The organism is Kitasatospora sp. NPDC058190, assembly GCF_042883685.1.
In the GTDB taxonomy this organism is placed as follows: Bacteria; Actinomycetota; Actinomycetes; order Streptomycetales; family Streptomycetaceae; genus Kitasatospora.
Window position 1 is genome coordinate 1 of record NZ_JBHVVI010000057.1, and the last position, 56,109, is coordinate 56,109.

A 56,109-nucleotide genomic window follows, 5' to 3' on the forward strand; every position below is an offset into this window, starting at 1 on the left:
CCGTCCGACTTCCCGCGCCGCGGGCTTTCGCGCGGGCTCCTCAGCGCGAGGCGCGCAGCTGCGGAAGCTCGATCAGCTCGGTCTCGTCCTCCGGCGTCAGGTCCACCACGGTCGGCTCGCCCTGCTCCGGCTCCTCCGCCGCGTCCGACGACGGCGCGGGCCGCGCGCCGTCCGGCACGGCCGACTCCGCCGCCTGCGCCTCGGCCTTCGCCTTCGCGGCGACCGCCTCGTCGCCCACCACGTCCGCCAGGTCCGCACGGTCCCCCAGCTCGGCGATGCTGCCCACCGCCGGCGCCGGAGCGGCCGCCCGTACCGCCGCACCCGAGGTGCGGCCGAAGAAGCTGAAGCCCTGCCCGCGAGCCTGCCCGGACTGCGCCGGGCGCGTCCGCTGCCGCTCGGCCGGGGCCGGCGCCGCGGCCGGAACGCCCGGCGTCCCGCCGAGCTGACCGACCGTCGCGGTCAGCGCCGGACGCAGCGCGGTGGGCTGCACCGGCTTCGGCTGCGCCGGGGCCCGGCCCGTCGGCGCCTGCGCGGGAGTGGGCACCGAGGGCACGACCGGGGCCGGCACGGACACCGGCCTGGGCGCCGGCGCGGCCGAAGCGGCCGTGCCGCTCAGCGGCTGCGTCGCGGGCGCCCGCAGCGCGACCTCCGCGCCCGCCGTACGCGCCCGCTGCGCCTCCTGCTCCGCCGCCCGCCGCGCCAGCAGCCGCAGCACGGCCGCCGCGCGGACGAACGCGGCCGGGCTGGCCGGGTACTTCGGACGGCTCGCGGCGAGCGCCCGCTGGGCCGCCTCGGCCTCCTTGAGCGCCTGCTCGGCCACCGTCACGGCCCGCTCCCGCAGCAGCCGGGCGATCTCGGTCTCGGCCTTGGCCAGCCGCGACTTCTCCGCCGTCAGCCGCCGCCCGAACCGGGTGGCCCGCTCCTCGGCGACCTCGGCCGCGTACTCGGCCTCGGCCAACTGCTCCTCGAAGCGCTCCTCGGCGCGCATCCGCTGCGCGGCGGACATCTCGGCGGCCGCCCGGGCCGCCTTGTCCCGCTGACGCAGCAGCAGCGCGAAGCCGAGCACCGCGATCAGCGCCGCGACGCCCACCGAGCGCACCAGGATGGTGTCCTGACTGAAAAGCAGAGCGGCCAGTGCGGCGACCAGCAGTACGCCGGCGGCGGTGGGGGGAAGGACCCGGCCGAGGACGGAGGAATGACGGTGGCGTCCGCGAGACATGCCAAGAAACTAGCGTGCGAATTGGGGGCGTGTCAGCCCAGGGTCCCCTTCCGCCCTTGACAGGGTGTCGTTTTTACCGCACGTGCCCGGCTTTTCACTCAAGATCACTAAAAAGGGCCTGCTCAGCGACGTCCCGGCGTCGGCGGACCGATGTCCCGCCGACGACCCGCCGACGACCGGCTTCCGGATCCCGCGGACGTCTCAGCGGTGCGAGGCCGCCGGCCCGCTCGGGTCGTCGTGGTTCTCCGGCAGCTTGCACACGTGCTGGAGCCAGAGCGCCGCCGCGATCACCGCGGCCCCCGCCAGCACCGCGAGCCCGGCGGTGACGGCCTGGTCCTTGCGGGCCGACACGTCCAGCTCGCCGAGCAGGTAGATCCCGGCCCCGGCGTAGATCCCGGTGACCACCGAAGAGACCAGCGCGCTGGCCTGCCCCAGCACCACCGCACGGGCCGCCAGCAGCGGGTCGACCCGCTTCGCACCGGGCAGCCGCTCGCGCACCGCCTTCAGCCGGGACCGCAGCGAGATCGTGGTCGCCAGCAGGATCACCGCCACCGCCGCCAGTACCGCCGGCGCCGCGGCCGGCACGGCCGGCAGCGTGTCCAGGGAGGCCCACAGCTTGGAACCGGCCCAGGACAGTGCCGTCGTCGCGGCGGTGATGCCGATCAGCAGGCGGAGGCGAAGCAGCTTCACGCGGAGGAGGTCCTTCCCGGGGTACCAGAGCCCGCCGGCCGGCCGGTGGCCCGGCACGGCGACGTCAGGCCACCGTACCGGGCCGGGCCGGGCGGACATCTACTCGTACGGCCGGGCCCCCTGCCCGAGTTCCCCGGCCCGCCCGGCCGACCGGTGGCGGGCGCATCTCTCGCGGGGGCTACTCCGGCAGGGTCAGCCGGATGTCGTCGCGGCGCTTCACGCCCTGCGCGTCCGGACCGCCGAGCGCCGCCAGCAGCTCGGCGACCTGCCCGTGCCCGGGCACCTCGGCCTCCGGCTGGGCGTCCAACCACGGGGCGAGCACGAAGGCCCGCTCGTGCGAGCGCGGGTGCGGCAGCACCAGCTGCGGGTCGTCACTGACGACGCCCTCGTAGGCCAGGATGTCGACGTCCAGGGTGCGCGGACCCCAGCGGACCTCGCGGACCCGCCCGAAGGCGTCCTCGATCGCGTTGCCGCGCTCCAGCAGGTCCCGCGGGGGCAGCGAGGTGCGCAGCACGACGACCGCGTTGTAGTAGTTGGGCTGCTCGTCCGGGCCGCCGACGGCCTCGGTCTCGTAGACGGCCGAGACGGCCTTGATCCTCAGCCCGGGGGTGTCGGCGAGCGCGTCGACGGCACCCTGCAGGGTGTCCAGCCGGTTGCCCAGGTTGCTGCCGAGCGCGATCACCGCGCAGTGCTGGCTGTGCAGCGTGGTGTCGGCGGAGTCCACCCGGCTCTCCAGGTCGAACGCGTTCGGCTCGGCGATCGGGTCACTGCTGTTCATCGAAGAAATCCCTCTGCATCGGAAACCAGGCGCGCGGTGGGGGTCATGCGCGGCCCCGGTGGATGGTCACGGTCACGTCGTCGAACGGCACGGTGATCGGGGCGTCCGGCTTGTGCACGGTGACCTCGACCTCCTCGACCGCGTCGTGCTTCAGGCACTGGTCGGCGATGCGCTGGGCCAGGGTCTCGATCAGGTCGACCGGTTCCCCGGCGATGATCGCGGTGACCTCCTCGGCCACGATGCCGTAGTGCGCCGTGCGGGTGAGGTCGTCTCCGGACGCGGCGGGGCGGGTGTCCAGGTACAGCACGAGATCGACCACGAAGGTCTGGCCCTCGACACGCTCGCGCTCGAAGACGCCGTGGTGGCCCCGGGCTCGCAGCCCCCGCAGGGTGACGCGGTCCAGCAAACGAATCACTGCTCCCAGTCGGACGGGCCCCGCCCGGAGAAAGGCATGGACGGGCAGGGCGACGGCGGGCAGCACACCCGCCACTCCGTTTCGAATCTACCCGCGAGCGCGGACAACGCCTGACCGTCCTACCCGGCACGAACCGTCGCCACGCGCACCGATCCGGCGATTGACGTGAACGTTCGGTGTCCACTCGGAAATTCCCCGGCGACGGTCCGGCGCCGATTTTCCGCGACCGTGGAAATCAGTCCTCGTCGTCCTCGTCGCCGCTGGTCAGAACGGGTGAACCGTGGTGCGACCAGAGCTTCCACCCGGCCGGGGTGCGGCGGAACAGATTGCTGGAGACGACCTTTCCGCCGACCAGCGGCCCGAGTTCCCCCTCCTCCTCCGCCTCACCGCCGGAGAGGATGTTCTCGGTGCACGTGACAAGGGCCACATCTCCGTGGACCTCGGCCTCGACATCGGTCAGGAAGAACTGGATGTACTCCGTGTTCATCATGATCAGCATGTACGAGCGGGTCACCTGCGCCCGCCCGCGCAGCACCGGCCAGCCGGGGTGCACGCACACCACGCCACCCTTGTCGTCGGCGTACTCCGGGCCCAGCCAGGCCTCCTCGACCGCCTCGACGTCCCCCCGCTCCAGCGCCTCGTAGAACCCCCGGTTCGCCGCGAGCACCGCCTCCAGGTCCACCTCGTGGGCCTTTCCTGCCGCCGCGCCGCTCAACCTGCCGTCACCTGTCACAGACCCTCCCTCACCCCAGCCGCGCCGCGCGCTGCCAGGCCGCGACCACGCGGACGGCGTCCGCCGTACCGGACACGTCGTGCACCCGTACCGCCCAGGCACCGGCCTGGGCCGACAGCACCGAGACCGCCGCGGTCGCGTCGTCCCGCTCGCGGGCCGGGCGCAGCTCCCCGGTTTCCGGGTCGGCGAGCAGCGTACCCAGGAACCGCTTGCGCGAAGCGGCGACGAGCACGGGACGGCCGAGCGCGGTGAGCGCGTCCAGTCGGCCGAGCAGCGCCCAGTTGTGCCCGGCGGTCTTGGCGAAGCCGAGCCCCGGGTCGAGGATCAGCTGGTCCTCCTTGACCCCGGCGGCCAGCAGGGCGTCCATCCGGTCGGTCAGCTCGGCGACCACGTCGGTGACCACGTCGTCGTAGACGGCCAGCCGGTCCATGTCGGCGGACTGCCCGCGCCAGTGCATCACCACGAAGGGAGCGCCGGTCTCGGCGACCACCCGGGCCATCGCCGGGTCGGCGAGCCCGCCGGAGACGTCGTTGACGATCGCGGCGCCGGCCTCCACGGCCCGCTCGGCGACCGAGGCCCGCATGGTGTCGACGGACACCACCATCCCGGCGGCGGCGAGTTCGCGCACCACCGGCAGCACTCGGCGCAGCTCCTCCTCCTCGGGCACCCGCTGCGAGCCGGGCCGGGTGGACTCGCCACCGACGTCCACCAGGTCCGCGCCGCGGGCGCGCAGGGCCAGCCCGTGCGCGATCGCCTTGGCGGGGTCGAACCAGAGCCCGCCGTCCGAGAAGGAGTCGGGCGTGACGTTGACCACGCCCATCACCGCGCAGCGGTCGAGCCGCGGCAGTCCGGCCGGCAGGGAGAAGGACGGCGAATCGTTCATGCTGCCCATTATCGACCGGACCATTGTCGAACGGGGCCCCCGCCGAGCGTTCTCGGCGGGGGCCCCGGACGGTGTCGAGGAGCCTCAGGCGGCCTCGGTGGCCTCACGGGTCGACGGGACGGGCATCAGGCCCTCCCGCTGGCGCTTGCGGCCGAAGCGCGGCATGCCCAGGGTGATGAAGGCCTCCGCCTGCATCGCGGCGAAGCCGATCCGCGGCAGGTCCCGGGTGTTCGGGAAGACCAGGAAGCGCGGCTCCCACTCGGGCTGGAACTTGGCGTTGAACTTGTACAGCGACTCGATCTGGAACCAGCGGGACAGGAAGACCAGCAGTCCGCGCCAGGCGCGCAGCACCGGGCCGGCGCCGATCCGCTCGCCGCGGGCCAGCGCCGAGCGGAACATCGCGAAGTTGAGCGACACCCGGCGGATGCCCATGGCGCCCACGGCCTGCAGGGCGGCGACGATCAGCAGCTCGTTCAGGCCCGGGTCGGCGGCGCGGTCGCGGCGCATCAGCTCCAGCGAGATGCCGTCCGGCCCCCAGGGCACGAAGTGCAGCACGGCCTTCAGGTCGTCGCCGCTCTCGCCCTCCTCCGGGGCCTTGTGGGCGGTGACCACGACGCAGTCGTCGTCCAGCGGGTCGCCGAAGCGGCCCAGGGCCATCGAGAAGCCGCGCTCGGTGTCGGTGCCGCGCCAGCGGGCGGCGGCGTCGGCGATCCGGTACTTCTCGTCCGCGGTGAGCTCGGAGACCCGGCGCACCTTGCAGGAGTAGCCGTTGCGCTCGATCCGCTTGACCATCTGGCGCACGTTGCGCATGGCGCGGCCGGCCAGCGAGAAGGTCGAGGTGTCGACGATCGCCTCGTCGCCCAGCTCCAGCGCGTCCAGACCCGCCTCACGGGTCCAGACCTCGCCGCCGACCTCGCTGCAGCCCATCACGGCCGGCACCCAGGCGTGCTCGCGGGCCTCGGCCATGAACACCTTGATCGCGCCCGGCCAGGCCTCGACGTCGCCGACCGGGTCGCCGGAGGCCAGCATCACGCCGGAGACCACCCGGTAGGAGATCGCGGCCTTGCCGGTGGGCGAGAACAGCACGCTCTTGTCGCGGCGCAGCGCGAAGTAGCCGAGCGAGTCGCGCTCGCCGTGCCGCTTGAGCAGCTCGCGGACCTTGTCCTCGTCCTCGGCGGTGAGCTCCGGCTTCGGCTTGCCGGGGCGCAGCGCCAGGTAGGCGGTGGTGAAGGCGGTCAGCAGGCCGAGCCCGCCGAGCAGGTAGGCCACCAGGTCGGACATCCGCATGTTGGTGTAGCGGATCGGGCCCTCGAAGCCGAACAGTCCGTACCCGACGTGCTGCAGCCGCTCCATGATCGCCGGGTGCCCGACCTCGTACCGGGTGCGGGTGCTCACGATCAGCAGGCCGAGCAGCACGCTGAGGGTGCCCATCACGACCAGGTTGACCACCGCGCCCCAGCGGGTGCGCGGGTCGGCCTTGGCGTAGAACTCGCGCTGGTGCACCAGCATCACGGCGAGGACCACCAGCGAGACGACCGCCGGGCCGATCTGGTGCCAGCGGACGATGTGCAGCGCGGCGCTGACCGGCAGCAGCACGCAGACCGCGCGCCAGGCCCGCCGCTTGCGACGGCGCAGCGCGTGCGCCAGCGGCACCAGCAGGATGCCGACCATCAGCGTGCCGACCGCGGCCAGGCTGGTGGTGCCGCCCGGCAGCTGCCCGGCGAAGGTGTGCATCTTGGTGTGCCGGAGCTTGGGGAACACCGCGCTGGCGATGTCCATCAGCCCGATCAGCAGACAGGCGTAGCCGACCGCTCCCGGGAGCCAGGCCCTCGGGACGGCGGCCGCCTGGTTGCGCAGCGTCTGCAGACCGCGCCGACGGGGCGGCGGCGGCTGCTCGGGGCTCGGCTCAACGGACACGGGAACACTCATGGAAGCTCAGCGTAGAGGCTGCGGGGCGGTGTCCGGTCACTCCGGGGGAGCACGTGTGATGGACCTTCATGCCTATTCCTTCATCAGGCCATGCGCATACCAAGGATCCGGAAACGGTAGGTAAACCGGTGCCGTGGGTGCGCTGCGGTTGAGCCGGGGGTGGGAGCCTGGGGCCCGCCGCCGCGAGGCGGGTCCGGGCCCCCCGGTACGCATTACGTACCGGTGGACGCCGCATTCTAGGGCGCCGGTTGCCCCCGCTCTCCTCCGCCCTCCCGGGCATCCGGTCGGCCTAGCAGCGGTGGCCCGGCCTGACGGACCGCCAGACGATGAAGCCTGCACCGACAGCGCCCCACCGGAAGGCCGACGGCATGGAACTGACCAGCGACGCACTGGTGAACTCGCTGCTCGCCCTCGGCGCCGCGACCCTTCTCACCACGCTGTGGATCTGGCCCCGGCTGGCCCGGCAGCGCCCGTTGCCGGTGCTCGGCCGGATCGGCCTGCTGACGGTCGTTCAGGTGTCGATCGTGGCAGTGCTGGCGCTGTCGGTGAACAACTCCTTCGGCTTCTACGCCTCCTGGAACGACCTGCTCGACCCCGGCGGCGCCAAGCACGCGCTGACCAGCAACGAGAACCGCAAGGGCGGCACCCCGGTCTCCGAGCAGCTGATCCAGCCGACCGACGAGGGCGGCCTGGAGACCATCGACAACCTGCCCAAGGGCACGCCCGAACAGGTCGGCAAGGTCGAGTCGGTCCGGGTCAGCGGCAAGGAGACCGGCTTCGCCGACCAGATGTTCGTCTACCTGCCGCCCGCGTACTTCGACCCGAAGTTCGCGCTGGTCCGCTTCCCGGCCGTGGTGGCCATCGCCGGCTACCCGGGCACCACCCTGAACCTGATGAAGGAGCTGCCGCTGCTGCAGACCGCGATCGAGCTGCAGCACTCCGGCAGGATGCCGCCGACCGTCCTGGTACTGGCCCGCCCGGCGGTCGTCCCGTCCCGGGACACCGAGTGCGTGGACGTCCCCGGCGGGCCCCGCACCGAGACCTGGTTCGTCAAGGACCTGCCCGGGGCGCTGCACAGCACCTACCGGCTCGGGCGCTCGGCCGGTTCCTGGGGCCTGATCGGCTACTCCACCGGCGGCAGCTGCGCGATGCGCCTGTCGATGCGCTTCCCGAACGTCTACGGCAACGCGGCCGGCCTGCACGGCGACGTCTCGGTGCGCCAGGACCAGTACACCGGCGGCGACCTCTTCAACGGCGACAAGACGCTGACGCAGCAGCACGACCTCGGCTGGCGGCTGCAGAACCTCCCGGCCCCGCCGCTCAACCTGCTGGTGGTCTCCACCCGCAAGGAGTCGGACTACCCGCTGACGGTCCAGTTCGTCGACCAGGCCACCCGGGTCGCCGCGACCAATCCGCAGTTCAAGGTCGAGTCGCTCTTCCTGGACGACGGCGGCCACAACTTCGACAGCTGGACCAGGGAGCTGCCCGCCTCGCTCGAATGGCTGGGCTCGCACCTGGGGTGACCGGCGCTGGCGTGTGTGAGTGATTACCCGCCGGTCGGCCTGGCCAGCCGGCCGGGCCGACCGGGGGGAACGTATCGCGGCCGCCCGTCCGACTTCCCGCGGGCACCGCCCCGGATCCGCGCAGGAGGCGCCGTGCTGAGCACCCGCTCGCTCTTCAACGAGATCTACCGGAACGACCAGGCCTACCAGCTGTTCTGCAGCATCGCGGCCGGCGGCGAGGACCAGGGCGGCTGGGAGAACGAGCGGATCACCGCCCTCACCCGGGACCCGGCCCTCGCCCCGAAGGTCGCCCGGCACGGCGCGGACGAACGCAAGCACGGCCGGATCTTCACCCAGCTGCTGAACAAGCGCGGCCTGCCCAAGGTGCCCGTCCCGGACGAGGCCGACTACTGCATGCTGCTGGAGCGCCAGGGCGTCGGGCTCTCGCACGAGCGGCTGAACAGCGACGTCCCGCTGACCGACCGTGAGATCATCACCTACCTCGCGCACAGCCGGGTCACCGAACAGCGCGCCGCCGAGCAGATGCGCCGGCTGGTCAAGGTGTACGGGGACAACCCGGATCTCGGCCGGGCGATGCGGATGATCTCCGCCGACGAGGACAACCACCTCGCGTACTGCCACGAGGAGCTGCTGCGGCTGCGCGCCGAGGGCCACGGCCCGTACATCCGGCACACCCTGGAGACCAGCGCCCGCGGCGAGATCCGCACCCACCGGGACGTCGGGCTCGCGGTCACCGCCCGGATGGCCCGGATCCTGCGCTGGCCGCGCTGGCAGCTCGCGCTGGTCACCCTCGGGGTGCGCGCGCTGTACCTGTACGACCGCGCCTTCGGCTGGCGCCGGATGGTCACCCTGCGGATGCCCGAGCGCCGCAACGCGCTGGGCACCCCGGCTCCGCCGCACGCGGAGCACGAGGTGCCCTGAGTCGTCCGTCTTCCGGCCGTTGCCGGCCGAGGCCGCTACCGACCGATGATGAGGCTCATCGCCTCGGCCCGGGTGGCCGGGTCGCGCAGCTGGCCGCGCACGCAGGAGGTGATGGTCTTGGCGCCGGGCTTGCGGATGCCGCGCATCGACATGCACATGTGCTCGCACTCGACCACGACGATCGCCCCGCGCGGCTCCAGGATCCGCATCAGCGCGTCGGCCACCTGGCTGGTCAGCCGCTCCTGCACCTGCGGGCGGCGGGCGTAGACGTCGACCAGCCGGGCCAGCTTGGACAGGCCGGTGATCTTGCCGCTGGTGGACGGGATGTACCCGACGTGCGCCACCCCGCGGAACGGCACCAGGTGGTGCTCGCAGACCGAGGTCAGCTCGATGTCCTTGACCAGCACCATCTCGTCGTGGCCGAGGTCGAAGGTGGTGGTCAGGACCTCCTCCGGCTCCTGCCACAGACCCGCGAATATCTCCTTGTAGGCCCGCGCCACCCGGGCCGGGGTCTCCATCAGGCCCTCGCGGTCCGGATCCTCCCCCACGGCGAGCAACAGCTCGCGGATGGCGTTCTCGGCCCGCTTCTGGTCGAAGATCCCGACGGCGGGCGGACCGTCGAGCGTCACCGGGTCGATCATGCGGGCCTCGCTTACTTGTGGGAAGACTCTGGCTGAACAGCACGGATGCCGCGCCTCCAGGGTACAAACCCTGGTGACGCGGCATCCATTCCGTACGAGTGCCCTGCTCAGCTCTCGGTCGGCGGCTCGGTGGCCGGCATCGGCGGGAGCTTCACGATGTCCACCGGAGCGGTGTCGACGACGGCGGCGGCGCCGTTGGTGAGCGCCAGCTCCTTCGGCGACTGCACCGGCGGCCGGGTGGACGGCGTACGACGGGTGGAGCCCGTCCAGGCCGGCCGGGCCGGGCGCTTGACCACGGGGGCGAAGATCTCGGCGATCTGCTCCTTGTTCAGGGTCTCCTTCTCCAGGAGCTCCAGAACCAGGTTGTCGAGCACGTCGCGGTTCTCGACCAGGATCTCCCAGGCCTCGTTGTGCGCGCTCTCGATGAGCTTCTTGACCTCCTCGTCGACCAGCGCGGCGACCTCTTCCGAGTAGTCGCGCTGGTGGCCCATCTCACGGCCCAGGAACGGCTCCGAGTTGTCGCTGCCGAACTTGATCGCACCCAGGCGCTCGGTCATGCCGTACTGGGTGACCATGGCCCGCGCGGTGGCGGTGGCCTTCTCGATGTCGTTCGAGGCACCGGTGGTCGGGTCGTGGAAGACCAGCTCCTCCGCCGCGCGCCCGCCCAGCATGTAGGCCAGCTGGTCGAGCATCTCGTTGCGGGTGGTGGAGTACTTGTCCTCGTCCGGCAGCACCATGGTGTAGCCGAGGGCCCGGCCGCGGGACAGGATGGTGATCTTGTGCACCGGGTCGCTGTACTGGCAGGCCGCCGCGACCAGGGCGTGACCGCCCTCGTGGTACGCGGTGATCTTCTTCTCCTTGTCGGACATGATCCGCGTGCGCTTCTGCGGACCGGCCACGACGCGGTCGATCGCCTCGTCCAGGATGCCGTTGTCGATCAGCTTCTTGTCCGAGCGGGCGGTCAGCAGCGCGGCCTCGTTGAGCACGTTCGAGAGGTCGGCGCCGGTGAAGCCGGGGGTGCGCTTGGCGACGGCCGACAGGTCGACGTCGGGCGCGATCGGCTTGCCCTTCTGGTGCACCTTGAGGATGTCCAGGCGGCCCTGGAGATCGGGGCGCTCCACCGCGATCTGGCGGTCGAAGCGGCCCGGGCGCAGCAGCGCCGGGTCCAGGATGTCGGGGCGGTTGGTCGCGGCGATCAGGATCACGCCGCCCTTGACGTCGAAGCCGTCCATCTCGACCAGCAGCTGGTTGAGGGTCTGCTCGCGCTCGTCGTGGCCGCCGCCGAGGCCCGCACCGCGGTGCCGGCCGACGGCGTCGATCTCGTCGACGAAGACGATCGCCGGGGCGTTCGCCTTGGCCTGCTCGAACAGGTCACGGACCCGGCTGGCACCGACACCGACGAACATCTCGACGAAGTCCGAGCCGGAGATGGAGTAGAACGGCACCCCGGCCTCGCCCGCGACGGCACGCGCCAGCAGGGTCTTACCGGTACCGGGCGGGCCGTAGAGCAGCACGCCCTTGGGGATCTTGGCGCCGACGGCCTGGAACTTGGCCGGCTCCTGCAGGAACTCCTTGATCTCGTGGAGCTCCTCGACCGCCTCGTCGGCACCGGCGACGTCGGCGAAGGTGGTCTTCGGGGTGTCCTTGGTGAGCAGCTTGGCCTTGGACTTGCCGAACTGCATGACGCGGGAGCCGCCGCCCTGCATCTGGTTCATCAGGAACAGGAAGACCAGGACGATGATCACGATCGGCAGCATCGACAGCAGCAGGCTGACGAAGGTGCTCTGCTTCTCCGGGCTGACGGTGTAGCCCTCGGAGAGTGTGTTCGGGTCCTTGTCGTTGATCTGGGCCTGCAGCTTGTCGGCGATCGCGACACCCTGGTCGCCGATGTACGAGGCCTGGAACTTGCTGCCGGACGGGGCCTTGCCCGTGCCGGCGGGGGACAGCGTGGCGCCGTCCTTCAGCTGGATCTTGATCGTGTTCGAGTCACCAGTGGTGATCTGCGCGGACTTGACATTGTGCGCGTCGATCGCCGCGACGACCTGACCGGTGTCCACCGTCTTGTAGCCGTTCGAGTCCGAAACGACCTGCATCAGTACGATGACGGCGAGGACGGCCAGCACGATCCACATGATCGGCGCACGGAAGTATCGCTTGACGTCCATCCATGCGGGGCGTTGCCGCCCCGTCCCTCCTGCCACTCAGCGGCGCCGGGAGGCTGTGGGCCGCGGCGCATCCGGTCGGTGCTCATATGAAGAGCGGTTTATTGGACCGTACCGCAGTCGGACCCGCCCGTGGCGGGAGCGCTAGCGACACGGCTGTCGTTCTTTGTCCCCCCGGTCGAACGGGCGGGAACCACCTACTGTTCCCGCCCGTCGCCCGAACGGGGCCCTCAGCCGCCGTAGACGTGCGGGGCGAGGGTCCCGATGAAGGGGAGGTTACGCAGCTTCTCCGCGTAGTCCAGGCCGTAGCCGACCACGAACTCGTTCGGGATGTCGAAACCGACGTACTTCACGTCGATCTCGACCTTGGCGGCGTCCGGCTTGCGCAGCAGGGTGCAGACCTCCAGCGAGGCCGGGCCGCGCGAGCCCAGGTTGCCCAGCAGCCAGGACAGCGTCAGACCGGAGTCGATGATGTCCTCGACGATCAGGACGTCACGGCCGGCGATGTCGGTGTCCAGGTCCTTCAGGATGCGCACCACGCCCGAGGACTTGGTACCCATGCCGTACGAGGAGACCGCCATCCAGTCCATGGTCACCTGCGAGTGCAGGGCACGGGCCAGGTCGGCCATGACCATCACGGCCCCCTTGAGGACGCCGACGATCAGCAGGTCCTTGCCTGCGTAGTCCCGGTCGATCCGCTCGGCCAGCTCCAGGAGCTTGGCGTCGATCTCGTCCTTGCTGATGAGCACCTTCGCGAGGTCAGCGCCCATGTCGTTCTGGTCCACCGGGGATACGTCCTCAAACGTTCGGGGTCTGTGTGGCCGACGGCCGGCTCCCCCGGGACATGCCTCGCCCTCAGTCGCCCTGCCGCCGAAAGACCAGCGTGCCACACCTGCGGGTGGCCTCGACGCCCCCGGGTAGGTGCAGCGGCCCCTGACCCCGCCATCCGGTGACCAGCAGGTCCACCGCCTCCAGGTGCCGCGCGAACAGGTCCCCGGCCGGACAGCCCGCGCGGAGCGCGGCCCGGCGCAGCACCCGACGCCGTACGGCGGGCGGCAGTTCGGCCAGTTTCACGGCGTCCAGGGCGCCTTCGCCCGTACGGAGGTCGCGTTCGGCCAGAGCGGCCCACTGGTCGAGGGCGTCCGCGTCGTCGCGGAACAGCCGGGCGGTGCGGGCCAGCGCCTCCACCACTCCGCCGCCCAGGTGCTTCTCCAGCACCGGCAGCACCTCGTGGCGGACCCGGGAGCGGGTGTAGGCGGGATCACAGTTGTGCGGGTCGTCCCAGACCGGGATCGCCTGGGCGGAGCAGGCCTGTCGGGTGGCCGCGCGGTCCAGCTCCAGCAGCGGACGGCGGTAGCGGCCCTTCTGGGCCGGCATCCCGGCCAGCGAGCGGGCGCCCGAACCGCGGGCCAGGCCCAGCAGGACGGTCTCGGCCTGGTCGTCCCGGGTGTGGCCGAGCAGCACGGCGATCGCGCCGAGCCGCTCGGCGGCCTCGTCCAGGGCGGCGTAGCGGGCGTCCCGGGCGGCGGCCTCGGGGCCGCCCGAGCGGCCGACCCGCACCGGGATCGCCTCGACCGGGTCCAGGCCCAGCGAGCGCAGCCGCTCGGCGACCTGGGCGGCACGGTCGGCGGAGCCGGGCTGCAGGCCGTGGTCGACGGTGACGGCGCCGACCCGCAGACCGATCTTGGGGGCCTCGAAGGCGGCGGCGATGGCCAGCGCCATCGAGTCCGCGCCGCCGCTGACCGCGACCAGGACCAGCGGCGAACCGGGGGCGGCCGGGGTGCGGGGCAGCCCGGAGGGGTGGCGCGCGGCGTTGCCGATCAGGGTGGTGCCGACGGCGGCACCGACCAGCGGCGCCCCGGCCGGGCGCTCGCGGGGTTCGCGCACGGGCGCGGTGAAGGTGGTACCGGCCTCGGCGGCGAGGTCGGCGAGCGTACGGCGAACGGCCAGGCGTATCGCGGCTACGGCGGGGTGAGGGCCCACGGCGGACGACTCCTCGGCGGAGGGGACAGGACTGCGGCGGGAGCGGCGGGGACCGCGCACCGACATGAGCGCCGCGTTACCGGGCGCTCACAGATGGTGGCAGAAAGGAGCGACCCGCTACGCCACCCGCGCCACCGGTACGACCACCGTCCCACGTACGGGTGAATGGAGAAACGTATCTTCACCCGCGATCTGCCCGATTGGACCACTCGTACGAGCGGGTTTGACCGCCACCGACCGGCGGCGGTCCCGGCTTGTCGGACTTCTCGGCCCTCCAGGTCCTCTCGGCCCTCAGCGCTCTCAGCGCTCTCAGCGCGCGACCCGGGCGACCCAGGCGGCCGGGTCGTGGATCTCGTCCTTGGTCGGCAGGGTGTTCGGGGAGGTCCACACCCGGTTGAACCCCTCCATGCCGACCTGCTCCACCACCGCGCGGACGAACACCGCACCGTCCTGGTACTGGCGCAGCTTGGCGTCCATGCCGAGCAGCCGGCGCAGCATCAGGTCGAGCCGGTTCGCCCCGCGGTCACGGCGCTGCTGGAACTTCTCCCGGATCTCCGCGACGGTCGGCACCACGGCCGGGCCGACGCCGTCCATCACCACGTCGGCGTGGCCCTCCAGCAGCGACATCACCGCCGTCAGCCGGCCCAGGATCTCCCGCTGCGCGGGCGACTGGACGATCTCCAGCAGGTTCGCCGAGGGGGAGCTCTCCCGGCCCTCCCGGCCGCCCGCCCCCGGCAGGCCGCCGCCCAGCGAACCCGCCGCGTCCCGCAGCCGGTCCAGCAGCGCGCCCGGGTCGACGTCCGTCTCGGCCAGGAAGGACTGCACCTCGGACTGGATGTGGTCGCGCAGCCACGGCACCGCGGTGAACTGCGTCCGGTGCGTCTCCTCGTGCAGGCAGACCCAGAGCCGGAAGTCGGACGGGTCGACGTCCAGCTCGCGCTCGACGTGCACGATGTTCGGCGCCACCAGCAGCAGCCGGCCCGGGCCGGGGCCCTCCGGGCCCAGCCGCGGCTTGTCGAACAGCGTCGCCGGACTGTCCGGCGCCTCCAGCGAGGGCTCCGCCGGGGCGAAGGTCTCGTACTGGCCCAGCACCTTGGTGGCCAGGAACGCCAGCAGCGCCCCGACCTCGATCCCGGTGGCCTTCTCCCCCACCGCGCCGAACACGCCCGCCGCCGCGCTGTTCGCCCGACGCGCCTGCAGCTTCTCCACCAGCGGCTGGACGACCGTCCGGAAACCCGCCACGTTCGCCCGCACCCACCCCGGGCGGTCCACCACCAGCACCGGGGTGGCGGCGGCCGCGGTCAGACTGCTCGACCGCATCCCGGTGAACGCCCGCACGTGCTCCTCGGCCTCCAGGGCGTGCCGGCGCAGCTCGGCGACCACCGCCGCCGCCTCCGCCCGGCTCACCTCCGGCCCCGGCCGCACCAGCCTGGTCGCGGTTGCGACCGCGAGATTCCAGTCGACCATGTCAGCCCCACCACTCGCGCTCGTCATGCCCTCACGGTACGTGCTCCCCACCACCGACGGCAGCCACCCGCCCCGAACATCCGCCCGGCCCGACCGGGAGCCGCGACCGCCGGACGGAGGCACCGGTTCACGGGCTCGGCCGGCGGGCGAATCCGCCCGCCCTGCAGCCACCCTGCCCGCCCCCGCACCCGCCCGAACCCGGCCACCGGGGCCACCCGCGCCGGAGGTCGCCGCCGTCGAACCCGCAGCGGCGGCAGTGGCAGCCCCGCCCTCCCCCACCGCGGAGCGATCAGTGGCAGCCGCAGGCGGCGAGGTGGGCGGCGATGCGGTCCATGGCGGCGCGCGCGGTGTCGGCGAGGGCGGAGGTGCGGGTCATCACGGCGAAGACGAGGAGGCGGCCGTCGGCGTCGACGACGGTGCCGGCCAGGGTGTTGACGTTGCTGAGGGTGCCGGTCTTGGCGCGGATCAGGCCGGCCGCGTCGGCGGCGCCGGAGCCGGAGCCGTAGCGCTTGTCGAGGGTGCCGGTGAATCCGGCGACCGGGAGGCCGGTCAGGACCGGGCGCAGGGCGGGGTGCTGCTCGGAGGCGGCCAGGGCCAGGAGCCGGACCAGTACGGCCGGCGGTATCGCGTTGCCGGTGTGCAGGCCGCTGCCGTCGTTGAGGACCACGCCGGTCATCGGCACCCCGAGCTTGGCCAGCTCCTGGGTGACGGCGGTCGCCGCACCCTCGAAGCTGGCCGGCTGGTGGACGGCCAGGGCGACCTGACGGGCGATCGCCTCGGCGAGCTGGTTGTCGGAGGTGGTCAGCGTGCGCTCGACCAGCCGGGCCATGGTCGGCGAGTCGACCTTGCCGAGGACGGGGGCGTCGGCGGCGGCCGGGGCGGCGGCCGGCTTGGCCCTGCCCTCGACGGTGACGCCCTGGGCGGCGAGCAGCCTGGCGAAGGCCTCGGCGGCCGCGTCGGCCGGGTCGGCAACCCGCTCCGGGGCGTCCTCCCGGCTCTTGGGGTCGACCTTGGCCTCGTCCACCATCAGCGGGACGACCAGGGCGATGTTGTGGTTGTCGGGGTTCGTCCTGTGCTGCGGGTTGCCCGCGTACATGGACAGGTCGTAGTCCAGCTTGACCGTGGTGGTGCCGGCCGCCTTGAGCGCGGTGGCGGTCTGCCGGGCGAGCGCCTCCAGCGAGGCGGGGGCGGTGTCGGCGCCGGCGGGCTGGCCGCCGATCTGCACCTGGTCGGCGGGCAGCGCGGTGAGCGTCGGGTCCCCGCCGCCGACCAGGGTGACGGTGCCCGGGTCCGCGCCCCGGACCACCCGGGTGGTGAGCCGGGTGTCACCGGGAATCAGCGACAGGGCCGCGACCGTGGTGGCCAGCTTGGTGGTGGAGGCGGGGGTGGCCGCGGTGTTCTCCCCGGAGCCGTACAGGAGTTGGCCACCGGCGGCGTCCGCGACGGCGATCGTCACGGTGCCCAGGTTCTTGTCCGCGAGGGCGGGGGCGAGCGCCTGCTGCAGGCCCTGGGCGGTGGGGACGGCGGCCTCCGGGCCGTTCTCCGCGGTGGCCAGGACGGCGCCCGTCGCGGGCACCGGGTGCGCGAGCGGCGAACCGCTGCCACCGGGCGTGGCGGCGGGCGGTTCGGCCCGACGGGTGGGGCCGGCGCTCGGACTCTCCCCCGTACGGGGCTTGCCCTTCCCGTGGTCGCCCTGCTTTCCGCCCTGGTCGCCCTGCTTGCCGCTCTGGTCGCCCTGGCTGCCCTGGTCGCCCTGGCTGTTGTCGTCCTCGCCCTGCCCGGCGCTGTGCCCGCCGGGTGTCGGGGACGGTTGCGCATACGCACCGCCCGCGGTCAGGACGGTCCCGGCGACCAACAGGGCCGCTCCGAACAGTCCCGCGGCCGTCCCCCTGCGGCGGCGCGCCGCCCCTCCCCCAGCTCCCACCGACCGGCCCCTTTCCTGAGCACTCACTCCCGTAGGAGACACTTGGATTCTGTCAGTCCCTACCTTGGAGGAACCGTTGGAGTTCGACGTCCTTATCGAAATCCCGAAGGGCTCTCGTAACAAGTACGAGGTCGACCACGAGACCGGCCGTCTGCGGCTCGACCGGATGCTCTTCACCTCGACCCGCTACCCGGCCGACTACGGCTACGTCGAGGGCACGCTCGGCGAGGACGGCGACCCGCTGGACGCCCTGGTCATCCTGGACGAGCCGACCTTCCCGGGCTGCCTGATCAAGTGCCGCGCCATCGGCATGTTCCAGATGACCGACGAGGCCGGCGGCGACGACAAGCTGCTCTGCGTCCCGGCGACGGACCCGCGCTGGGAGCACCTGCGCGACATCCACCACGTGTCGGAGTTCGACCGCCTGGAGATCCAGCACTTCTTCGAGGTCTACAAGGACCTGGAGCCGGGCAAGTCCGTCGAGGGCGCCAACTGGGTCGGCCGCGCCGAGGCCGAGGCCGAGGTCACCGCTTCGATCAAGCGTCTCGCGGAGCAGGGCGGTCACTGAACCGTCGTTCCGATCCCGCTCGACCAGGACGGTTCGAGGCAGGTCGGGACAGCCCGGGCCGGGGCCCGCGGATTCGTCCGCGGACCCCGGCCTCTGTCGTGTCCGGGCCCGGTGTGCCGTCCCGGTCCGCCGCTTCCGGGGCTCAGTCCTCCAGCCGGAAGCCGACCTTGATGCACACCTGGTAGTGCTTGATCCGGCCGTCCTCCAAATGGCCCCGGACCTGCGAGACCTCGAACCAGTCGAGGTTGCGCAGCGTCCGGGAGGCCCGTTCCACCCCGTTGCGGATCGCGGCGTCGACGCTCTCGGTCGAGGACCCGACGATCTCGGTCACCCGGTACACATGGTCGGTCATGGCGGACTCCCTCAGCTGTGCGACGGCCCCGGGTCCACCGTGCACCGCCCCCGCCCGGCCCGCACCCCGACGGCCGTCGGCGGGTGTCCCGGGAGGTGCCGGGGCGCGCCCTAGAACGCCGCCCGGACCTGCCCGACCGGGACGCCGCCGCCGAGCAGCGGGGCCGCGCCGATCCGCTCGACGGTGTCCTCCACGCCGGTCACCCCGAGCCGGCGCAGCGCGGCCGCCAGCACCGGCCCGCGGGCTCGCTCGGCGCCGTCGTCGATCTTGAAGGCGAGCGCCCGCCCGTCCGGCAGCGCGACCACCTGGACGGCCTCGGCGCCCATCTTGGACAGTGCGCCCGGGACGGCCCGCATCAGCCAGGTGTCGGCCCGGCGGGTGCCGGCCACGTACTCGGGGTGGGCGCGCATCGCGTCGGCCACGCGGCGCTGCGCGGTGCCCTCGGCGGCCAGCACCAGGCCGCGGTAGCCGCGGGCCAGGCCGGTCAGCGTCACGGCCAGCAGCGGGGCGCCGCAGCCGTCCACACCGGCGTGCGCGGGGGCCTCGCCGGTGCCCTCCTCCAGGGCCTCGCGGGCCAGCCGCTGGATCGGGTGGGCCGGGTCGAGGTAGCCCTCGGTGTCCCAGCCGTTGGCGACGCAGGCGGCCAGCCAGCCGGCGTGCTTGCCGGAGCAGTCCATCAGGATCGGGGCGCGGCGGCCGCCGGTGCCGAGCAGCAGTTCCGCCTCGGTCTCGTCCAACGGCAGGTCGGCCGGGGTCCGCAGGGCGGTCTCGTCGAGCCCGGCGGAGCCGAGGATGGCCCGGACCCCGTCCAGGTGAAACGATTCCGCGGAGTGGCTGGAGGCCGCCAGCGCCAGCAGCTCGCCCTCGATCGCCAGCCCGGCCCGCAGGGTGGCCACCGCCTGGAACGGCTTGGCCGTCGAGCGGGGGAAGACCGGCGCGTCGGGGTCGCCCAGCGCGAACTCCACCGAGCCGTCGGCGGCGAGCAGGACCAGGGAGCCGTGGTGGCGGCCCTCGATGAAGCCCGAGCGTATGACCTCGGCGAGCACGGTCGGGGTGGCGGACTGGGACATCGGGGAGCCTCCGGGGGCGAGGGTGGGCCGGGAGGAAGCCGGACCACACCCGCCCGCGACGACTCACCCGGTCAGAGCGGCCTCTCCGAGAGCAGGTCGTCGACCCGTGCTTCCCCATCACGGTACCTGCGGGTGATCTCGGCATTGCAACCGTCGGCCGTCCGCAGCAGCCGCTGGCGCCGCCCGGAGACCTCGCGCTCGTGCGCGCGCAGCCGCTCCAGGGCGGCCAACAGCTCCTCGGCGGGGTGCGCGGCGAGGTCGGCGAGCTGGACGTCGCCCATCAGCGCGTCCGCCTCCAGCTGGGACTCCTGGGTGCGCGGCGGGCGGAGGGTGACGTGCCGGGCGGAGCGCCGCACGGTGGAGGGCGCGTCGGTCAGGATGGCCGGCAGCCGGTCCAGCAGGTCGCCGCCGCGCCCCTCGCCGCCCGTTCGGGCGGGATGGGCGGGGCCGCAGCCGGGGCGCCGGTCGAGCTCGGCGCGCAGGATGTCCATCCGTCCGTGCAGCAGCCGCCGCAGGTAGGACAGGTCGGCCTCCTGCTCCAGGGTCTCCCGGCGCAGCACCCGCAGCTGGTCCAGGCCCAGCCGCTCCAGTTCGGGTTCGCCGTCCGGGACGGCCGCCCAGGACGGGTCCCCGGGGGCCCGCGCCACCTGTCCGGAGCGGTTCCGCGCCGCGCTGCTCGCGTCCATCATCCAGCCCACCTGCCGTCGTCCGATCCCGCCCGCTCGCGGCACCCCGTCCCTGCCGCCGGTCCGGCCCGTCCCCCGACGGGCCCGCGCGTCCCGTCCGTTGGCACGCCCGGGGGCCCCGAAGGGTTCCGTCCCCCGGCTGGAACCACCCGCCGGGGCGACCCGGCCAGAACGCCTGACCTACCGGCTCGACCGCCCGGCCGAACCCGGGCCCGATGCGGCGGACCTCCAGGCGCGCCGGGCCCTTCGTACGGTTCCCCAGCGTGCCACCCCACCCGGCGCGCGCGCACCGCCCGTGCACCCGAACGGCCCCCTGGCGAACGGGGGTGGCTGATATGACCAGCCCTTTCCGCAGGGAGAACCGCGCCCGAACCTGCGCAGGCGCGCGCCGCACAGCGTGCGCCACCCATGCGCGCGCCCCAGACGTGCGCCCCAGCCGTGCGCCCCGAGGGGCTACGGGGGCGGTGCGGCGCTCCGGCACAATGGCGGCATGCGAGCAGTGGTGCAGCGAGTGACCGAGGCCCGGGTGACGGTGGCCGGAGAGACCGTCGGCGCGATCGAGGGGCCCGGGCTGTGCGTCCTGGTCGGCGTCACCCACGAGGACACCCCGGCGAAGGCGGCCCAACTGGCCCGCAAGCTCTGGACCTTGCGGATCCTGCCGCCTGCCGAACGGGGGAGTCACCGCGCCCCCCGAGCCGAAGGCCGCGCCGACGCCGAAAGCGAGGAGCGACAAGCGACCGACGAAGGAGGGAGCGCCGGAGCGACGACCGTCGGCGTCGGGTCCGGAGCGGCCGGAGGCGAGCGGGGGAGTAACAGCGTGGAGCAGAGTTGCTCGGACATCGGCGGCCCGCTGCTGGTGATCAGCCAGTTCACCCTCTACGGGGACGCCCGCAAGGGCCGCCGCCCCACCTGGACCGCCGCCGCCCCCGGGCCGGTCGCCGAGCCGCTGGTGGACGAGGTGGTCGCCCAGCTGCGCGCGCTGGGCGCCAAGGTGGAGACGGGCCGGTTCGGCGCCGACATGCAGGTGGCGCTGGTGAACGACGGCCCGTTCACCGTCCTCGTCGAGGTCTGAGCCCCGGATCCGCTACTGCGGGACGATCACGTCCTGGGTGCCCGGCACCGTCCCGGCCAGCAGCACCGCGTCCACCGGGACGTTCCGCTTGACGATCGCCAGCGCGATCGGCCCCAGCTCGTGGTGCCGGGCCGAGGAGGTCACGAAGCCCAGCGCCCGCCCGTCCGGGTCGGCGGCCAGCCGCACCTCGGTGCCGTGCGGGGGCAGGGTCTCCTCGGTGCCGTCCAGGTGCAGGAAGACCAGCCGACGCGGCGGTCGGCCCAGGTTGTGCACCCGGGCGACGGTCTCCTGGCCGCGGTAGCAGCCCTTCTGCAGGTGAACGGCGGTGCGCAGCCAGTCCACCTCGTGCGGGATGGTCCGGTGGTCGGTCTCGAAACCCAGCCGGGGCCGGTGGCCCTCGATCCGCAGCGCCTCGTACGCCCAGACCCCGGCCGCCGGGCCGTACCCGGCGGTGAGCTCCTCCAGCTCCGCGCGCGGCAGGAACAGGTCCCGCCCGTAGGGGAGTTCGCGCACGGCGGCGGCACCCTCGACGGAGGCGGTGGAGCCGGCCGGCAGGTGGACCACGGCGTAGTCGGCGGTCGCGTCGGCGACCTCCACCCGGTAGAAGAACTTCATGCTCTCCAGGTAGGCGATCAGCGCGCCCTGGGTGCCCGGTTCGACGTGCGCCCAGGTGGTGGTGCCGTCGTCGACCAGGTAGAGCGCGTGCTCCACGTGCCCGTGCGGGGAGAGCACCAGCGCCTCGGTGGCGTGCTGCGGCCGCAGCTCGCTGACGTGCTGGGTGAGCAGCAGGTGCAGCCAGGAGAGCCGGTCGTCGCCGGTCACGGTGACCACGCCGCGGTGCGAGAGGTCCACGAAGCCGGCGCCCTGTGACAGGTTCCGTTGCTCGCGGAAGATGTCGCCGTAGTGGGCGGCGACACCCTCGTCGGCCCCCTCGGCGGGGACGGCTCCGGGCAGGGCAAGCAGCGGGCTCTTCTCACCGGTCATACCGGCCAGCTTACGACCGGCCGTCCGCGCGCCCGGCGGTGCAGTCGGCGCAGCGGCCGAAGATGGCGAAATGCTTGAGGTCGGTGTCGAAGCCGTGCTCCTCGCGCAGCCGGTCGATCAGCGGCTGGGCGATCTCGGTGCCGGTCTCGGTGACCTTCTCGCAGTCCCGGCAGACCAGGTGCAGGTGGTGGTGGCGGCCGGCCAGGTGGTAGGTCGGGGCGCCGTGGCCGAGGTGGGCGTGGGAGACCAGGCCCAGCTCCTCCAGCAGCTCCAGGGTCCGGTAGACGGTGGAGATGTTGACGCCGCTGGCGGTCTTGCGGACGTGGCAGAGGATGTCGTCGGGGGTGGCGTGGTCGAGGACGTCGACGGCCTCCAGCACGAGCTGCCGCTGCGGGGTCAGCCGGTAGCCGCGCTCGCGCAGGTCGGCCTTCCAGTCGCCGGAGAGCTGCCAGTCGGTGGTGCCGGTGTCCGCCACGGTGCTGTCCCTGTCAAGGTCGGGGGTCCTGGTGCAAGTGTAGGGACCGGCCGCGGGCCGGTCCCTACCTCGTGCGCAGGCCTGACTTGAGCTGTGTCTACTTGAAGAAGGCGATGCCGTCGTCCGGCAGGTCGTTGATGTCCTTGATCAGCTGGGCCGGGCTGAGCACCTTCTTCAGCTGCGCGGACATGTACGGGCGCAGCGGCACGTTCGGGGCGGCCTTCTCGCCGACCCAGAGCAGCTCGCCGTTGACGAAGCCGAACAGCCGCTTGCCGCCGGAGTACTCCGGGGAGCCCTCGATCCGGGCCACCGCGTCGGTGGAGACGTCGACCTGCGGCTTGCCGTCGGCCAGCTCGCCGTACCAGATCTCGACCGTGCCGTCGTCACGCACGGAGGAGATCTCGATCCCGCGGGCGCCGGTGGTGCCGTCGGTGTTGCTGGTGATGCGCCAGAAGGCGTGCTCGTTCTCCAGCGGACGGACCTTCTCGCCCTCCTCGTTCAGCACCCAGGTGCGGGAGCGGAACTCCAGGAAGGGCCGACCGTCGTGACGGATCACGATCTCCTGGCCGAAGTTGCACTTCTCTGTGCCGGGGAAGTCATAGACGCCCGCGCCCTCCCAGGTGCCGAGGAGGAAGGCGAGCGGGACGACGTCCTTGTGGAGGTCAGAGGGGATCTCGATCATGTTCCTGGTCGCTGTCGTGGTCGGTGCGGTCTGCCTCAACCGTACGGCAGGCTCAGCGCTGGCCCTGGTACAGCTTCATCACCGAGAAGATGGCGAACCAGGTGATCAGCACGGCCATGAAGGCCAGCAGACCGTCGAAGAACATTTCCAGACCGGACACGGGGGGCTCCCAGGCGGCGACAGTGTGGTGGATTTTGCTGGCGCTCACTCTATCCGCCGGGCTTCGGCCGGTCGCGGTGAGCCCCGCCACGTCGCGGTTCGCGCCCCCCGCGCTCCGGCGCCGCTCAAGGTTTCGCCAAGGGGCCCAAGGTTTGCCCAAGGGATTCCGCGATGACGGCGGGCGGGGGCGGCGCGACCTCTAAGGTGGCGCCATGTCGAAGAAGCTCGTCATCAAGGTCACCGCCGGGGCGGACGCGCCGGAGCGGTGCTCGCAGGCGTTCACGGTGGCGGCCGTGGCCGTCGCCAGCGGGATCGAGGTCTCGCTCTGGCTGACCGGGGAGTCCTCCTGGTTCGCCCTGCCGGGGAAGGCGGCGGAGTTCGAGCTGCCGCACGCGGCGCCGCTGCCGGACCTGCTGGAGTCGATCCTGGCGGCCGGCTCCGTGACGCTGTGCACCCAGTGCGCGGCCCGGCGCGGGATCGAGCAGAAGGACACGGTCGAGGGCGTCCGGATCGCGGGCGCGCAGGTCTTCGTCAGCGAGATCATGTCGGACGGCGTCCAGGCGCTGGTGTACTAGGCCTCCGGGCCCCTAGAACTGTCCTCCCGAGGAGTCGCGCGGCTCGTGGTCGGGGCGGTCCCGGTCGTGACCGGGGTCGTCCCACTTCGGGTCGTCCCAGCGCGGGTCGTTCCACCAGTCGTCGTCCGGGTCCCGCTTGTTGGCGAACACCGCGGCGGCCGGCGGGATGACCATCGCGACCACGCACAGGGCGACCGCGGCACCCACCGAGAAGAACCGCACCACGCCCCAGGCCATGACGAACAGGCCCAGGCACACGCCCATCATGGCGAAGTAGAAGCGCCGCCGACGCCTTCCCTGCACCCCTCCACGGTACGGCCGAGGGCCCTGCCGCGGCAGGGCCCTCGGGGTGATCGTCCGATCCGGTCAGACCGCGATCGCGACCTCGACGGCGGTGCCCTGGGAGGCCACCACCTGACGGTCCACGGTCTGGCCCGGGACCAGCGCCCGCAGGGTCCACTTGCCCGGGCGGGCGAAGAACCGGAACTGGCCGGTCGCCGAGGTGGGCACCTCGGCCGTGAACTCGTTGTTCTCGTCCAGCAGCCGGACGTAGCCGTTGACCGGCTCACCGTCGCGGGTCACCGAACCCTGGATGATCGTCTCGTTCGCCACGTCAACTCCTGCCAGGTCCGGGCCGCCGGCCTTCGCACCGCACATGTCTGTCTTCCCTTCTGACTTACGGGTCGAGCCGGAGGCTCAGTTGCTGCCGAGCTCGATCGGCACGCCGACCAGGCTGCCGTACTCGGTCCACGAACCGTCGTAGTTCTTCACGTTCTGCTGGTCGAGCAGCTCGTGCAGCACGAACCAGGTGAGCGCGGAGCGCTCGCCGATCCGGCAGTAGGCGATGGTGTCCTTCGCCAGGTCGATGCCCTCGGCCTCGTACAGGGCCTTGAGCTCCTCGTCGCTCTTGAAGGTGCCGTCGTCGTTGGCGTTCTTGGCCCACGGAATGTTGCGGGCGCTCGGCACGTGGCCGGGGCGCTGCGACTGCTCCTGCGGGAGGTGGGCCGGGGCGAGCAGCTTGCCGGAGAACTCGTCGGGCGAGCGGACGTCGACCAGGTTGAGGGTGCCGATGGCGGCGATCACGTCGTCGCGGAAGGCGCGGATCGAGGCGTCGGCGGGCTGCGCCGCGTACTCGGTGGCCGGGCGGGCCGGGACCTCGGAGACCAGGTCGCGGGAGTCCAGCTCCCACTTCTTGCGGCCGCCGTCCAGCAGGCGGACGTCGCCGTGGCCGTACAGCTTGAAGTACCAGTAGGCGTACGAGGCGAACCAGTTGTTGTTGCCGCCGTAGAGCACGACGGTGTCGTCGTTGGCGATGCCCTTGGCGCTGAGCAGCGCCTCGAAGCCGGCCTGGTCGATGAAGTCGCGACGGACCGGGTCCTGGAGGTCCTTCTTCCAGTCGATCCGGACGGCGTTGCGGATGTGGTTCTTGTCGTACGCGGAGGTGTCCTCGTCGACCTCGACGATGACGACCTTCGGGTCGTCCAGGTGGGCCTGGACCCAGTCGGCGTCGACCAGGACGTCGCTGCGGCTCATGGTGATGTTCTCCATCCGAGGGCGGTTGGCGGAAGGTGCTGCTCAGCAGGGGTGCTGCGGGGGCGCCCGGACGGATGCGGTCCGAAATCCTGTCCGAATGACGGGACGGACGGGGTGAACCGGGACGGCCGGGCGGGGAGTGGCGGAGTACGGCGGCAACCGCTGGCCCGAACAGCCGGGCGAGGTCGCCGTAGAGATCGGCGGCGGGCGTCAACTGCCCTGCCAGGACGCCGACTTAGCGCATTCGACACAGACAGGCGGCCACGCGGCACAGGTCGACCGCCCGCCGCTTCGTGAGATCCGTCTGTCGCTTCATGCCGACGATGCTAGGGACACCCGAGGCCCGCTGTCATTAGCGTATCGAATATCGAGATCGAAACGACCGAATACCGGGATTTGGCTGGGATGCGACCAAGCGGGCAGCGGCCGGGCCCCCGGCGGCGGCACACAACGGGCGGAAACGGAACCGCTCCGCGGTCCGCGCTGGACAGCGCGTCTCGCGGAGCGGAACGAAGGCGGGACGGAGACGGGACGGAGGCGGAGCGGAGACGGAGCGGGGCAGCGTCAGCCCAGCAGCTTGACGCCCTTGCCCTCGAAGGACAGCTGGAGGCCCTCCGGCAACGGCGTCGCGCCGTCCTTCTCGGCCAGCTTCAGCCCGGCCGGCATCGAGTCGAGGGTGAAGCTGGCCGGCTGGATCTTCCGGTTGGTGAACCCGGCGACCATCTCGGCCAGCGAGCTCAGCTTGAGGCCGTCCACGGTGATGGTGTTGCCCTCGTTGTGCACGGTCGCCTCGCCGACCGAGACCGGCCCCAGCGAGGCCTTGATCTTGCCCGGCCCGCCGTACGACAGGCTCAGCCGGGAGTTGCCGCCGCCCGGCAGCGGGGCGCCGCCCAGCAGCTCGGAGGCCGGCGGCAGCAGCTGGGCGAGGTCCTGGTAGGAGATCACGCCGCTGCCGGTGCCGTCGTCCACGGTGGCGCTGTTCAGGCTGTCGCTCACCTCGACCCCGGAGAGCTTGGCCTTGAAGGAGTGCAGCGCCACCTGGTGGCCGTTGTTCTGGACCGTCAGACCGTCCGAGGAGATCCGGACGTCGTCCAGCTTCTTCGAGATCACCTGGGTCAGGAACGGGAAGCCCTCGATCGTCACGTCCGGCCGCTGGCTCATCTGGCCGCTCTTCACCATCCGGTCGGCGGCCTCGTCCTCGGCCACCCCGACGGCGATCCGGTCGGCGCCCACCAGCAGCCCGGAGAGCACCGCCAGGGCGATCGTCGCCTTCAGCCATCCGCGCATCGTGTCCCCCGTCGTCGCCGGTCGCTGTCGTCGTCCACTGTGGTCTGTCGCTGTGGTCTGTCGCTGTTCCCTGGCGGCCGCCCTGACGCGGCCGCTCCCGCACGACCGTACGACGTCCCGCCCCGGAACGTGGTTCCGGGGCGGGAGATCGAAGTGACGTACCCGGCTCAGCCGGCCAGCAGATCGGTGGCGATCCAGATCAGCGGCGCGGACACCGCCAGCGGCAGCGCCACGCCCGCCGTCATGTGCACGAAGCGGGACGGGAAGTCGTACGCCGCGACCCGGCGGCCGACCAGCGCGCCCAGCCCGGCGAGCGCGCCCAGGGCCGGCGGCGCGCCCACCAGGAAGCCCAGCAGCACCGCCGCGACCAGGCCCAGCACCGGGCCCAGCTGCTTCGGACCGGGCAGCGGCGCCGCCGCCAGCAGGGTGGCCAGCGCGACCGCGCCCACCCCGGCCGGCACCCACTCGGCCAGCAGCAGCGTGGTGCACAGCGCCGTCACCACGGTGGCCGAGCCCAGCACGGTCAGCGCGTAGAAGCGCTCCTTCGGGTCCGACGGACGGAACGTCTGCAGCACCAGGACCAGCAGGAAGAACCCGCCCAGGGTGCCCACCACGGCCGCCACGCCGCCGTTGGAGTCCGCCAGCAGCACCGCCACGTCGGCGGTGAGCCCGGCCAGCGCGGCGAGCAGGATGCCCTGGCGGGCCGGCCACATGCCGTTCAGCCGGAACCAGCCGGCCGCCGTCAGCAGCTGCAGCAGCGCGACCACCAGGGCCAGCGCCACCTGGCCCAGCGCGGCGCCGCCGGCCAGCAGCGCGGCCGCACCGGCCGTGATCAGGGCGGGCTGCAGGCCCGGGTCGATGATCGGCGAACCGGTCCGGCCGCGCGGGGCGGCGGCGGGCGGCGGGGCGACCGGCAGCGGCTGCGCCGGGGCGGGCGCGTACGGCTGGGCACCGGGAGCGCCGGGCATGCTCGGCACCTGTCCGGGCAGCGGGGCGGTCGGGCGCTTGAGCGTCATGGTCGGCGGGTCGAAGCCGGGCCCGGCAGGGGCGGCGGGAGCCGCGGGCGGCATGGGCGCCGCGGGCGCGGCGGCCTGCTGCGGGGCGGGCTGCGGAGCCGGGGCCCGGTGCCGCGCCCGGGTAGGCGGCTGCTGCGGGAACGGCTGCTGCTGCGGCTCGGGCTGCTGCGGGAACGGCTGCGGCTGCACCGGCGGCCGTCCGAGGTGCTGCGGCGGGGCGACCGGCATCGCGCCGGAGACCGTGACCGGCGGCAGCAGCGTGGTCGCCGCCGCGTCGTCCATCGGCGGGACAGGCGGCAGCAGCGTGGTCGCCGCCGCGTCGTCCATCGGCGGCACCGGCGGCAGCAGCGTGGTCGCCGCCGCGTCGTCCACCGGATAGCCGAACGGGTGCGGCTGCGGGTGGTGCTGCCCGTGCTGCGGGTGCGGATAGGGCTGCTGGGGCTGCTGCGGCCAGTTGCCGTAGCCGCCGTGGTTCGGGTTGTTCATGTCCGTCACGCCGCTCAGCCTCCCGCGAACGGCGGGAGGACCTCGACCGTCCCGCCCTCGGTCAGGGCGACGGTCGCGTGGTCCCGGCCGCCCACCTGGGCGCCGTCGACCAGGTACGAGCAGTGCCCGAGCAGCTGGACGAGCTTCGGCCGGTCCGCGTGCCGCTCCTTGGCCGCCGCCAGCGCCTCCGCCAGGGTCATCGCCTCGTACGGCTCCTCGGCCAGCCCGGCCTCGGACTTCGCCGCCGCCCAGTAGCGGATCGTCCCGCGCACCCGGGCGCCGCTCGCGGGCTCGGTGGTCGCGCCCATCGGGCCACCCCTTCCGTTCGTCCTCGCCCGGCCCCGGTGACCCGGTCCGGCTCGCCACCGGGGCGGCCGCCCGACCACCCGAACGATGGACCCGCGCAGCGCCGCCGATGTGCGTCCCATGATGGCGTGTCCGCCGTCGCGACCGGCAATCGCCCTGGCCGGACGGGTGCGCGACGGCGCTCGAAGCTGTGTCCAGGCTCACCCGGCGCGCGCCCGGATTGGGCGAACCGCCGGATTCGCGCACTCCCGGCACGGGAGCAGGTCGGCTATCCTCGACCACCAAGAGGGATCCGGGCAGAGTCGCCCCCGGGTCCTTTTGTGCTTTCAGGACGCCAGTACGGACGTTCTTTCGATTCGTCGGCCCACCCCCGGCGCGTCGCAGGAACCGCCCCGCTTCTCGCGGCACAAGGACGTGCCGGGCCGGCGGGGTGTCGTCACCCGGCGCCGGGCCGCCACCCGGTACCGGACCTGACCGGAGGGTTCGCGGGATGAACAGGGCAGAAGCGGTGCGCCAGGGGTTGCGGGACCCCCGGTGCGCTGTCCGCACCCCTGGCGCCCACCCGGAACGCGTCCTCCCCCTCACCCCCGCGTCGCCCGCTGCCGCCCCTCCGGGGACGATCCCCCAGCCTCCGGCCGGGGGTACCCCCATCGCGCGACGCCCTGTCGATCGTGCGCCATTCGGCTGTGGCGGCGGCCGTGACGCGACCACGACGACCCGGAAAGGGGACCACCGGGTATGAGTTCTCTCCTCCTCCTCACCAATGCGCTGCAACCGTCAGCGGAAGTGCTGCCGGCCCTCGGCCTGCTGCTGCACAACGTCCGGGTGGCTCCCGCCGAGGGGTCGGCCCTGGTGGACACCCCCAGCGCGGACGTCATCCTGGTCGACGGGCGGCGCGACCTGCCGCAGATCCGCAGCCTGTGCCAGCTGCTGCGCTCCACCGGCATCGGCTGTCCGCTGATCCTGGTGGTCACCGAGGGCGGCCTGGCCGCCGTGACCGCCGAGTGGGGCATCGACGACGTCCTGCTGGACACCGCCGGCCCGGCCGAGGTCGAAGCCCGGCTGCGGCTCGCGCTCGGCCGGCTCCAGGTCGCCGTCGACGACAGCCCGATGGAGATCCGCAACGGCGACCTCTCGGTCGACGAGGCCACCTACTCCGCCAAGCTCAAGGGCCGGGCGCTCGACCTCACCTTCAAGGAGTTCGAGCTGCTCAAGTACCTCGCCCAGCACCCCGGCCGGGTCTTCACCCGGGCGCAGCTGCTGCAGGAGGTCTGGGGCTACGACTACTTCGGCGGCACCCGGACCGTGGACGTCCACGTCCGGCGGCTGCGCGCCAAGCTCGGCGTCGAGCACGAGCAGCTGATCGGCACCGTGCGCAACGTCGGCTACCGCTTCGTCGTCCCGGAGAAGCCCGAGAAGGGGGAGCGTCCCGAGCTCGCCCAGCGCCCCTCCGCGCCGCTGGAGGCCTGACCCCGGCGCCGGGCGGGCCGTCCCCCGCCCGGCTCGTCCGGATTGCGCCCGGTGTGCCCCGGGGGCGGCCCCAGGTCCCACTGCCGCCCCGGGGGCCACACGCGTAGACTCCCCCCGTGGCCAAGGTGACGCGCGACGATGTAGCCCGACTGGCTGGGACCTCGACCGCGGTCGTCAGCTACGTGATCAACAACGGGCCGCGCCCGGTCGCGCCCGCGACCCGGGAGAAGGTCCTCGCGGCGATCGAGCAGCTCGGCTACCGGCCGAACAGCGTCGCCCAGGCGATGGCCTCCCGTCGGACCAACCTGATCGGCATGGTCGTCCCGGACGCCCGCCAGCCCTTCTTCGCCGAGATGGCGCACGCCGTGGAACGGGCCGCCTCCGAGCGCGGCAAGCTCGTACTGATCGGCAACTCCGACTACGTGGACGACCGCGAGGTCCACTACGTCCGCGCCTTCCTCGGCATGCGGGTCTCCGGCCTGATCCTGGTCAGCCAGGGCCCCTCGCAGCGCGCCGCCGAGGAGTTCGCCGCGATGGAGGGGGCGAAGGTGGTGCTGCTGCACCGCCGGCCCGAGGCGATCGACGACGTCGCGGTGGTCACCGACGACGTGGGCGGCGCCGAGGCCGTCGTCCGCCACCTGCTGGAGGTGCACGGGCACCCGTACGTCGCCTGCTTCGGCGGCCCGGTCGACTCCCCGGCCCCCGGCGACCCGGTCATCGACCACGTCGAGGGCTGGCAGCGCGCCATGGACGCGCACGGCATCCCCACCGAGCCGCACCTGATCGACGCGCCCTTCCACCGCTACGGCGCCTACGACGTCGCGCTCGGCCTGCTGAGCTCGCCGGACCGGCCCCGGGCGATCTTCTGCTCCACCGACGACCAGGCCATCGGCGTGCTGCGGGCCGCCCGCGAGGTCGGCCTGCGCGTCCCGGAGGACCTCGCGGTGGCCGGCTTCGACGACGTGCCCGAGGCCGCGCTCGCCGACCCGCCGCTGACCACCGTCGCCTCCGACCGCGACGCGATGGCCCGGGCCGCCGTGGACCTGGTACTGGACGACTCGCTGATGGTCCCCGGCTCGGACACCGAACGGGTCCGCAAGTTCCCGTCCCGCCTGGTCATCCGCCGTTCCTGCGGCTGCGACGGAGCGGCCCCCGGCCGGGCCTCGACGGAATAGTCGATTCCGCTCCGAAGGCGGCCTGACCAGGCTTTATGAGAACCGAACGGGCTTCTCGGACCCTTCTGAGCCGCTTCTCATCCGGTCCTCATCCGCCAGGCGGACCTTGGTCGGCATGAGCGAACAGCAGCAGCACCACCCCGGCGAGCACCACGTCCCGCACCCGCCCCGCGTGATCGAGGGCACCGTTCTCGGCGGCGGCACCGGAAGCACCGGAAGCACCGACCCCCGCGCCGGGTACGCCTACCGCGAGGACCACTCCGGCGGCAGCTTCGACGGACCGCCCCCTCCCCCGCCGATCCCGCCCGAGCCGCCCACCGTCCTCGGCCACCCCTCGGGCCCCGACGGCCCCGGCCACGGCAGCCGGGCCAGGCGCGGCCTGCTGCGCGGACGGCTCGCCCTGGTGACCGCCGTCGCCGCGATCGCCGCCGTCATCGGCGGGGTCGCCGGCGGGGTCGTCACCGCCGACCGGCAGTCCTCCGGCAACCGCGTCGGCACCATCGCCAGCCCGGTCGCCGCCCGCTCCGACGGCAGCGCCGACGTGCCGGCCATAGCCGCCGCCGTGTCGCCCAGCGTCGTCCAGATCACCGTCAAGAGCGGCAACGGCACCGCCACCGGCACCGGCGTCGTCCTGAACACCGGCGGCCAGATCCTCACCAACTTCCACGTGATCGACACCGCGGCCAGCGGCGGCCGGATCACCGTCACCTTCAAGGACGGCTCCACCGCGCCGGCCACCGTCACCGGCACCGACAAGAACCTCGACGCCGCCGTGATCACCGCGACCGGCGGCAAGAAGCTCACCCCCGCCGTCCTCGGCGACTCCTCCGCCATGGCCGTCGGCGACCCCGTCGTGGCCATCGGCAACCCCGACGGCCTCACCGGCACCGTCACCTCCGGCATCATCAGCGCCGAGAACCGCGACGTCACCGTCCAGCTCGACGAGGGCAGCACCGGCAACAACGGCGGCTTCGGCTTCCCCAACCTGCCCGGCCTGCGCGGCAGCGTCCCGCAGCAGCAGAGCAGCGGCGACACCACCACCTACAAGGCCTTCCAGACCGACGCCGCCCTCAACCCCGGCAACTCCGGCGGCCCGCTGATCAACGCCAACGGCCAGGTCATCGCCATCAACTCGGCCATGTACGCCCCCAACGGCGCCAACTCCACCGCCGGCGGCGGCAGCAGCACCGCCGGCAGCGTCGGCCTCGGCTTCGCCATCCCGATCAACGACATCAAGCAGGTCCTGCCGAAGCTCGAAGCCGGCCAGAACCTGTGAGCCACAATCCGTAAGAGCCGGTAAGGGTCCGCGAGGCGGACAATTACTCCCAGCAGGCCCTCCACCCGACGAGAAAGGGCACCAGCCCATGACCCCGTCCGCCGACGACCGCACCCCCGCCGAGGCCGGCCACCCCTCCGCCCGGCTCCTCGTGGTCGACGACGAACCCGCCCTCCGGGACGCCCTGGAGAGCAGCCTCGCCTTCGAGGGCTACGAGGTCGCCACCGCCACCGACGGCTACGAGGCGCTGGAGTCCGTCGAACGCGACAAGCCCGACCTCGTCCTGCTGGACATCATGATGCCCCGGATGGACGGCCTCACCGCCGTCCGCCGGATGCGCTCCCGCGGCGACACCGTCCCGGTGCTGATGCTCACCGCCCGTGACGCCGTCGGCGACCGCGTCACCGGCCTCGACGTCGGCGCCGACGACTACCTCGCCAAGCCCTTCGAGCTCGACGAACTGCTCGCCCGTGTCCGCGCCCTGCTGCGCCGCAACGCCCTCGCCGCCGAGGCCGCCGCCCGCGCCGCCGCCGAGGACGAGAGCGAGGTGCTCGCCTTCGGCGACCTGCGGATGAACACCGCCACCCGCGAGGTGACCCGCGCCGGCAAGCCGGTCGAACTCACCCGCACCGAGTTCATGCTGCTGGAGATGTTCCTCTCCCACCCCCGCCAGGTCCTCACCCGCGAGCAGATCCTCAAGGCGGTCTGGGGCTTCGACTTCGAGCCCTCCTCCAACTCCCTGGACGTGTACGTGATGTACCTGCGCCGCAAGACCGAGCAGGGCGGCATGCCGCGCCTCATCCAGACCGTACGAGGCGTCGGCTACGCCCTGCGCCCTGCCGCCGGCACGAGCGCGTGAGCACCGTTCCGCCTCCCCCTCTGGCACCGCCCCGCGCGCCCGGCCGCCGCAAGCGCGTCGTCCACTGGCTCCGCTCCCGCTCGCTGCGCGGCCGCCTCACCTTCCTGAGCGCGGCGGCGGTGGCGGTGGCCATCGCGATGTCGGCGCTGGCGTGCTGGTTCATCGTGGACAAGCAGCTGTACGGCCAGGTCCGGACGGATCTGGCGTCCGCGCCCCTGGCTGCGGGTGGCCTACGCAGCCTCACCTGCTACCCCACCCCGGAGGACGCGCTGGAACACCAACGCGTCGGCAGCATGCCGGAGATCAGCGGGGGCATTCCCAGGGACACCCAGTTCCTCTCGGCCGCAGGAGTCTGCCTGCCCCCAGGGGTGAGCAAGGCGATCGTGACCAAGCCGGACGACCTCGCCGCCCTCCGGCTCAAGAACGGACAGTCGATCATCCGGAACGGGACATACACCACCGGTGAACCCGCGATGATTCGGCTGACCGCCAGCCACAACTTCACGACACCTGTCGTCGTGATGGTCGCCACCCCCACCCAGCCCATCGAGGACTCCCTCCAGGGCCTGGCCATCCTCCTCGGCGCCGTCTCCCTCGGCGGCATCCTCCTCGCCGCCGTCGCCGGGCGCCTGGTGGCCCACTCCTCCCTCAAGCCCGTCGACCAACTCACCGACGCCGTGGAGCACATCGCCCGCACCGAGGAGGTCGGCACCACCATCCCGGTGCGAGGGAACGACGAGATCGCCCGCCTGTCCACCTCCTTCAACTCCATGAGCACCGCCCTCGCCAACTCCCGCGAGCGCCAGACCCGGCTGATCGCCGACGCGGGACACGAGCTCCGTACGCCGCTCACGTCCCTGCGCACCAACGTCGACCTGCTGATCCGCAGCAACGACACCGGCCGCCCGCTGCCCCCGGCGACCAAGACCAAGCTGCTGGGCAACATGAAGGCGCAGATGCAGGAACTCACCGTCCTGATCGGCGACCTGCTCCAGCTCTCCCGGCCCGACACCCCGAAGGCCGGCCCCAACCTCACCGTGGTCGCCCTGCACGAGATCGCCGGGCGGGCCATCGAGCGGGCGAAGCTGCGCGGACCGGGGCTGGTCTTCGAGACGACCACCGAGCCCTGGTACGCGCACGGCGACGCGGCCGGGCTGGAGCGTGCCGTGATCAACCTGCTGGACAACGCGGTCAAGTACAGCCCGCCCGGCGGCACCATCGACGTGCGGCTGCGGCAGGGCGTGCTGACCGTCCGCGACCACGGTCCCGGCATCCCGCCGGACGAGCTGCAGTACGTCTTCGACCGGTTCTGGCGCTCCCCCTCCTCGCGCCAACTTCCCGGCTCCGGCCTGGGGCTGTCGATCGTCGCGCAGAGCGTGCGGGAGGCCGGCGGCGAGGTCACCCTCGGCCCGGCCGAGGACGGCGGCCCCGGCGCGCTGGCCACCGTACGGCTGCCCGGCGGGCCGGCGCCCGAATAGCGGAAACAGGACGGGCGGGGCGCCCCGACAGCGCCCCGCCCGTCCCTCAGGATCGGCTCACGGTCAGTCGATGTCGCTGCCCGGGCCGAGGACCTTGATCCGGTCCTGCGCCGGCGGCTTCAGCGGCGAGGCCGCCGAGCTGTGGGCCGCCAGGTAGGCCGTGAAGACGTCCAGGTCGGAGGCGCCGACGAGCTTGTCGGTGCCGGCCGCGAAGGCCGGGAAGCCGTCGCCGCCGCCGGCCAGGAACTCGTTGGCCGCGACCCGGTACTTGGCGGCCGGGTCGACCGGAGCGCCGTTCAGCCGGATCGAGTCGACGAGGACCCGGTCCGCGCCGGTCTTGCGCATGTCCAGGGTGTAGTGCAGGTTCGAGGATGCCTGGAGCACCTTCGGCGCGGCGTCGTTGAGACCGCTGACCTGCTGCTGGAGCAGCTGGATCAGCTGGGCGCCGGTCAGCGTCTTGACCTGCATCATGTTGGTGAACGGCTGGACGGTGAACGCCTCGCCGTAGGTCACCACGCCGTCGCCCTCGCTCCCCGAGGCCTTGTAGACCAGGTCGGAGCGGATGCCGCCGGGGTTCATGAAGGCGACCTGCGCCCCGCCCTTGGGGGCCGGGGCGAGCCCCTCCAGCTGCGCGTCGGCGATCACGTCGCCGAGCGGCTTCTCCAGGTCGCTGCTGCCGCGACCGTTGATGTCCGAGGAGATGTAGCCGATCGGGCGGTTGGCGATCGGGGCGGCCAGCTTCTCGTAGTGGTTGATCAGCTCCGTCATGTCCGGAGCCTTCTCGACCGTGCGGCGCACCACGTGGTTCTCGGCCTTGACCGAGGGGCGCACGATCTCGCCGGTGGTCTTGTCCAGCTTCATGTCGATCTCGGTGAACAGCCGGCCGAAGGAGGCGGCACTGGTCACCGAGCGCGGCACGCCGTTGGGGTCGGGGATGCTGCAGGCGTACGCGTTGTGGGTGTGGCCGGTGACGATGGCGCCGACCGCCGGGTCGATCTTCTTCGCGATGTCGACGATCGGACCGGAGATGCCCTGGCCGGCCGGGCCGCAGTCGTAGTTGTAGACGCTGCTCGCCGGGTAGCCGCCCTCGTGGATCAGCGCGACGATCGAGTTGACGCCCTTGGCCTTCAGCTCCGCGGCGTACTTGTTGATCGTGGTGACCTCGTTGGCGAACTTCAGGCCCTTGACGCCCTCGGCGGTCACGATGTTCGGCGTGCCCTCCAGGGTGACGCCGATGAAACCGATCTTCACGCCCTGCGACTTGGTCACCCAGTACGGGGGCAGCAGCGGCTTGCCGGTCTGCTCGTCGGTGACGTTGGCCGACAGGTAGTTGAAGTTGGCGCCCTTGAAGGTGCGGCCGGGCTCGTAGCAGCCGTCGGTCGGGTGGCAGCCGCCCTCCTGCTTGCGCAGCAGCTCCGCAGCGCCCTGGTCGAACTCGTGGTTGCCCACGGAGGTGACGTCCAGGCCGAGCTTGTCCATCGCCTCGATGGTCGGCTCGTCGTGGAACAGCGCCGAGGTGAGCGGGCTGGCCCCGACGATGTCGCCGGCCGCGACGGTGATCGAGTCGTCGGCCGGGATCCGGGCCTGGCGCAGCTCGGTGGCCAGGTACTCGATGCCGCCGGCCGGGGTCGAGACGACCTGACCGGTGGCCGGGTCGACCTCCTTGATCGTGCCGGAGGACCCGGCCGGCGGCTCCAGGTTGCCGTGGAAGTCGTTGATCGCCAGCAGCTGGAGGTTGACGGTCTTGTGACGCTTGGCGTTGGCGTCGGCGGCCTGGGCGGCCGTCGGCACGGCCACCGTGCCGAACAGACCTGCGGCGGCGACGACGGCGAGCGCCGTCCGTCGTGATCTGACGGTGAGCATGAGGGGTCCCCTGCACCTCGGAGGAGCGCCGGCGGCGGACAGCGGCGGCGTTCGGGCATGTGTTGTGCGTGTGCAGCCTAGAGTCAACGCGCGTAGCTGTCAGGGTATCTGACGTAACAAGACGATTACCTGCTGACCAACCGTCGCCGTCCGAGTGGTGCGCCGACCGTGGAGAAGCCGCCCCGGCACCCCGGCCGGGCGCCGCTCAGACCCCCGGCTCGGCCGCCAACTGCCGCTCGGCCCGCACCCGTTCGGCCACCGCGTCCTCGGTCATCGCGCGGTCGGTGTACACCAGCGGCCGCTCGGTCTCGGTGATGATGTGCTTGACCACCTGGACGTTGCCGTTGACGTCCCAGACCGCGATGCCGGGCGAGAGGGTCGGAATGATCTCCACCGCCCAGCGCGGCAGACCCAGCACCCGGCCGGTGGCCCGCGCCTCCTCGGCCTTCTGCATGTAGATCGTCCGGGTGGAGGCCATCTTCAGGATCGCCGAGGCCTCCTTGGCCGCGGCGCCGTCCACCACGTCCGACAGGTGGTGGACCACCGCGACGAAGGACAGGCCGAGCCGGCGGCCGAACTTCAGCAGCCGCTGGAACAGCTGGGCCACGAACGGGCTGTTGATGATGTGCCAGGCCTCCTCGACCAGGAAGATGCGCTTCTTCCGGTCCGGCCGGATCCACGTGTGCTCCAGCCACACCCCGACGATCGCCATCAGGATCGGCATCGCGATCGAGTTGCGGTCGATGTGCGAGAGGTCGAAGACGATCAGCGGCGCGTCCAGGTCGATGCCCTCGGTGGTCGACCCGTCGAACATGCCGCGCAGGTCACCGTCGACCAGCCGGTCCAGCACCAGCGCCACGTCCAGACCCCAGGACTGCACCTCGTCCACCGCCACGCCCAGCGACTCCACCGAGGACAGGTCGGGGTTGCGCAGGGTGTCGATGATGTCGTCCAGCACCGGCTGACGGTCCTTCACCGAGGCCACCACATGGGCGTGCGCGGCCTTCAGCGCGAACCCGGCCCGCTCCTCCAGACCGCGTCCCATCGCCACCTCGATGATGGTGCGCAGCAGCGACAGCTGGCCGGTCTGGGTGATCGCCGGGTCCAGCGGATTGAGCTTCACCCCGCCGTCCCGGGCCGCCATCGGGTCCAGCCGGATCGACTTTATGCCCAGCGCGTCGGCGATCAGGTTCCACTCGCCGACGCCGTCCTCACCCTGCGCGTCGAGCACCACGACCTGGCGGTCGCGGAACCTCAACTGCCGCAGCACGTACGTCTTCTCCAGCGCCGACTTGCCGTTGCCGGACTCGCCCAGCACCAGCCAGTGCGGGGCCGGCAGCTGCTGCCCGTACAGCTGGAAGGGGTCGTACACGTACCCCTTGCCGCTGTACACCTCACGCCCGATGATCACGCCCGAGTCACCCAACCCCGGTGCGGCGGTGGGCAGGTAGACGGCCTGCGCCTGGCCGGTGGAGGTGCGCACCGGCAGCCGGGTGGTCTCCACCTTGCCGAACATCAGGCTGGTGAACGCGTCGCTGAGGTTGCCGAGCGCCATGAGCGGCCCTCCTGTCGGGTCGGCGGTGAACGGGTGGGTACGACCGTTCTCAGCGGCGGATGCCGGTGGCGAACGGGAGGGTGTTGACGAAGGCCCGGTGGTGCTCGCGGTCGCACCACTCCAGCTTGAGGTAGCTCTTGCCGGCCGAGGCCCTGATGGTCCGCTTGTCGCGGGCCAGCGCCTCGGGGTTGCGCGAGGAGACCGTGATGTAGCCGACCAGGTTCACCCCGGCCGCGCCGGAGGCCAGGTCGTCACCGCGCTGGTCCACCCGGCCGGTGTGGGCCAGGTCGCGCGGGTCGACCGTGCGGTTCATCTTGGCCGCGCGGCTGGCCTCCGCCTCGTCGTTGGTCTTCTCGGTCAGCATCCGCTCGATCGCGACGTCGGTGGGCTCCAGGTCCATCGTCACCGCGACCGTGCGGATCACGTCCGGGGTGTGCACCAGCAGCGGCGCCAGGAAGTTGACGCCCACCGGGGTGAGCGGCCACTCCTTGATCCACGCGGTGGCGTGGCACCACGGCTCCCGGGTCGCCGACTCGCGGGTCTTCGCGCTCAGGTACTGCGGGTGGGTCGCGTCCAGCTCGGCCGGCCAGGCGTTGCGCCGGGACATCGCCTGGATGTGGTCGATCGGGTGGTCCGGGTCGTACATCGAGTGCAGCAGCGAGGAGAGCCGGGCCTGCCCCAGCGGCTGGCGCACCCGGATGTCCGCCTCGGCCAGCCGGGCGCAGATGTCGGTCAGCTCGCGGGCCATCACGGCCGCCAGCCCGTCGTCATCCCGGGACGGGCCGCCGGCGGCACGCTTCTCATAGGCACTGCGCCCCATCGCGTGCGCCTCGGCGGCCAGGTCGCGGGTGTAGTGCATGCAGGCCACCAGGTACGCCCGGTGCTGCTCCGAGGAGGTCGACACCATCGACTGCAGCTGGTCGTACGACTCCTTCAGCCAGCGCGGGGCGTCGTGGTCGCCGCGCCGCTCCACGTCCTTGGCGTGCGCGTCCGGGTCGGCCGGCAGGGTACGGGCCAGGATCTGCAGCCGGGTCACGAAGCCGTCCCCGTTGGCCACGTGCTTCAGCAGCGTGCCGAAGCGGTCGACCAGCGCCTCCTGGTCCTCCGAGTCGCGCAGGCCCACGCCCGGACCCTCGATCTCGATCGCGGCCGTCACCGTCCGCCGCTCCAGGTGCATCAGCACCCCGACCTCGTCCGGCCCGAACGGCGCGGTCAGCCAGCGCAGCCGGCCCACCCCGGGCGGCGGGCCGATCTCCACCTCGCGGCCGTCCATCCGGGTGCCCGCGTCCATCGCGTCCGACCGCCACAGCCCGCGCCCGCTGCGGACCGTCCGACGGTAGGTGCGGTTGATCTCCACCCACTTGTAGAAGGTCCGCTTGCGGTACGGCACGTAGACCGCCGCGATGGCCAGCAGGGGCAGGCCGAGCAGACCCCCGATCCGCAGCGGCAGGATCGGCATCAGCAGGCCCCAGAGCATCCCGAGGAACGCCCCGAAGATGATCAGCAGGATCTCCCCGGACTCCCGGTTCCGGCCGATCACCGCATTCGGGCGGGCCTTGCCGATCAGGTAGGTGCGGCGCTGGTGCACGTACGGCTGGGCGTACTGGGCACCGTACTGGCCGAGTGGTTCGCTGCTCACTTACCCGTCACCCTCCCTTCGCTGGATTGCTGTCGCGGATCGGAACCGGGGCCTGCGGCGGCCCGGCCTGCGGCGGCGGGGCGGGCGTCCGGCCGGCGTGCGCGGCGATGCCGGGCGCGACCGAACCGCCGCCCGCACCCCCGCCACCCGCGCCGGCCGCCTGCGGACCGCGGTCGCCGTGGGTGGTGATGCCCTGCTTCATCAGGTTCGCGGTGCCGTTGATCATCGCCGAGCCGGCCTGCACCGCGCTGGCCCGGGCCCGACGCATGTTCAGCATCTCGTCGCCGAAGGACGGGACGAAGCGGTACACCGCGGCGCTCGCGAAGATCGACAGGAACAGGATCGCCAGCCCGGACAGCACCCGGGAGAAGTCGTCGTTGACCCCGGCGCCGGTCGCCACCGCGCCCGCCAGGCCCAGGATGATCACGATGATCGGCTTCGCCAGGTCCACCGCCAGCATCATCCCCGCCCAGCGGCGCACGTGCTTCCACAACTGCCGGTCCACCAGCCCCGCGTACACCGCCGTCCCCAGCAGCGCGCCCACGTACAGCATCGCCGCCCGGATCACCAGCTCGATCCAGAGCACCGCCGCCGCCAGCACCGCGACCAGCGACACCATGACCAGGATCAGTGGGCCGCCGCCGACGTCCCCCTTCTCCAGGGTGTCGGCGAACCCGCCCAGGTACGTCCCGGTGTCCGACTTCGTCCCGACCGCGATCGCCTTGGTCAGCCCGTCCGTCACGCTCACCACGGTGAACAGGATCAGCGGCGTGAACGCGGAGGCCACCACGGTCAGCCACAGGAAGCCGATCGCCTCCGAGATCGCGGTCGTCAGCGGCGCCCCCCGCACCGCCCGCTTGGTCACCGCCAGCAGCCACAGCACCAGCGTGATCACCGTCGACACCGCGAACACCACGGCGTACTGCTGCAGGAACGACGCATTGGTGAAGTCCACCTGCGTCGTCCCGTCGATCGCCCCCGACAGCTTCCGCACCACCCAGGCCGCCGCCTGGGCACAGCCCTTGGCGAGCGAGCCGAGCGGGTCGGTCACGTTGTTGACGGTGCCGCTCCCGGGCAGCGAGCCCCCACCACTGGGCGGGGCGCAGTAGACGTCGTTCCCGGGGAGCGGGACTCCGGGACAACTCGTGTTGGTGACCCCGGAACTGGGGGTGGGAGAGGGTTCGGCCATTGCCCGGGTGGCCGTCAGCACTACCGAGAGGACGCCGAACAGCGCCAAACCCGTCACACGGCCGACGGCCCGCCTGACAAGACTCGAGTTACCGTCAGCGGGCATAGCGGAAGCCTCCGAACTGCTCGACGGCACCAGTGATCTCCTCCGCGGTCGCGGCTTGCTGGTCCGGCGGGACAGGCGCCGGGCCCGCCACGCGGCTGAAGTCGGTGAGCTTCCAGTCGGTCCCGGTCCACCGCAGGCTGAGGCTGAGCGTGAACCACTCCTCGGAGACGGGCTTGGTCGACTGCTGACCGGCCAGTCCGAACAGGCCGTTGCACCAGACGTCGACCTTGACGCTCTCCGCGGTGTAGCCGTTGCTCCTAGCCCCGACCGGGATCGTCCGGCTGACGAAGGTCAGGCCCTTGGGCGGCTTCCCCTGCGCGTCCACTCCGAACCGGGCCGCCGTCTCCGGCGAGAAGCCCTGGTCCAGCCGGCTCTGCAGCGCGCCCACCGCCCCCGGGTCGGCGATGGTGGCGATGATGCCGTGGCGGCTGTCGGCGCGGAACATGTCCGCGGAGCCGACCGCCACGGCGTAGTTGGTGGCGGCGGACTGGGCGCCCTGTTCGGTGTGCGGGAAGCCGGAGGCGATGCCGTTGACGGTGGTGCCGACGGGCTGGTCGCCACTGGGGGGCGGACCGGCGCCGGCGGGGGCGCTGGGGGCGGCGCGGTCGGCGGAGCCGCCGCTGCTGCCGGGGTCGGGTTTGCCGCGGTTGGCGATGGAGATGGCCACGACGAGCAGGGTGACGACCACGAGGACGGTCAGCAGGGCGCGCAGCGGGCGCGACTGACCGAGGGTCGGCGGTGAGGAGGGCTGTTCGCCGACCGGCAGCCGCGTACGGGTGTGCGGCTGGTCGTCGGACAACGGCACGGCGGCCCTCCTGGTGCGGGGAGCCGGGGGCGGCTCCGGGGGCCCTCCGTCCGGGGGCGGGCGCGGACGGAGGGTGGGAACGGGGGTGGACTCCTGGGCGGGTCGGCCACTGGGGAGGTACGGGCGGGGACCTGTCCTCAGGCGGGCCGGCTCACTGCTATCTGATCGTCAGATCGCCATGCCGTAGACAATGGTGAACAGAGTGCCGAGTGATCCAATAATGAACACGCCGGTCAGGCCGGCAATGATCAGCCCCTTGCCCTGTTCGGCGCCGAAGCTGTCACGCATCGCGGTCGCACCGATCCGCTGTTTGGCGGCACCCCAGACCGCGATGCCGAGGCAGACGAGGATGGCGACGGCCATGATGACCTCGACCATCACCCGGGCCTCCGACCCGAGGCTCGCGAACGGCCCCCAGTCCGGGGCGATTCCGCCGATGATGGTGTCGATACTCGGCTTCTTGGGTGGGTCGTCGGCCAGGTGGCCGACCGCATAGGTGTGCACGCTGCTCAGGTTCATTTCCATCTCACCGCCCGATCAGGCAAATTCAAGGGCCCTGACCCCGCCCGCGCGAAGGGTCGGTGCCTATTCTTGGCCAGATCTGATGTCGACTTGGCTACTTCTCGCGGATTGGTCGTGAGGCACCGGACACGTACGCGAGGATGTCCACCGCACGAAGGATAGCGCTCACTCTTTGTATCTCTGATGATTGCGGTGAGCAACGCCTTCCGGGACACTTCGACTGACGATTCGTCGGGATGGTGCTGATGGTACTCCGGAAGGCCGGTACGGCCGCCGCCGCTGCGGGAGTTGTCGCGTTCGGGTTCGTCGGCCTGGTGACGATGGGGACCTATGCGGCGAGTGGGACGCCGCAGCAGTCGGCGAATCGTTCCGCCCTCTCTCCGGGAACCGTTCCGACCGCCTACCAGGACGCGATCCAGAAGTGGGGATCTCTCTGCCCGGAGATCTCCCCGCCGATGCTCGCGGCGCAGCTGTACCAGGAAAGCGGTTTCGACCCCAAGGCCCAATCCGGCGTCGGGGCACAGGGAATGGCGCAGTTCATGCCGGACACCTGGCCGGTGTACGCCACGGATGGCGACGGGGACGGCAAGAAGGACGTCTGGAACCCGTACGACGCGATCGCCACGGCGGCGGTCTACGACTGTGCGCTGGCCAAGGACGTCGCCGGTGTGCCGGGCGACCCGCAGGCCAACATGCTGGCCGCCTACAACGCCGGCCCGTACGCGGTGACGAAGAACAGGGGCATTCCGCCGTACAAGGAGACCCAGGGCTACGTGCGGAACATCCAGGCGATGGCCCGCAGTTTCACCGCGCCGACCGCGCCGGTGGAGGTCTCCGCGCAATCGGCGGCCGCGATCTACTTCGCGCAGACCAAACTCGGCACGCCGTACCTGTGGGGCGGCGACGGGGCGGCCTGGCAGAACGGGCGGTTCGACTGTTCCGGGCTCACCGTGGCCGCGTTCGCCACCGTGGGCATCACCCTGCCCCGGGTGGCCAACGATCAGTGGTACGCCGGACCGCACCCGTCGCGGGATCAGCTCCGGCCGGGCGACCTGGTGTTCTTCGCGACGGACCTGGGCGATCCGCGCAGCATCCACCACGTGGGGATCTACGTCGGCGGCGGCTACATGATCAACGCGCCGCACACCGGGGCGGTGATCCGCTACGACAAGATCGACACCAAGGAGTACATCGGAGCGACCCGGGTCACCACGGACGGCGCCCAGGCGCTGCCGACCCGCGACAACAACAGCGGCGCGGTCAACGCCCCGAGCCGCCCCGGCACGACGGCCCCGTCGGCGCCCGCCGCCCCGGCGGTCGCCGCCCCGCCCCCGCCGGCCGGGCCGGGCCGGCCCGTCGGGGGCGGCTGAGCCGGCCGTCGATCTGTGTGTGCCCTGTGGACGCTGAGTCAAGTTTCCATAACCGCGCGTTTCCGTGGAACGCTGTGCCCCGGCGATGACGTTGGGTCCGGTGGCCCCTCGTCAGCTTGCCGCGCCGGGCGGGCCCCGGCCGGAACGATCAGCTGCTGCGGACCAGAAGGAGGTGCGGCGTGTCGACGCCGCTTGCCGACACGACCAACCCCGACCTCGGCCTGCTCTACGCCGTCAACGGCCTGGCCAAGCGCTCCCCGCAGTGGCTGGACCACCTGGTCTCCTGGGTGGGCGAGTACGGCATCCTGATCGGCCTCGCCATGCTCGGGCTGGTGGCCTGGCTGCAGGCCAGGCGCCGGGCGGACGCGCCGGTGGCGATCGCCGGCCTGCTCTGGGTCCCGCTCTCGGTGGCCGTCGCCGAGCTCGCCAACCTGCCGATCGCCGCGATCGTGAACCGGCCGCGGCCCTTCGTCGACCATCCCGGGCTGCTGGTGCTGGTGGACGGCAAGGCCGGCACCCACTCCTTCGTCAGCGACCACTCGACCATGACGATGGCCGTCGCGGTGGCGCTGTTCCTGGTGAACCGGAAGCTGGGCTGGATCGCCGGGGGCCTGGCCCTGCTGCAGGGCTTCTGTCGGATGTTCATGGGCGTCCACTACCCGACCGACGTGATCGGCGGCTTCGCACTCGCCGTGGCCGTGGTGCTGCTGCTGGCGCCGATCGCGATGGCGGTGCTGGTCCCGTTCTGCCACGCGCTGAGCCGTACGGCCGTCGCCCCGCTGATCCGGGCGCCGGAGCGCGGCGGCTCGGCCCGCGGCGGGGCCCCGCGCGGCCGTCGGCGCGGTCGCGGGGCGGTGCGTGCCGAGGAGCAGCCGCCGGAGTCGGACCTCGCGGCCTGAGCGTCCGGCAGGTGCCTCAGGAGCCTGCCAGGGCCCGCTGTAACCCACCGGAGCCCGTCGCCGGGAAGGGGTCCGGTCCGGTCTAGTCCGGCTCGCCGCCGTCGAACTCGGCGAGGTGGCCGGCGCCCTCCCGGCGGGCCAGGTCGCGCGAGCGGCGGGCCGCGGAGTACCAGCCGCAGCTGCAGGTCGCGAAGGCGAAGGAACCGCGTTCGCTGATCGCGACACGGTGCTCGGGCATCCGGGTGGTGCCGGGGGGCGCCGGCAGCTCACTGTGCACGTGGTTCACCGTAACGCGCCGGGCAGCCCCCGCGCGACGCGCGGGTTCCGTCGGCCCCCGTAACCCTTCGCTCCTCAACTCGTTTGCCCGGAAAGAGCTCTGCCCACCCGGTGGTGTCCCGGCAGGGCAGTCGGGCCCGAGGGGGTTGTCGCGAGGATGAAGATGACCGACCAGCAGCGAACCGGGCGGCCAGCACGCCGTCCTGAGCCGCACCTGCGCTCGGCGGCCGGTGCCGCCCTGCTCGCCGCCGTCCTGGCCGCGGGGGCCGCCGGGTGCTCGGGCCACTCCGGCGGCGGCTCCTCGGACCAGGGGGCGAGCGTCCCCGACCAGCTGGCCGCCGACCCGCTGACGGCGGTACGCAACGCCGCCGACGTCACCGGCCGCACCGGTTCCGCGCACACCGCCACCGAGCTGGTCACCGAGTCCGCGGACAAGAAGGCCTCCTTCAGCGGGGGCGGCGGCTACGACTACGTGAAGCGGATCGGCCGGCTGGAGGTCCAGGTGCCGCCGGGCGCGGCGACCACCGGGAAGATCGTCGAGGTGGTCCTGCCGGGCACCGTCTACCTGCAGAACAGCGGCGCCAAGGTGCCCGCCGGAAAGTGGGTCAAGCTGGACGTGCGCCAGCTGCCGGACGGCAACCTGGTCAGCAGCGGCGCCACCGACCCGGCCTCGGCGGCGGGTGCGCTGCGCGGGGTGCAGAAGGCCGACCTGGTCGGCACCGAGAGCGTCGACGGGGCCTCGCTGCACCACTACCGGGGCACCCTGGACCTGGCGAAGGCGGCCGACGCGACGGGCGGCCGGGGCGGCGACGGCCTGCGGATGGGCGGGCAGACCTTCACCGTCAAGGACGTCCCGTACGACGCCTGGCTGGACGACCAGGGCCGGCTGCACAAGGTGGTCGAGGTGTTCACCTTCGCCGGGGTGGCCGGCTCGAAGGAGGCCAAGGACCAGGTGAAGGTGACCTCGACGACCTCGCTGTCGGACTTCGGCAAGCCGGTCGAGGCGGCCGAGCCGCCGGCCTCGGACATCTACCAGATGAAGCCCTCGGAGAGCCCCAAGTAGGGCGTGTCCGACACGCCCTGGGTCCCGCGGCTGCGGGGCGAGACGGGGCGCCGCCGGAGCGGGTGGCCGTCCGGGGAGCGACGGCCACCCGTTTCGGCGGCGCCGAGATGGCCCGTCCGTGCCATGTGGACGGGCCCCGGAGTGCCTAGGCTGGACGTCGGGTGGCTGCCGCCCGGGCTGGCGAGGCACTGAAGGGGTGGTGCAGGTGGTGTCGTCCACGGGCGGCCGCAGCGGTGGCCACGACGACGCGGCCCTCGACGAGATCGAGCTGGCCGGCGAGCTGATGATCGCCGCGACGGCCAGCAGCGGTGACCGGCTGCCGACCGAGCGGATCGACGAGGTGCTGCTGGACCGGGTGGACCCGGGCCAGGGCCGTCGGGAGGGCGACCAGCGGGAAGGCGACTAGCGGACGGCCCGGGGGCCGGCGGCTCAGCTGCGCAGCAGTCGTCCGATCGCGGCCGAGGCCTCCGCGACCTTGGCGTCCAGCTCGACGCCGCCCTGCTCGGCGGCCGCGGCGACGCAGTGCCGCAGGTGCTCCTCCAGCAGCGAGAGCGCGAAGGACTGCAGGGCCTTGGTGCTGGCCGAGACCTGGGTGAGCACGTCGATGCAGTAGACGTCCTCGTCGACCATGCGCTGGAGGCCGCGGATCTGGCCCTCGATCCGACGCAGCCGCTTGAGGTGGGCGTCCTTCTGCGCGCTGTAGCCGTGCGGGCCGTGCCCGCCGTGATGTCCTGCGGCGGCCGCGGGTACGGCGGGGGTGCCGGCCTGGGGGTCGGTCCCGTGCGCGTGGTCCGGCTCGGTGCGCGCTTGCGTCGTGGTCATCGGCCCGCCTTCGTCTCTGTGCCTGGTGGCTGCGTCGGCCACCAGTGTCCAACACCCGGGCCTTCCATGGTGTTCCGACGGCCCACCCGGCATGTGCCGAAGCGCCTGGTACGGGCCGTCGCGCGGTTCACCCGTCTGAGCGGCGCCCCGGTTCCGCGCGCGCAGGACGGGGGGAAACCGGGCGAGGTTCCGTCAGACTGATGCTCACGTCCGCACGCGGCTGTGCGGTCCGGGTCGGCCGGTGCGGCAGCCGAACGGAAGGGGAGGATCCGCCTCCCTCCCCGCCACCCCGTTTGCGCGATTGCGCTTGGTTGCACCTAGCATCGTTCAGTCCCTACCCCGCACATCGGAGATTTCCGTGCGTTTTAGCCTGACCCCGAAGGAGACGAGCTTCTACGACATGTTCGCCGCCGCCGCGGAGAACCTGGTCGTCGGCTCGAAGCTCCTGCTGGAACTGCTGGGATCAGACGTGTCGGCCCGCGCGGAGATCGTCGAGCGCATGCGCGCCGCCGAGCACGCCGGGGACGACACCACCCATGCGGTGTTCCACCAGCTGAACTCCTCCTTCATCACGCCCTTCGACCGCGAGGACATCTACAGCCTGGCCTCGTCGCTGGACGACATCATGGACTTCATGGAGGAGGCCGTCGACCTGGTCGTCCTCTATGACATCCAGACCCTGCCGAAGGGCATCGAGCAGCAGATCGAGGTGCTGGCCCGGGCCGCCGAGCTGACCGCCGAGGCGATGCCGAACCTGCGCAGCATGTCGAACCTCACCGAGTACTGGATCGAGGTCAACCGGCTGGAGAACCAGGCCGACCAGATCCACCGCAAGCTGCTCGCCCACCTGTTCTCCGGCCAGTACGACGCCATCGAGGTGCTCAAGCTCAAGCAGATCGTGGACGTCCTTGAGGAGGCGGCGGACGCGTTCGAGCACGTCGCCAACACGGTGGAGACCATCGCGGTCAAGGAGTCCTGACCCTCGTGGACATGGCAGCACTCATCGCCGTCATCGGTGTTGCGTTCTTCTTCACGTACACCAACGGCTTCCACGACTCGGCCAACGCGATCGCCACGTCGGTCTCCACCCGGGCGCTCACCCCCAGGGCCGCGCTCGCGATGGCCGCGGTGATGAACCTGGCCGGCGCCTTCCTGGGCAGCGGGGTGGCGCACACCGTCTCCAGCGGGATCATCGAGACCCCCACCGGCAACCAGGGGATGGCGATCCTGTTCGCCGCCCTGGTCGGCGCGATCGCCTGGAACCTGACCACCTGGTACTTCGGCCTGCCGTCCTCCTCCTCGCACGCGCTGTTCGGCGGTCTGGTGGGCGCGGCGCTGGCCGGCGGCACCCAGGTGATCTGGAGCGGCGTGATCGACAAGATCGTCGTCCCGATGGTCGTCTCGCCGGTGGTCGGCCTGATCGGCGGCTTCATCGTGATGCTGGCGATCCTGTGGATCTTCCGCCGGGCCAACCCGCACCGCGCCAAGCGCAACTTCCGGGTCGCCCAGACCGCCTCGGCCGCCGCGATGGCGCTGGCGCACGGTCTGCAGGACGCGCAGAAGACCATGGGCATCGTGGTCATGGCGCTCACCATCTCCGGCCACCAGACCACCGGCGACATCCCGGTCTGGGTGAAGATCTCCTGCGCGACCATGCTCTCGCTGGGCACCTACGCGGGCGGCTGGCGGATCATGCGGACCCTCGGCCGCAAGATCATCGAGCTGGACCCGCCGCAGGGCTTCGCGGCCGAGGCCACCTCCTCGGCGATCATGTACATCACGTCGTTCGTCTTCAAGGCGCCGATCTCCACCACCCACGTCATCACCGCGGCGATCATGGGTGCGGGGGCCACCAAGCGGATCCGCGCGGTGCGCTGGGGCGTCGCGAAGAACATCGTGCTCGGCTGGTTCATCACGATGCCGGCGGCCGCCATCGTCGCAGCGCTGATGTACTGGTTCGTGCACCTGTTCTGGGGCTGATCCCCGGACGGCCGGAGTAAGCCCACCCCGGAGGCGAGCGGGCGACTACCCGCCCCGAGCCGCGCACCGGAGGCGAGCGGGCGACTACCCGCCCCGAGCCGCGCACCGGAGGCGAGCGGGCGACTACCCGCCCCGAGCCGAAGGGGCGCGCCGGTGCCGAAAGGGAGAAGCGACAAGCGACGAAGGAGCGCCGGAGCGCCGACCGTCGGCACCGGGTCGGAGCGCCCCGGAGGCGAGCGGGCGAATAACAGAGCAGGGCCCGCCCCCACATCTCGGGGGCGGGCCCTTCTTCATGCCCCGCGGCGGCACCGCCATGCAGCACCGCGGGACAGCTGGGATCCGGCTCAGCCGAAGCGGCCGGAGATGTAGTCCTCGGTCGCCTGGACCGACGGGTTGGAGAAGATCCGCTGGGTGTCGTCCAGCTCGATCAGCTTGCCCGGCTGGCCGACGCCCGCCAGGTTGAAGAAGGCGGTGCGGTCGCTGACGCGGGCCGCCTGCTGCATGTTGTGGGTCACGATGACGATGGTGAACTGCGACTTCAGCTCGCCGATCAGGTCCTCGATGGCGAGGGTGGAGATCGGGTCGAGCGCGGAGCAGGGCTCGTCCATCAGCAGGACCTGCGGCTCGACCGCGATCGCGCGGGCGATGCACAGACGCTGCTGCTGACCGCCGGAGAGGCCGGCACCCGGCTTGTTCAGCCGGTTGTGGACCTCCTTCCAGAGGTTGGCGCCCTTCAGCGAGCGCTCCACCACCTCGTCCAGGACGGACTTCTTGCGCACGCCGGCGAGCTTGAGCCCGGCGACCACGTTGTCGTAGATCGACATGGTCGGGAACGGGTTCGGACGCTGGAAGACCATGCCGACCGAGCGGCGCACGGCGACCGGGTCGACGTTGGCGCCGTAGAGGTTCTCGTCGTCCAGGAGGACCTTGCCCTCGACCCGCGCGCCGGGGATCACCTCGTGCATCCGGTTGAGGGTGCGCAGGAAGGTGGACTTGCCGCAGCCGGAGGGGCCGATGAAGGCGGTCACCGAGCGGGGTTCGATGCTCATCGAGATGTCCTCGATGGCCTTGGTGGTGCCGTAGTAGGCCGACAGTCCGCTGACGTCGATGCGCTTGGCCATGATCGTTGCTTCTCTCGTCTGTCTTCGTACGTCAGTGGGTCGGTCAGTGTCCGCCCTTGGGCGAGCGCCAGCGTGCGATGCCCCGGGCGATGAGGTTGAGCCCCATCACGAAGGCGATCAGCACCAGCGCGGCACCCCAGGCACGGGCGTAGCCGTTGTCGTTGTTGACCACCGAGTACTGCTGCCAGATGTACATCGGCAGGGACTGCTGCGGTCCGTCGAACGGGTTGCTGTTGATGGCGTCGGCGCCGAACACCAGCATCATCACCGGAGCGGTCTCACCCGTGATGCGGGCGACCGCGAGCATCACACCGGTGGTGATGCCGCCGATCGCGGTGGGGAGGACGATCCGCAGGATGGTCTTCCACTTCGGCACGCCGAGTGCGTACGAGGCCTCGCGCAGCTCGTTCGGGACGAGCTTGAGCATCTCCTCGGTGGACCGGACCACGACCGGGATCATCAGGATCGCCAGCGCGAGGCTGCCCGAGAAGCCGGAGTAGTTGAAGCCCAGCGCGAGGTTCCAGACCGAGAGGACGAACAGACCGGCGACGATGGACGGGATGCCCGTCATGACGTCGACGAAGAAGGTGACGGCCTTGGCGAGCCGGCCACGACCGTACTCGACCAGGTAGACGGCGGTCAGCAGACCGAGCGGGGCGGCCATCGCGGTGGCCAGGCCGACCTGCTCCAGGGTGCCGATCAGCGCGTGGTAGATGCCACCGCCGGGGCCGGTCTGGATGACGCCCTTCATCGAGTGGCTCAGGAAGTTCCCGTCCACCACGTCGATGCCCTGCTGGACCGTGTAGACGGTCAGCGAGACCAGCGGGACGACGGCCAGGATGAAGGCGACCCAGACCACCGAGGTGGCGAGCCGGTCCTTGGCCTGGCGGCGGCCCTCGACCTGGGCCGAGATCAGGTAGCTGGCCACCGTGAAGAGCAGGGCCGAGATCAGGCCCCACTGCAGGTGGCTCTTCAGCCCGCCGACGGCGCCGATCCCGCAGCCGACGGCGATCGAGCCGACGGCGACGGCGGGCGGGGCCCACTTGGGCAGCCGGTTGGCGGTCAGCGTCCGGCTGACCGGCCGGGCGTCCGCGGGCACGGTCGTTGCGGTGGTCATGCGTTGGCCCCCGAGTACTCCTTGCGGCGGGCGATGATCAGTCGCGCGGCGCCGTTCACCAGCAGGGTGATGACGAACAGGACGAGGCCGGAGGCCATCAGCGCGTTGCGGCCGTTGTCGCCCGCCTCGGCGAACTTCAGCGCGATGTTCTGCGCGAAGGTGCCGCCGCCCGCGTCGAGGATGTGCAGCGACAGGACGTTGTTGGCGGAGAGCACCACGGCGACCGCGATGGTCTCGCCGAGCGCGCGGCCGAGGCCGAGCATCGAGGCCGAGATGATGCCGGGGCGGCCGAACGGCAGCACCGCGGTGCGGATCATCTCCCAGCGGGTCGCGCCGAGCGCGAGCGCCGCCTCCTCGTGCATCCGCGGCACCTGGCGGAACACCTCGCGGGAGACCGCGGTGATGATCGGGAGGACCATGATCGCCAGCAGGATGCCGACGGTGAACAGGTTGCGCGGGGTGCCGGTCTTGGTCTGGTCGAAGATGTACGTCCAGCCCAGGTACTGGTTCAGCCAGCTGGTCAGACCGTCCATGTGCGGGACCAGGAAGAGCGCGCCCCAGAGGCCGTAGACGATGCTGGGGACGGCGGCGAGCAGGTCGACCAGGTAGGCGAACGGCTGGGCGATCCGCCTCGGCGCGTAGTGCGAGATGAACAGCGCGATCCCGATGGCCACCGGAACGGCGATCATCATCGCGATGAGGGCGCTGACGATGGTGCCGAAGGCAAGGACGGCGATGCCGAAGACCGGCTTCGGGGCGTCCGGCGTCCACTCGAAGGTGGTGAAGAAGTTGCCGTCGTTCTTGCTGAGGGCCAGGCCCGAGCGCCAGGCCAGGAAGCCGGCGATCGCGGCCATGATGACCAGCAGCAGGATGCCCGCGCCGCGGGCGAGGTTCATGAAGATCTTGTCGCCGACGCGGCTGTCACGCGGTCGGCGTTCCCTGCCTCGCGGGGCGGCAGGGGAGGATGAAGTCATTGGTCTACTCCGGTCTGGTGGTGCCGCCCCGGAAGGGGGACGGCACCATGGCGGCGGTGCCCCGGACGTTGGTGCTGAGTCGTTGGTGCGTTCCGGTGGGACGGCCCCGGCCCCCCTCGCTCACGGGGCCGTCCCACCGGTGGTCCTGTCGGGTCAGGCCAGGGCGGCGACGGCGGTCTTGACCTTGTCGCCGATGGCGGCCGGCATCGGGACGTAGCCCTTGTCGCCTATGGCCTTCTGGGCGCCGTCGCTGATCGTGTAGGTCAGGAACGACTTGAGGGTGTCGAGGGTCTCGGCCTTGTTGCCCTTGTCGCAGGCGATCTCGTAGGTCACCAGGACGATCGGGTAGGCGTTGTCGGCCTTGGTGCCGTAGTCCAGGGAGAGGGCGAGGTCGCCGTCGGTGCCCGTGACGGTGGAGGTCGAGAGGGTGAGCGCGGCGTTGGCGGCGGTCGCCTCGACGGGCTGAGCGGCGCCGGTGGCGATCTTGGCGCTCTTCAGGTTGTTGATCTGGGCGAAGGACAGCTCGGCGTAGCCGATCGAGTTCTTGACCTGCTTGATCTGGGCGGAGACGCCGGCGCTGCCGTTGGCGGACTGGCCGCCCTTGCCCTTCCACGCCTTGTTCGGCTCCGCGCTCCAGGCGCCGCCGGAGGTCTTGGCGAAGTAGGAGGTCAGGTTGTAGGTGGTGCCGGAGTCGTCCGAGCGGTGGAACGACTGGATGTCGGCGTCCGGCAGCTTGGCGCCCGGGTTCAGGGCGGCGATCGCCGGGTCGTTCCACTTGGTGATCTGCGAGTCGAAGATCTTGGCGGCGGTCGGGCCGTCCAGGACCAGGTTGTCGACACCGTCGACGTTGTAGACCAGCGAGACCAGGCCGGCGACCATCGGCAGGTCGATGGCCTTGCCGCCGGTGCAGACGGCCTTGGAGGCGTCGACGTCGGCGGGCTTCAGCGCGAAGTCGGAGCCCGCGAAGGCGACCTTGCCCTGGTTGAACTGCTGGACACCGGCGCCGGAGCCGCCGCCGCTGTAGTTGACGGTGCTGCCGGAGCAGGCGGCGCCGAAGTTGGCCTTCCACACGTCGATCGCGTTGGCCTGCGCGGTCGAACCGGCGCCGAGCAGCGTGCCGGCCTTGCCACAGTTGATCGCGGCGGCCGAGGCGGAACCACCGCTGGAGCCACCGGACGCCTTGGTGGTGCTGTTGTCGTCCGAACCGCAGGCGGCGAGCGACAGCGAGCTGACGAGCGCCATGGCACCGATGGCGAGGGCCTTGGAGCGGCCGTTCCGCTGGAGCTTCACAGGGGTGTCCCTTTCTGTGGCATTGCCCGACGCGCAGACCGTGCGGACACGGCCGAGGGCGGGTTTTGCTGTGGTCCGGGGCCCGTGCGGCCCTCCGGTAGACCCGAAGTTAGGCCGGGTAGGTGACACGACAGCCGGTCGCAAGTGAACGGGGAGTGAACCTCGAACGGATGACAGGAAACTACGTCACGTAGTAACGGTTGCGTCACGGCATGGGCGCGGGTAGATCACTTCCACCGTTCCTTCACCGCCGGCTCCCCGCTCATCCGTACAGGCCTCGCGCCCAGGATCCCCAGGAGGGCGTCGATCAGCAACCGGTCGCGGTCGTGGGTCAGCCGGGCGCGGGCCTTCCCGGCCGGCAACCACTCCAGCCGGTCCACCTCCCGGTTCGGGCGGAAGGACCCGCTGGTCGGCACCGCCGCCCAGTACCGGACCTCTTTCGGACGGCCCTGCGCCAGGTAGTGCTGGGTGGGCAGCTCAGGACCGAGAAGGCAGCGGAAGCCGGTCTCCTCCCACACCTCGCGCAGCGCCGCCCCGACCGCCCCCTCGCCCGGGTCGAGCTTGCCCTTCGGCAGGCTCCAGTCGTCGTACTTCGGACGGTGGATCACCGCGATCCGCGGCCGCCCCAGCCTGCCGCTCGGCTTCGGCCGGCCCGGCAGCCAGAGCACCGCGCCCGCCGCCAGGATCACCGGGGCACGGCCCGCCCCGGTCGCGCGGGTGTCCGCTGCCCGCCCGGTGCTCGGGCTCGGCACGGGGCTCGGACTCGGCGCGGGGGTCAGGCGATCGTGCAATTCAGGCCGTCCGTGGTGCGGGGGAATGCCCCCAGCCCTCGGCAGGGGGGATCTCCAGCCAGCCGTCCAGGCCTGGCGGGAGGTCGGGCCACCGGCGGCCGACGGCGTACCGCGCCGCCTCCACCTCCAGCCGCTGATCAGCATGCACCACGCCCAGCACGTACGCGGTCGCGGGGGTGATCCGCGGGGTGCGCGCCGCGGTGGCGGCGGTCACCGCGGCGTCCGCCGCCTCCTGGTGCCGGCCCAGCACCTCGTCCAGCTCGTCCAGCTCGGAGGACGGACGGCCGCACACCTCCAGCGCGTACCGGGCCCGCTTCACCAGGATCCGCAGCCGGGACCAGGGCGCGTCGTCGGCCGCCAGGGCCGCGTCCGCGTCGGCCGCGCCGCGCACCGACGGCACCGCGCCCAGCCGGCGCAGCCCGTCCCCGCCGTACGGCGTCGCGGCCCGCTGCAGCGGCAGCTGCTGGGCGCACGCGGACAGCGCGGTGAACGCGGCGGCCGCCTGCGGCAGCAGCACCGCCGACGCCCGGCCACCGGCCGTCTCCAGCAGCGGTGCCTCACCGACCAGCAGGGTCATCCGGTCCGCCAGCGCGTGCAGCCGGGCCGAGCGGAGCTCCTGCAGCACCGTGGAGTGCGCCCTGGTCCGGGCCAGGGTCAGCTGCCGGTCCAGCAGCGCCCGCGCCTTGGGCGCGCCCGCGTGCCCGGCCAGCATGCCGGTGCCCTCCGGGTCACTGCCGCTCAGCGAGTCCAGCGCGCCCAGCAGCCGGGCCGAGCGGCGGACGTAGCCGGGCTCCAGCGCCAGCAGGTTGAGCAGCCAGCGCAGCTCGGTGCGCGACTCCTGCGCCCAGGTCTGCTCGAAGACGGCGCCGAAGGTGTGCAGCAGCCCGCCGATCCGCCGGACGGCCCGCAGCAGGTCGGCGGTACCGGCCGCCGGGACGACCGCGGCCGAACCCGGTCTGGCGCCGACCTCGCCCACCGCGAGCGGCAGGGCGCGCAGGAACGCTCCGGCCTGGGCGGTGAGCTGGCGGGAAAGGATGTCCCCGGCGGTCGCGGTGGAGGCCGCCTGGGCCGTCATCGGCGCATCGGTCATGGCGTGGTAGATCCCCGTTCCCCCGGGGCCGTCCCCCGGGGCTGGTGGCCGACCGCCGGAGCAGGTCCCCTCGGGGCCCGGAAGGCCCGACCTGCTCCGGCGGCTCGCATCAGTGGTCGCGTCAGCGCGAGGTGGCGGCCCGGCGGCGTTGACGCGAGTCGATGAGCAGGTCCTGGACGTGCCTCAGCGGCCGGCCCTCGGCGTCCTGCGAGTGCCGGGTCCAGACGCCGTCCGGTCCCAGGTGCCAGGACTCGGTCTCGTCCGACACCCCGAGATCGATCAGCCCGGACAGCTCGGCGCGGTGCGCCGGGTCGGTGATCCGCAGGAGCGCCTCGATCCGGCGGTCCAGGTTGCGGTGCATCATGTCGGCGCTGCCGATCCAGACCTCCGGATCGCCGTTGTTGCCGAACACGAAGACCCGGGAGTGCTCCAGGAAGCGGCCCAGGATGCTGCGGACCCGGATGTTCTCGCTCAGCCCCGGCACGCCGGGGCGGATCGCGCAGATGCCGCGCACCCAGACGTCCACCGGCACCCCGGCCTGCGAGGCCCGGTACAGCGCGTCGATCACGGCCTCGTCGACGATCGAGTTGACCTTGATCTTCACGTACGCGGGCCGGCCCGCCCGGTGGTGGGCGATCTCGTTGTTGATCCGCGAGACCAGCCCGTCCCGCAGGCCGCGCGGGGCGGTCAGCAGGCGGCGGTAGGACTCGCGGCGCGAGTAGCCGGACAGCCGGTTGAACAGGTCCGAGAGGTCGGCGCCGACCTGCGGGTCGGAGGTGAGCAGGCCGAGGTCCTCGTACAGCCGGGCCGTCTTCGGGTGGTAGTTGCCGGTACCGACGTGCGAGTAGCGGCGCAGGGTGT

Annotated in this window: 57 protein-coding genes (1 of these 57 only partly in view); 16 read left to right on the top strand and 41 right to left on the bottom strand. The window is 72.1% G+C overall.

The genetic code is table 11. From position 1 onward, the window contains the following. Positions 1-40: 40 nt before the first annotated feature. From ACFVWU_RS24620 to ACFVWU_RS24650, 7 genes are all read right to left on the bottom strand, one after another. On the bottom strand, positions 41-1,219 hold the full coding sequence (locus ACFVWU_RS24620) for a hypothetical protein (RefSeq protein WP_387624789.1): 1,179 nt from the start codon (positions 1,217-1,219) through the stop codon (positions 41-43). 201 nt (positions 1,220-1,420) lie between these two features. Then, the gene (locus ACFVWU_RS24625) at positions 1,421-1,909 is read right to left on the bottom strand and encodes a DUF3180 domain-containing protein (RefSeq protein ID WP_387624792.1); all 489 of its coding nucleotides are present in this window, start codon (positions 1,907-1,909) and stop codon (positions 1,421-1,423) included. A gap of 178 nt (positions 1,910-2,087) precedes the next feature. Next, positions 2,088-2,687, bottom strand: a complete 600-nt coding sequence (gene folK / locus ACFVWU_RS24630) for a 2-amino-4-hydroxy-6-hydroxymethyldihydropteridine diphosphokinase (protein WP_387624795.1) — start codon at positions 2,685-2,687, stop codon at positions 2,088-2,090. A gap of 43 nt (positions 2,688-2,730) precedes the next feature. Further along, a complete protein-coding gene (gene folB, locus ACFVWU_RS24635; protein ID WP_030288941.1) occupies positions 2,731-3,090 on the bottom strand; it encodes a dihydroneopterin aldolase in 360 nt (119 codons plus the stop codon). Between the two features lie 247 nt (positions 3,091-3,337). After that, positions 3,338-3,835: a nuclear transport factor 2 family protein gene (locus tag ACFVWU_RS24640; protein ID WP_387624798.1), complete on the bottom strand. Its 498-nt coding sequence runs from the start codon at positions 3,833-3,835 to the stop codon at positions 3,338-3,340. Between the two features lie 10 nt (positions 3,836-3,845). Continuing rightward, positions 3,846-4,727 (bottom strand): dihydropteroate synthase, encoded by an 882-nt coding sequence (gene folP, locus ACFVWU_RS24645; protein ID WP_387624801.1) that lies wholly within the window; start codon positions 4,725-4,727, stop codon positions 3,846-3,848. 75 nt (positions 4,728-4,802) lie between these two features. Then, positions 4,803-6,647: a phosphatidylglycerol lysyltransferase domain-containing protein gene (locus ACFVWU_RS24650; RefSeq protein WP_387624804.1), complete on the bottom strand. Its 1,845-nt coding sequence runs from the start codon at positions 6,645-6,647 to the stop codon at positions 4,803-4,805. 368 nt (positions 6,648-7,015) lie between these two features. Here ACFVWU_RS24650 and ACFVWU_RS24655 point away from each other — a divergent pair, with 368 nt between their 5' ends. Then, positions 7,016-8,170 carry an alpha/beta hydrolase gene (locus tag ACFVWU_RS24655; RefSeq protein WP_387624807.1) on the top strand — a complete coding sequence of 385 codons (1,155 nt, stop codon included), beginning with the start codon at positions 7,016-7,018 and terminating at the stop codon, positions 8,168-8,170. A gap of 132 nt (positions 8,171-8,302) precedes the next feature. Next, positions 8,303-9,091 (top strand): ferritin-like domain-containing protein, encoded by a 789-nt coding sequence (locus ACFVWU_RS24660; protein WP_387624810.1) that lies wholly within the window; start codon positions 8,303-8,305, stop codon positions 9,089-9,091. A gap of 35 nt (positions 9,092-9,126) precedes the next feature. Here the strand turns inward: ACFVWU_RS24660 and folE are convergent, their stop codons facing one another. From folE to dacB, 6 genes are all read right to left on the bottom strand, one after another. Continuing rightward, positions 9,127-9,732 (bottom strand): GTP cyclohydrolase I FolE, encoded by a 606-nt coding sequence (gene folE / locus ACFVWU_RS24665; RefSeq protein ID WP_387624813.1) that lies wholly within the window; start codon positions 9,730-9,732, stop codon positions 9,127-9,129. A gap of 107 nt (positions 9,733-9,839) precedes the next feature. Next, on the bottom strand, positions 9,840-11,897 hold the full coding sequence (ftsH, locus tag ACFVWU_RS24670) for an ATP-dependent zinc metalloprotease FtsH (RefSeq protein WP_387624816.1): 2,058 nt from the start codon (positions 11,895-11,897) through the stop codon (positions 9,840-9,842). Positions 11,898-12,124: 227 nt separating this feature from the next. Next, positions 12,125-12,679 carry a hypoxanthine phosphoribosyltransferase gene (gene hpt, locus ACFVWU_RS24675; protein ID WP_030059589.1) on the bottom strand — a complete coding sequence of 185 codons (555 nt, stop codon included), beginning with the start codon at positions 12,677-12,679 and terminating at the stop codon, positions 12,125-12,127. 70 nt (positions 12,680-12,749) lie between these two features. After that, positions 12,750-13,877 carry a tRNA lysidine(34) synthetase TilS gene (gene tilS, locus ACFVWU_RS24680; RefSeq protein WP_387624818.1) on the bottom strand — a complete coding sequence of 376 codons (1,128 nt, stop codon included), beginning with the start codon at positions 13,875-13,877 and terminating at the stop codon, positions 12,750-12,752. A gap of 309 nt (positions 13,878-14,186) precedes the next feature. Beyond that, positions 14,187-15,371: a zinc-dependent metalloprotease gene (locus tag ACFVWU_RS24685; protein WP_387624821.1), complete on the bottom strand. Its 1,185-nt coding sequence runs from the start codon at positions 15,369-15,371 to the stop codon at positions 14,187-14,189. 262 nt (positions 15,372-15,633) lie between these two features. Then, positions 15,634-17,199, bottom strand: a complete 1,566-nt coding sequence (gene dacB, locus ACFVWU_RS24690; protein ID WP_387624824.1) for a D-alanyl-D-alanine carboxypeptidase/D-alanyl-D-alanine-endopeptidase — start codon at positions 17,197-17,199, stop codon at positions 15,634-15,636. Between the two features lie 145 nt (positions 17,200-17,344). Between dacB and ACFVWU_RS24695 the strand changes: the two genes are divergently transcribed. Further along, complete coding sequence (locus ACFVWU_RS24695; protein ID WP_030244505.1) at positions 17,345-17,836, top strand: inorganic diphosphatase; 492 nt, start codon at positions 17,345-17,347, stop codon at positions 17,834-17,836. A gap of 142 nt (positions 17,837-17,978) precedes the next feature. Here the strand turns inward: ACFVWU_RS24695 and ACFVWU_RS24700 are convergent, their stop codons facing one another. From ACFVWU_RS24700 to ACFVWU_RS24710, 3 genes are all read right to left on the bottom strand, one after another. After that, positions 17,979-18,188 carry a dodecin gene (locus ACFVWU_RS24700; RefSeq protein ID WP_030288965.1) on the bottom strand — a complete coding sequence of 70 codons (210 nt, stop codon included), beginning with the start codon at positions 18,186-18,188 and terminating at the stop codon, positions 17,979-17,981. A gap of 110 nt (positions 18,189-18,298) precedes the next feature. Further along, positions 18,299-19,258, bottom strand: coding sequence for an asparaginase (locus tag ACFVWU_RS24705; RefSeq protein ID WP_387624827.1), 960 nt, complete (start codon positions 19,256-19,258; stop codon positions 18,299-18,301). Between the two features lie 71 nt (positions 19,259-19,329). Next, positions 19,330-19,947: an ABC transporter substrate-binding protein gene (locus tag ACFVWU_RS24710; protein ID WP_387624830.1), complete on the bottom strand. Its 618-nt coding sequence runs from the start codon at positions 19,945-19,947 to the stop codon at positions 19,330-19,332. A 487-nt stretch (positions 19,948-20,434) separates the two neighbouring features. Between ACFVWU_RS24710 and ACFVWU_RS24715 the strand changes: the two genes are divergently transcribed. Beyond that, on the top strand, positions 20,435-21,016 hold the full coding sequence (locus ACFVWU_RS24715; RefSeq protein WP_387624832.1) for a D-aminoacyl-tRNA deacylase: 582 nt from the start codon (positions 20,435-20,437) through the stop codon (positions 21,014-21,016). A 12-nt stretch (positions 21,017-21,028) separates the two neighbouring features. Here ACFVWU_RS24715 and ACFVWU_RS24720 read toward each other — a convergent pair whose 3' ends face one another. From ACFVWU_RS24720 to ACFVWU_RS24730, 3 genes are all read right to left on the bottom strand, one after another. Beyond that, positions 21,029-22,000, bottom strand: coding sequence for a YgfZ/GcvT domain-containing protein (locus ACFVWU_RS24720; RefSeq protein WP_387624835.1), 972 nt, complete (start codon positions 21,998-22,000; stop codon positions 21,029-21,031). 10 nt (positions 22,001-22,010) lie between these two features. Then, on the bottom strand, positions 22,011-22,475 hold the full coding sequence (locus ACFVWU_RS24725) for a Fur family transcriptional regulator (protein WP_387624838.1): 465 nt from the start codon (positions 22,473-22,475) through the stop codon (positions 22,011-22,013). 97 nt (positions 22,476-22,572) lie between these two features. Then, on the bottom strand, positions 22,573-23,157 hold the full coding sequence (locus ACFVWU_RS24730; RefSeq protein ID WP_387624840.1) for an FABP family protein: 585 nt from the start codon (positions 23,155-23,157) through the stop codon (positions 22,573-22,575). Positions 23,158-23,528: 371 nt separating this feature from the next. Between ACFVWU_RS24730 and ACFVWU_RS24735 the strand changes: the two genes are divergently transcribed. Continuing rightward, complete coding sequence (locus ACFVWU_RS24735) at positions 23,529-23,891, top strand: DsrE family protein (RefSeq protein WP_380613195.1); 363 nt, start codon at positions 23,529-23,531, stop codon at positions 23,889-23,891. Positions 23,892-23,903: 12 nt separating this feature from the next. Here the strand turns inward: ACFVWU_RS24735 and ACFVWU_RS24740 are convergent, their stop codons facing one another. The 7 genes from ACFVWU_RS24740 to ACFVWU_RS24770 all read right to left on the bottom strand — a co-directional run bounded on the left by ACFVWU_RS24740 (position 23,904) and on the right by ACFVWU_RS24770 (position 28,521). Further along, positions 23,904-24,194 (bottom strand): DUF3099 domain-containing protein, encoded by a 291-nt coding sequence (locus ACFVWU_RS24740; protein ID WP_387624843.1) that lies wholly within the window; start codon positions 24,192-24,194, stop codon positions 23,904-23,906. 63 nt (positions 24,195-24,257) lie between these two features. After that, positions 24,258-24,548: a DUF1416 domain-containing protein gene (locus ACFVWU_RS24745; protein ID WP_030288989.1), complete on the bottom strand. Its 291-nt coding sequence runs from the start codon at positions 24,546-24,548 to the stop codon at positions 24,258-24,260. Between the two features lie 39 nt (positions 24,549-24,587). After that, positions 24,588-25,424 carry a sulfurtransferase gene (locus ACFVWU_RS24750; RefSeq protein WP_387624846.1) on the bottom strand — a complete coding sequence of 279 codons (837 nt, stop codon included), beginning with the start codon at positions 25,422-25,424 and terminating at the stop codon, positions 24,588-24,590. A gap of 235 nt (positions 25,425-25,659) precedes the next feature. Continuing rightward, positions 25,660-25,740, bottom strand: a complete 81-nt coding sequence (locus ACFVWU_RS24755; protein WP_350517234.1) for an Ms5788A family Cys-rich leader peptide — start codon at positions 25,738-25,740, stop codon at positions 25,660-25,662. Positions 25,741-25,988: 248 nt separating this feature from the next. Further along, complete coding sequence (locus tag ACFVWU_RS24760; protein ID WP_387624849.1) at positions 25,989-26,711, bottom strand: DUF2993 domain-containing protein; 723 nt, start codon at positions 26,709-26,711, stop codon at positions 25,989-25,991. 167 nt (positions 26,712-26,878) lie between these two features. Next, a complete protein-coding gene (locus tag ACFVWU_RS24765) occupies positions 26,879-28,222 on the bottom strand; it encodes a hypothetical protein (RefSeq protein WP_387624851.1) in 1,344 nt (447 codons plus the stop codon). A 5-nt stretch (positions 28,223-28,227) separates the two neighbouring features. Beyond that, a complete protein-coding gene (locus ACFVWU_RS24770; protein ID WP_387624853.1) occupies positions 28,228-28,521 on the bottom strand; it encodes a MoaD/ThiS family protein in 294 nt (97 codons plus the stop codon). 736 nt (positions 28,522-29,257) lie between these two features. Here ACFVWU_RS24770 and ACFVWU_RS24775 point away from each other — a divergent pair. The 5 genes from ACFVWU_RS24775 (at position 29,258) to ACFVWU_RS24795 (ending at position 34,777) form a co-directional block, all read left to right on the top strand. Next, positions 29,258-29,989, top strand: coding sequence for a response regulator transcription factor (locus ACFVWU_RS24775; RefSeq protein WP_380613189.1), 732 nt, complete (start codon positions 29,258-29,260; stop codon positions 29,987-29,989). Positions 29,990-30,105: 116 nt separating this feature from the next. After that, on the top strand, positions 30,106-31,164 hold the full coding sequence (locus ACFVWU_RS24780; RefSeq protein ID WP_380613188.1) for a LacI family DNA-binding transcriptional regulator: 1,059 nt from the start codon (positions 30,106-30,108) through the stop codon (positions 31,162-31,164). Between the two features lie 115 nt (positions 31,165-31,279). Beyond that, a complete protein-coding gene (locus ACFVWU_RS24785) occupies positions 31,280-32,440 on the top strand; it encodes a S1C family serine protease (RefSeq protein ID WP_387624857.1) in 1,161 nt (386 codons plus the stop codon). Between the two features lie 88 nt (positions 32,441-32,528). Beyond that, complete coding sequence (locus ACFVWU_RS24790) at positions 32,529-33,299, top strand: response regulator transcription factor (RefSeq protein WP_387624860.1); 771 nt, start codon at positions 32,529-32,531, stop codon at positions 33,297-33,299. Beyond that, on the top strand, positions 33,296-34,777 hold the full coding sequence (locus ACFVWU_RS24795; RefSeq protein WP_387624863.1) for a sensor histidine kinase: 1,482 nt from the start codon (positions 33,296-33,298) through the stop codon (positions 34,775-34,777). The genes ACFVWU_RS24790 and ACFVWU_RS24795 overlap by 4 nt, the downstream gene beginning before the upstream one ends. Before the next feature lie 63 nt (positions 34,778-34,840). On the opposite strand, the gene ACFVWU_RS24800 is transcribed toward ACFVWU_RS24795, so the two are convergent. From ACFVWU_RS24800 to ACFVWU_RS24825, 6 genes are all read right to left on the bottom strand, one after another. Continuing rightward, positions 34,841-36,640 carry a bifunctional metallophosphatase/5'-nucleotidase gene (locus ACFVWU_RS24800; RefSeq protein WP_387624866.1) on the bottom strand — a complete coding sequence of 600 codons (1,800 nt, stop codon included), beginning with the start codon at positions 36,638-36,640 and terminating at the stop codon, positions 34,841-34,843. 205 nt (positions 36,641-36,845) lie between these two features. Continuing rightward, a complete protein-coding gene (locus tag ACFVWU_RS24805) occupies positions 36,846-38,195 on the bottom strand; it encodes an ATP-binding protein (RefSeq protein WP_387624869.1) in 1,350 nt (449 codons plus the stop codon). A 49-nt stretch (positions 38,196-38,244) separates the two neighbouring features. Further along, positions 38,245-39,834, bottom strand: a complete 1,590-nt coding sequence (locus ACFVWU_RS24810) for an SCO6880 family protein (protein ID WP_387624872.1) — start codon at positions 39,832-39,834, stop codon at positions 38,245-38,247. Between the two features lie 7 nt (positions 39,835-39,841). Continuing rightward, the gene (locus ACFVWU_RS24815) at positions 39,842-41,128 is read right to left on the bottom strand and encodes a hypothetical protein (protein ID WP_387624875.1); all 1,287 of its coding nucleotides are present in this window, start codon (positions 41,126-41,128) and stop codon (positions 39,842-39,844) included. Beyond that, a complete protein-coding gene (locus ACFVWU_RS24820; protein WP_387624877.1) occupies positions 41,118-41,933 on the bottom strand; it encodes a hypothetical protein in 816 nt (271 codons plus the stop codon). The genes ACFVWU_RS24815 and ACFVWU_RS24820 overlap by 11 nt, the downstream gene beginning before the upstream one ends. 168 nt (positions 41,934-42,101) lie before the next feature. After that, positions 42,102-42,452 carry a hypothetical protein gene (locus ACFVWU_RS24825; RefSeq protein ID WP_387624880.1) on the bottom strand — a complete coding sequence of 117 codons (351 nt, stop codon included), beginning with the start codon at positions 42,450-42,452 and terminating at the stop codon, positions 42,102-42,104. Between the two features lie 248 nt (positions 42,453-42,700). On the opposite strand from ACFVWU_RS24825, the gene ACFVWU_RS24830 reads away from it, so the two are divergent. Further along, on the top strand, positions 42,701-43,825 hold the full coding sequence (locus tag ACFVWU_RS24830; RefSeq protein WP_387624921.1) for an NlpC/P60 family protein: 1,125 nt from the start codon (positions 42,701-42,703) through the stop codon (positions 43,823-43,825). Positions 43,826-44,004: 179 nt separating this feature from the next. Continuing rightward, entirely contained in the window at positions 44,005-44,724 is a 720-nt protein-coding gene (locus ACFVWU_RS24835) for a phosphatase PAP2 family protein (RefSeq protein WP_387624883.1), read from the top strand. Positions 44,725-44,806: 82 nt separating this feature from the next. Here ACFVWU_RS24835 and ACFVWU_RS24840 read toward each other — a convergent pair whose 3' ends face one another. Then, complete coding sequence (locus ACFVWU_RS24840) at positions 44,807-45,001, bottom strand: hypothetical protein (RefSeq protein ID WP_387624884.1); 195 nt, start codon at positions 44,999-45,001, stop codon at positions 44,807-44,809. Positions 45,002-45,163: 162 nt separating this feature from the next. Between ACFVWU_RS24840 and ACFVWU_RS24845 the strand changes: the two genes are divergently transcribed. After that, the gene (locus ACFVWU_RS24845; protein WP_387624887.1) at positions 45,164-46,063 is read left to right on the top strand and encodes a hypothetical protein; all 900 of its coding nucleotides are present in this window, start codon (positions 45,164-45,166) and stop codon (positions 46,061-46,063) included. A 205-nt stretch (positions 46,064-46,268) separates the two neighbouring features. Beyond that, complete coding sequence (locus tag ACFVWU_RS24850; protein ID WP_387624890.1) at positions 46,269-46,469, top strand: hypothetical protein; 201 nt, start codon at positions 46,269-46,271, stop codon at positions 46,467-46,469. 23 nt (positions 46,470-46,492) lie between these two features. On the opposite strand, the gene ACFVWU_RS24855 is transcribed toward ACFVWU_RS24850, so the two are convergent. Continuing rightward, positions 46,493-46,885, bottom strand: coding sequence for a metal-sensitive transcriptional regulator (locus ACFVWU_RS24855; protein WP_387624893.1), 393 nt, complete (start codon positions 46,883-46,885; stop codon positions 46,493-46,495). 358 nt (positions 46,886-47,243) lie between these two features. On the opposite strand from ACFVWU_RS24855, the gene ACFVWU_RS24860 reads away from it, so the two are divergent. Together ACFVWU_RS24860 and ACFVWU_RS24865 are read left to right on the top strand one after the other, a co-directional pair. Next, a complete protein-coding gene (locus ACFVWU_RS24860; RefSeq protein ID WP_031064133.1) occupies positions 47,244-47,864 on the top strand; it encodes a DUF47 domain-containing protein in 621 nt (206 codons plus the stop codon). A 5-nt stretch (positions 47,865-47,869) separates the two neighbouring features. Next, on the top strand, positions 47,870-48,865 hold the full coding sequence (locus tag ACFVWU_RS24865) for an anion permease (protein ID WP_387624896.1): 996 nt from the start codon (positions 47,870-47,872) through the stop codon (positions 48,863-48,865). A gap of 344 nt (positions 48,866-49,209) precedes the next feature. On the opposite strand, the gene pstB is transcribed toward ACFVWU_RS24865, so the two are convergent. From pstB to ACFVWU_RS24900, 7 genes are all read right to left on the bottom strand, one after another. After that, positions 49,210-49,986 (bottom strand): phosphate ABC transporter ATP-binding protein PstB, encoded by a 777-nt coding sequence (gene pstB, locus ACFVWU_RS24870; protein WP_380613171.1) that lies wholly within the window; start codon positions 49,984-49,986, stop codon positions 49,210-49,212. Between the two features lie 43 nt (positions 49,987-50,029). Next, positions 50,030-51,103 (bottom strand): phosphate ABC transporter permease PstA, encoded by a 1,074-nt coding sequence (pstA, locus tag ACFVWU_RS24875; RefSeq protein WP_387624900.1) that lies wholly within the window; start codon positions 51,101-51,103, stop codon positions 50,030-50,032. After that, entirely contained in the window at positions 51,100-52,077 is a 978-nt protein-coding gene (gene pstC, locus ACFVWU_RS24880) for a phosphate ABC transporter permease subunit PstC (protein WP_387624903.1), read from the bottom strand. Before pstC ends, pstA begins: the two co-directional genes overlap by 4 nt. 153 nt (positions 52,078-52,230) lie before the next feature. Next, the gene (gene pstS, locus ACFVWU_RS24885) at positions 52,231-53,367 is read right to left on the bottom strand and encodes a phosphate ABC transporter substrate-binding protein PstS (RefSeq protein WP_387624906.1); all 1,137 of its coding nucleotides are present in this window, start codon (positions 53,365-53,367) and stop codon (positions 52,231-52,233) included. A gap of 227 nt (positions 53,368-53,594) precedes the next feature. Continuing rightward, positions 53,595-54,119 (bottom strand): NUDIX hydrolase, encoded by a 525-nt coding sequence (locus ACFVWU_RS24890; protein WP_387624909.1) that lies wholly within the window; start codon positions 54,117-54,119, stop codon positions 53,595-53,597. A gap of 40 nt (positions 54,120-54,159) precedes the next feature. Further along, positions 54,160-55,248, bottom strand: coding sequence for a CHAD domain-containing protein (locus ACFVWU_RS24895; RefSeq protein ID WP_387624912.1), 1,089 nt, complete (start codon positions 55,246-55,248; stop codon positions 54,160-54,162). A 121-nt stretch (positions 55,249-55,369) separates the two neighbouring features. Next, positions 55,370-56,109, bottom strand: the 3' portion of a protein-coding gene (locus tag ACFVWU_RS24900) for an RNA degradosome polyphosphate kinase (protein ID WP_387624914.1). 1,438 nt of this gene lie beyond the right edge of the window; only the last 740 of its 2,178 coding nucleotides appear in the window; its start codon lies beyond the right edge, outside the window; its stop codon occupies positions 55,370-55,372.

Coding starts and splice junctions, on each gene's coding strand:
- pstB (WP_380613171.1), bottom strand. CDS start 49,986: ATGGCCAAGCGCATCGACGTCAGCGGACTGTCGGCCTACTACGGCACC.
- ACFVWU_RS24655 (WP_387624807.1), top strand. CDS start 7,016: ATGGAACTGACCAGCGACGCACTGGTGAACTCGCTGCTCGCCCTCGGC.
- pstA (WP_387624900.1), bottom strand. CDS start 51,103: ATGACCACCGCAACGACCGTGCCCGCGGACGCCCGGCCGGTCAGCCGG.
- ACFVWU_RS24720 (WP_387624835.1), bottom strand. CDS start 22,000: ATGACCGGTGAGAAGAGCCCGCTGCTTGCCCTGCCCGGAGCCGTCCCC.
- ACFVWU_RS24805 (WP_387624869.1), bottom strand. CDS start 38,195: ATGGCGCTCGGCAACCTCAGCGACGCGTTCACCAGCCTGATGTTCGGC.
- ACFVWU_RS24650 (WP_387624804.1), bottom strand. CDS start 6,647: ATGAGTGTTCCCGTGTCCGTTGAGCCGAGCCCCGAGCAGCCGCCGCCG.
- ACFVWU_RS24830 (WP_387624921.1), top strand. CDS start 42,701: ATGGTACTCCGGAAGGCCGGTACGGCCGCCGCCGCTGCGGGAGTTGTC.
- ACFVWU_RS24855 (WP_387624893.1), bottom strand. CDS start 46,885: ATGACCACGACGCAAGCGCGCACCGAGCCGGACCACGCGCACGGGACC.
- ACFVWU_RS24770 (WP_387624853.1), bottom strand. CDS start 28,521: ATGGGCGCGACCACCGAGCCCGCGAGCGGCGCCCGGGTGCGCGGGACG.
- ACFVWU_RS24735 (WP_380613195.1), top strand. CDS start 23,529: ATGTCGAAGAAGCTCGTCATCAAGGTCACCGCCGGGGCGGACGCGCCG.
- ACFVWU_RS24730 (WP_387624840.1), bottom strand. CDS start 23,157: ATGATCGAGATCCCCTCTGACCTCCACAAGGACGTCGTCCCGCTCGCC.
- ACFVWU_RS24620 (WP_387624789.1), bottom strand. CDS start 1,219: ATGTCTCGCGGACGCCACCGTCATTCCTCCGTCCTCGGCCGGGTCCTT.
- ACFVWU_RS24745 (WP_030288989.1), bottom strand. CDS start 24,548: ATGTGCGGTGCGAAGGCCGGCGGCCCGGACCTGGCAGGAGTTGACGTG.
- ACFVWU_RS24790 (WP_387624860.1), top strand. CDS start 32,529: ATGACCCCGTCCGCCGACGACCGCACCCCCGCCGAGGCCGGCCACCCC.
- ACFVWU_RS24705 (WP_387624827.1), bottom strand. CDS start 19,258: ATGTCCCAGTCCGCCACCCCGACCGTGCTCGCCGAGGTCATACGCTCG.
- folE (WP_387624813.1), bottom strand. CDS start 9,732: ATGATCGACCCGGTGACGCTCGACGGTCCGCCCGCCGTCGGGATCTTC.
- ACFVWU_RS24685 (WP_387624821.1), bottom strand. CDS start 15,371: ATGACGAGCGCGAGTGGTGGGGCTGACATGGTCGACTGGAATCTCGCG.
- ACFVWU_RS24755 (WP_350517234.1), bottom strand. CDS start 25,740: ATGAAGCGACAGACGGATCTCACGAAGCGGCGGGCGGTCGACCTGTGC.
- ACFVWU_RS24825 (WP_387624880.1), bottom strand. CDS start 42,452: ATGAACCTGAGCAGCGTGCACACCTATGCGGTCGGCCACCTGGCCGAC.
- ACFVWU_RS24760 (WP_387624849.1), bottom strand. CDS start 26,711: ATGCGCGGATGGCTGAAGGCGACGATCGCCCTGGCGGTGCTCTCCGGG.
- folK (WP_387624795.1), bottom strand. CDS start 2,687: ATGAACAGCAGTGACCCGATCGCCGAGCCGAACGCGTTCGACCTGGAG.
- ACFVWU_RS24700 (WP_030288965.1), bottom strand. CDS start 18,188: ATGACCGACCATGTGTACCGGGTGACCGAGATCGTCGGGTCCTCGACC.
- folP (WP_387624801.1), bottom strand. CDS start 4,727: ATGGGCAGCATGAACGATTCGCCGTCCTTCTCCCTGCCGGCCGGACTG.
- ACFVWU_RS24715 (WP_387624832.1), top strand. CDS start 20,435: ATGCGAGCAGTGGTGCAGCGAGTGACCGAGGCCCGGGTGACGGTGGCC.
- ACFVWU_RS24785 (WP_387624857.1), top strand. CDS start 31,280: ATGAGCGAACAGCAGCAGCACCACCCCGGCGAGCACCACGTCCCGCAC.
- ACFVWU_RS24775 (WP_380613189.1), top strand. CDS start 29,258: ATGAGTTCTCTCCTCCTCCTCACCAATGCGCTGCAACCGTCAGCGGAA.
- ACFVWU_RS24895 (WP_387624912.1), bottom strand. CDS start 55,248: ATGACCGATGCGCCGATGACGGCCCAGGCGGCCTCCACCGCGACCGCC.
- ftsH (WP_387624816.1), bottom strand. CDS start 11,897: ATGGACGTCAAGCGATACTTCCGTGCGCCGATCATGTGGATCGTGCTG.
- ACFVWU_RS24815 (WP_387624875.1), bottom strand. CDS start 41,128: ATGCCCGCTGACGGTAACTCGAGTCTTGTCAGGCGGGCCGTCGGCCGT.
- ACFVWU_RS24710 (WP_387624830.1), bottom strand. CDS start 19,947: ATGATGGACGCGAGCAGCGCGGCGCGGAACCGCTCCGGACAGGTGGCG.
- ACFVWU_RS24750 (WP_387624846.1), bottom strand. CDS start 25,424: ATGAGCCGCAGCGACGTCCTGGTCGACGCCGACTGGGTCCAGGCCCAC.
- pstC (WP_387624903.1), bottom strand. CDS start 52,077: ATGACTTCATCCTCCCCTGCCGCCCCGCGAGGCAGGGAACGCCGACCG.
- ACFVWU_RS24845 (WP_387624887.1), top strand. CDS start 45,164: ATGACCGACCAGCAGCGAACCGGGCGGCCAGCACGCCGTCCTGAGCCG.
- ACFVWU_RS24800 (WP_387624866.1), bottom strand. CDS start 36,640: ATGCTCACCGTCAGATCACGACGGACGGCGCTCGCCGTCGTCGCCGCC.